The sequence below is a fragment of the uncultured Gilvimarinus sp. genome (genome assembly GCF_963975215.1).
GTDB lineage: Bacteria > Pseudomonadota > Gammaproteobacteria > Pseudomonadales > Cellvibrionaceae > Gilvimarinus.
The window spans coordinates 115,343-170,959 of record NZ_CAXBFW010000006.1 but is presented as its reverse complement, the minus strand read 5'-3'; the positions used below and the strand labels follow the sequence as shown (position 1 = coordinate 170,959).

General features: G+C 53.8%; 55 protein-coding genes and 1 tRNA gene (2 of these 56 only partly in view). 40 read left to right on the top strand and 16 right to left on the bottom strand.

Annotation, left to right across the window (positions count from 1 at the left end):
- The 6 genes from AAC019_RS06760 to AAC019_RS06735 all read left to right on the top strand — a co-directional run.
- On the top strand, positions 1-261 hold the 3' portion of the coding sequence (locus AAC019_RS06760) for a hypothetical protein (RefSeq protein WP_339897883.1). 465 nt of this gene lie to the left of the window's left edge; 261 of the gene's 726 nt are visible here — the last part of the coding sequence; its start codon lies off the left edge, out of view; it ends in the stop codon at positions 259-261.
- Positions 262-395: 134 nt separating this feature from the next.
- A complete protein-coding gene (locus AAC019_RS06755; RefSeq protein ID WP_339897882.1) occupies positions 396-1,382 on the top strand; it encodes a hypothetical protein in 987 nt (328 codons plus the stop codon).
- Positions 1,379-1,864, top strand: coding sequence for a hypothetical protein (locus AAC019_RS06750; protein ID WP_339897881.1), 486 nt, complete (start codon positions 1,379-1,381; stop codon positions 1,862-1,864). The genes AAC019_RS06755 and AAC019_RS06750 overlap by 4 nt, the downstream gene beginning before the upstream one ends.
- 230 nt (positions 1,865-2,094) lie before the next feature.
- A complete protein-coding gene (locus tag AAC019_RS06745; RefSeq protein WP_339897880.1) occupies positions 2,095-3,060 on the top strand; it encodes a site-specific DNA-methyltransferase in 966 nt (321 codons plus the stop codon).
- 328 nt (positions 3,061-3,388) lie between these two features.
- On the top strand, positions 3,389-3,832 hold the full coding sequence (locus AAC019_RS06740; RefSeq protein ID WP_339897879.1) for a hypothetical protein: 444 nt from the start codon (positions 3,389-3,391) through the stop codon (positions 3,830-3,832).
- Between the two features lie 123 nt (positions 3,833-3,955).
- On the top strand, positions 3,956-5,509 hold the full coding sequence (locus AAC019_RS06735) for an SIR2 family protein (RefSeq protein ID WP_339897878.1): 1,554 nt from the start codon (positions 3,956-3,958) through the stop codon (positions 5,507-5,509).
- Positions 5,510-5,588: 79 nt separating this feature from the next.
- Here the strand turns inward: AAC019_RS06735 and AAC019_RS06730 are convergent, their stop codons facing one another.
- Complete coding sequence (locus tag AAC019_RS06730; protein WP_339897877.1) at positions 5,589-5,804, bottom strand: helix-turn-helix transcriptional regulator; 216 nt, start codon at positions 5,802-5,804, stop codon at positions 5,589-5,591.
- Between the two features lie 238 nt (positions 5,805-6,042).
- The gene (locus tag AAC019_RS06725; RefSeq protein WP_339897876.1) at positions 6,043-6,408 is read right to left on the bottom strand and encodes a SirB2 family protein; all 366 of its coding nucleotides are present in this window, start codon (positions 6,406-6,408) and stop codon (positions 6,043-6,045) included.
- Between the two features lie 350 nt (positions 6,409-6,758).
- Here AAC019_RS06725 and AAC019_RS06720 point away from each other — a divergent pair, with 350 nt between their 5' ends.
- The 3 genes from AAC019_RS06720 (at position 6,759) to AAC019_RS06710 (ending at position 8,554) form a co-directional block, all read left to right on the top strand.
- Positions 6,759-6,962 (top strand): hypothetical protein, encoded by a 204-nt coding sequence (locus tag AAC019_RS06720; RefSeq protein WP_339897875.1) that lies wholly within the window; start codon positions 6,759-6,761, stop codon positions 6,960-6,962.
- 5 nt (positions 6,963-6,967) lie between these two features.
- The gene (locus AAC019_RS06715; RefSeq protein WP_339897874.1) at positions 6,968-7,291 is read left to right on the top strand and encodes a TfoX/Sxy family protein; all 324 of its coding nucleotides are present in this window, start codon (positions 6,968-6,970) and stop codon (positions 7,289-7,291) included.
- A 315-nt stretch (positions 7,292-7,606) separates the two neighbouring features.
- Entirely contained in the window at positions 7,607-8,554 is a 948-nt protein-coding gene (locus tag AAC019_RS06710) for an acetyl-CoA carboxylase carboxyltransferase subunit alpha (RefSeq protein ID WP_041524760.1), read from the top strand.
- 68 nt (positions 8,555-8,622) lie between these two features.
- On the opposite strand, the gene AAC019_RS06705 is transcribed toward AAC019_RS06710, so the two are convergent.
- Both AAC019_RS06705 and yciH read right to left on the bottom strand, forming a co-directional pair.
- The gene (locus AAC019_RS06705; protein ID WP_339897873.1) at positions 8,623-9,159 is read right to left on the bottom strand and encodes an energy transducer TonB; all 537 of its coding nucleotides are present in this window, start codon (positions 9,157-9,159) and stop codon (positions 8,623-8,625) included.
- Positions 9,160-9,245: 86 nt separating this feature from the next.
- Positions 9,246-9,569 (bottom strand): stress response translation initiation inhibitor YciH, encoded by a 324-nt coding sequence (gene yciH / locus AAC019_RS06700; RefSeq protein ID WP_339897872.1) that lies wholly within the window; start codon positions 9,567-9,569, stop codon positions 9,246-9,248.
- A 109-nt stretch (positions 9,570-9,678) separates the two neighbouring features.
- Between yciH and AAC019_RS06695 the strand changes: the two genes are divergently transcribed.
- Genes AAC019_RS06695 through AAC019_RS06685 form a run of 3 tightly spaced genes read left to right on the top strand, consistent with a single transcriptional unit; the run spans position 9,679 to position 11,505 of the window.
- Positions 9,679-10,023, top strand: a complete 345-nt coding sequence (locus AAC019_RS06695; RefSeq protein WP_339897871.1) for a cytochrome c — start codon at positions 9,679-9,681, stop codon at positions 10,021-10,023.
- A gap of 33 nt (positions 10,024-10,056) precedes the next feature.
- On the top strand, positions 10,057-11,232 hold the full coding sequence (locus tag AAC019_RS06690; protein WP_339897870.1) for a serine hydrolase domain-containing protein: 1,176 nt from the start codon (positions 10,057-10,059) through the stop codon (positions 11,230-11,232).
- Between the two features lie 33 nt (positions 11,233-11,265).
- Positions 11,266-11,505 (top strand): SlyX family protein, encoded by a 240-nt coding sequence (locus AAC019_RS06685; RefSeq protein ID WP_339897869.1) that lies wholly within the window; start codon positions 11,266-11,268, stop codon positions 11,503-11,505.
- Positions 11,506-11,535: 30 nt separating this feature from the next.
- On the opposite strand, the gene AAC019_RS06680 is transcribed toward AAC019_RS06685, so the two are convergent.
- A complete protein-coding gene (locus tag AAC019_RS06680; protein ID WP_339897868.1) occupies positions 11,536-12,969 on the bottom strand; it encodes a M48 family metalloprotease in 1,434 nt (477 codons plus the stop codon).
- Positions 12,970-13,176: 207 nt separating this feature from the next.
- On the opposite strand from AAC019_RS06680, the gene AAC019_RS06675 reads away from it, so the two are divergent.
- From AAC019_RS06675 to aceF, 5 genes are all read left to right on the top strand, one after another.
- Positions 13,177-13,440: a sulfurtransferase TusA family protein gene (locus tag AAC019_RS06675; RefSeq protein WP_339897867.1), complete on the top strand. Its 264-nt coding sequence runs from the start codon at positions 13,177-13,179 to the stop codon at positions 13,438-13,440.
- A gap of 25 nt (positions 13,441-13,465) precedes the next feature.
- Positions 13,466-14,563 (top strand): AI-2E family transporter, encoded by a 1,098-nt coding sequence (locus tag AAC019_RS06670; RefSeq protein WP_339897866.1) that lies wholly within the window; start codon positions 13,466-13,468, stop codon positions 14,561-14,563.
- Entirely contained in the window at positions 14,563-17,481 is a 2,919-nt protein-coding gene (locus AAC019_RS06665; protein ID WP_339897865.1) for an insulinase family protein, read from the top strand. Before AAC019_RS06670 ends, AAC019_RS06665 begins: the two co-directional genes overlap by 1 nt.
- Positions 17,482-17,784: 303 nt before the next feature.
- A complete protein-coding gene (gene aceE, locus AAC019_RS06660; RefSeq protein ID WP_339897864.1) occupies positions 17,785-20,436 on the top strand; it encodes a pyruvate dehydrogenase (acetyl-transferring), homodimeric type in 2,652 nt (883 codons plus the stop codon).
- A 108-nt stretch (positions 20,437-20,544) separates the two neighbouring features.
- Positions 20,545-22,449, top strand: a complete 1,905-nt coding sequence (aceF, locus tag AAC019_RS06655; protein ID WP_339897863.1) for a pyruvate dehydrogenase complex dihydrolipoyllysine-residue acetyltransferase — start codon at positions 20,545-20,547, stop codon at positions 22,447-22,449.
- A 63-nt stretch (positions 22,450-22,512) separates the two neighbouring features.
- Here aceF and AAC019_RS06650 read toward each other — a convergent pair whose 3' ends face one another.
- Positions 22,513-22,836, bottom strand: a complete 324-nt coding sequence (locus tag AAC019_RS06650) for a hypothetical protein (RefSeq protein ID WP_339897862.1) — start codon at positions 22,834-22,836, stop codon at positions 22,513-22,515.
- Between the two features lie 226 nt (positions 22,837-23,062).
- Between AAC019_RS06650 and AAC019_RS06645 the strand changes: the two genes are divergently transcribed.
- A complete protein-coding gene (locus AAC019_RS06645) occupies positions 23,063-24,271 on the top strand; it encodes a sugar efflux transporter (protein ID WP_339897861.1) in 1,209 nt (402 codons plus the stop codon).
- Between the two features lie 21 nt (positions 24,272-24,292).
- On the opposite strand, the gene AAC019_RS06640 is transcribed toward AAC019_RS06645, so the two are convergent.
- The 3 genes from AAC019_RS06640 to AAC019_RS06630 are packed head-to-tail and all read right to left on the bottom strand — an operon-like array spanning position 24,293 to position 26,696.
- On the bottom strand, positions 24,293-24,754 hold the full coding sequence (locus AAC019_RS06640; RefSeq protein WP_339897860.1) for a hypothetical protein: 462 nt from the start codon (positions 24,752-24,754) through the stop codon (positions 24,293-24,295).
- An 11-nt stretch (positions 24,755-24,765) separates the two neighbouring features.
- Entirely contained in the window at positions 24,766-25,206 is a 441-nt protein-coding gene (locus AAC019_RS06635; protein WP_339897859.1) for a DNA polymerase III subunit chi, read from the bottom strand.
- A gap of 5 nt (positions 25,207-25,211) precedes the next feature.
- Positions 25,212-26,696, bottom strand: coding sequence for a leucyl aminopeptidase (locus AAC019_RS06630; RefSeq protein ID WP_339897858.1), 1,485 nt, complete (start codon positions 26,694-26,696; stop codon positions 25,212-25,214).
- A 271-nt stretch (positions 26,697-26,967) separates the two neighbouring features.
- Between AAC019_RS06630 and lptF the strand changes: the two genes are divergently transcribed.
- On the top strand, positions 26,968-28,059 hold the full coding sequence (gene lptF / locus AAC019_RS06625; protein ID WP_339897857.1) for an LPS export ABC transporter permease LptF: 1,092 nt from the start codon (positions 26,968-26,970) through the stop codon (positions 28,057-28,059).
- The gene (lptG, locus tag AAC019_RS06620) at positions 28,046-29,104 is read left to right on the top strand and encodes an LPS export ABC transporter permease LptG (protein ID WP_339897856.1); all 1,059 of its coding nucleotides are present in this window, start codon (positions 28,046-28,048) and stop codon (positions 29,102-29,104) included. Before lptF ends, lptG begins: the two co-directional genes overlap by 14 nt.
- A gap of 47 nt (positions 29,105-29,151) precedes the next feature.
- Here lptG and AAC019_RS06615 read toward each other — a convergent pair whose 3' ends face one another.
- From AAC019_RS06615 to AAC019_RS06590, 6 genes are all read right to left on the bottom strand, one after another.
- On the bottom strand, positions 29,152-29,643 hold the full coding sequence (locus tag AAC019_RS06615; protein WP_339897855.1) for an RDD family protein: 492 nt from the start codon (positions 29,641-29,643) through the stop codon (positions 29,152-29,154).
- 46 nt (positions 29,644-29,689) lie between these two features.
- On the bottom strand, positions 29,690-30,610 hold the full coding sequence (locus AAC019_RS06610; RefSeq protein ID WP_339897854.1) for an adenylate/guanylate cyclase domain-containing protein: 921 nt from the start codon (positions 30,608-30,610) through the stop codon (positions 29,690-29,692).
- Between the two features lie 78 nt (positions 30,611-30,688).
- On the bottom strand, positions 30,689-31,474 hold the full coding sequence (locus AAC019_RS06605) for a PhzF family phenazine biosynthesis protein (protein WP_339897853.1): 786 nt from the start codon (positions 31,472-31,474) through the stop codon (positions 30,689-30,691).
- On the bottom strand, positions 31,464-32,477 hold the full coding sequence (gene egtD / locus AAC019_RS06600; protein ID WP_339897852.1) for an L-histidine N(alpha)-methyltransferase: 1,014 nt from the start codon (positions 32,475-32,477) through the stop codon (positions 31,464-31,466). The genes AAC019_RS06605 and egtD overlap by 11 nt, the downstream gene beginning before the upstream one ends.
- Positions 32,478-32,502: 25 nt before the next feature.
- The gene (gene egtB, locus AAC019_RS06595; protein ID WP_339897851.1) at positions 32,503-33,792 is read right to left on the bottom strand and encodes an ergothioneine biosynthesis protein EgtB; all 1,290 of its coding nucleotides are present in this window, start codon (positions 33,790-33,792) and stop codon (positions 32,503-32,505) included.
- 245 nt (positions 33,793-34,037) lie between these two features.
- Positions 34,038-34,124: transfer RNA gene (locus tag AAC019_RS06590), tRNA-Leu, on the bottom strand.
- A 144-nt stretch (positions 34,125-34,268) separates the two neighbouring features.
- Between AAC019_RS06590 and queA the strand changes: the two genes are divergently transcribed.
- The 5 genes from queA to AAC019_RS06565 all read left to right on the top strand — a co-directional run bounded on the left by queA (position 34,269) and on the right by AAC019_RS06565 (position 41,922).
- A complete protein-coding gene (queA, locus tag AAC019_RS06585; protein WP_339897850.1) occupies positions 34,269-35,336 on the top strand; it encodes a tRNA preQ1(34) S-adenosylmethionine ribosyltransferase-isomerase QueA in 1,068 nt (355 codons plus the stop codon).
- 70 nt (positions 35,337-35,406) lie between these two features.
- Entirely contained in the window at positions 35,407-36,522 is a 1,116-nt protein-coding gene (tgt, locus tag AAC019_RS06580) for a tRNA guanosine(34) transglycosylase Tgt (RefSeq protein ID WP_339897889.1), read from the top strand.
- 192 nt (positions 36,523-36,714) lie between these two features.
- Positions 36,715-38,571: a protein translocase subunit SecD gene (secD, locus tag AAC019_RS06575; protein ID WP_339897849.1), complete on the top strand. Its 1,857-nt coding sequence runs from the start codon at positions 36,715-36,717 to the stop codon at positions 38,569-38,571.
- 11 nt (positions 38,572-38,582) lie between these two features.
- On the top strand, positions 38,583-39,749 hold the full coding sequence (gene secF, locus AAC019_RS06570) for a protein translocase subunit SecF (protein WP_339897848.1): 1,167 nt from the start codon (positions 38,583-38,585) through the stop codon (positions 39,747-39,749).
- 133 nt (positions 39,750-39,882) lie between these two features.
- Positions 39,883-41,922: a PAS domain-containing protein gene (locus tag AAC019_RS06565; RefSeq protein WP_339897847.1), complete on the top strand. Its 2,040-nt coding sequence runs from the start codon at positions 39,883-39,885 to the stop codon at positions 41,920-41,922.
- Between the two features lie 47 nt (positions 41,923-41,969).
- Here the strand turns inward: AAC019_RS06565 and AAC019_RS06560 are convergent, their stop codons facing one another.
- Positions 41,970-42,773, bottom strand: coding sequence for an inositol monophosphatase family protein (locus tag AAC019_RS06560; RefSeq protein WP_339897846.1), 804 nt, complete (start codon positions 42,771-42,773; stop codon positions 41,970-41,972).
- Positions 42,774-42,972: 199 nt separating this feature from the next.
- Between AAC019_RS06560 and trmJ the strand changes: the two genes are divergently transcribed.
- From trmJ to ispG, 15 genes are all read left to right on the top strand, one after another.
- Positions 42,973-43,761 (top strand): tRNA (cytosine(32)/uridine(32)-2'-O)-methyltransferase TrmJ, encoded by a 789-nt coding sequence (gene trmJ, locus AAC019_RS06555; protein ID WP_339897845.1) that lies wholly within the window; start codon positions 42,973-42,975, stop codon positions 43,759-43,761.
- A gap of 141 nt (positions 43,762-43,902) precedes the next feature.
- Positions 43,903-44,388, top strand: coding sequence for a Fe-S cluster assembly transcriptional regulator IscR (gene iscR, locus AAC019_RS06550; protein ID WP_339897844.1), 486 nt, complete (start codon positions 43,903-43,905; stop codon positions 44,386-44,388).
- Positions 44,389-44,415: 27 nt separating this feature from the next.
- Positions 44,416-45,564, top strand: coding sequence for an aminotransferase class V-fold PLP-dependent enzyme (locus AAC019_RS06545; RefSeq protein ID WP_339897843.1), 1,149 nt, complete (start codon positions 44,416-44,418; stop codon positions 45,562-45,564).
- Positions 45,565-45,674: 110 nt separating this feature from the next.
- Positions 45,675-47,111 carry a Fe-S cluster assembly protein SufB gene (gene sufB / locus AAC019_RS06540; protein WP_339897842.1) on the top strand — a complete coding sequence of 479 codons (1,437 nt, stop codon included), beginning with the start codon at positions 45,675-45,677 and terminating at the stop codon, positions 47,109-47,111.
- 64 nt (positions 47,112-47,175) lie between these two features.
- Positions 47,176-47,925, top strand: a complete 750-nt coding sequence (sufC, locus tag AAC019_RS06535) for a Fe-S cluster assembly ATPase SufC (RefSeq protein WP_339897841.1) — start codon at positions 47,176-47,178, stop codon at positions 47,923-47,925.
- On the top strand, positions 47,925-49,244 hold the full coding sequence (gene sufD, locus AAC019_RS06530; protein WP_339897840.1) for a Fe-S cluster assembly protein SufD: 1,320 nt from the start codon (positions 47,925-47,927) through the stop codon (positions 49,242-49,244). The genes sufC and sufD overlap by 1 nt, the downstream gene beginning before the upstream one ends.
- Positions 49,225-50,460 carry a SufS family cysteine desulfurase gene (locus AAC019_RS06525; protein WP_339897839.1) on the top strand — a complete coding sequence of 412 codons (1,236 nt, stop codon included), beginning with the start codon at positions 49,225-49,227 and terminating at the stop codon, positions 50,458-50,460. Before sufD ends, AAC019_RS06525 begins: the two co-directional genes overlap by 20 nt.
- 24 nt (positions 50,461-50,484) lie before the next feature.
- Positions 50,485-50,847, top strand: coding sequence for an iron-sulfur cluster assembly accessory protein (locus AAC019_RS06520; protein WP_339897838.1), 363 nt, complete (start codon positions 50,485-50,487; stop codon positions 50,845-50,847).
- A gap of 23 nt (positions 50,848-50,870) precedes the next feature.
- Positions 50,871-51,410 (top strand): putative Fe-S cluster assembly protein SufT, encoded by a 540-nt coding sequence (gene sufT / locus AAC019_RS06515; protein ID WP_339897837.1) that lies wholly within the window; start codon positions 50,871-50,873, stop codon positions 51,408-51,410.
- A 43-nt stretch (positions 51,411-51,453) separates the two neighbouring features.
- Positions 51,454-51,876 (top strand): SufE family protein, encoded by a 423-nt coding sequence (locus AAC019_RS06510; protein ID WP_339897836.1) that lies wholly within the window; start codon positions 51,454-51,456, stop codon positions 51,874-51,876.
- Between the two features lie 165 nt (positions 51,877-52,041).
- On the top strand, positions 52,042-52,467 hold the full coding sequence (gene ndk / locus AAC019_RS06505; RefSeq protein ID WP_339897835.1) for a nucleoside-diphosphate kinase: 426 nt from the start codon (positions 52,042-52,044) through the stop codon (positions 52,465-52,467).
- Between the two features lie 18 nt (positions 52,468-52,485).
- Positions 52,486-53,646, top strand: a complete 1,161-nt coding sequence (rlmN, locus tag AAC019_RS06500) for a 23S rRNA (adenine(2503)-C(2))-methyltransferase RlmN (RefSeq protein WP_339897834.1) — start codon at positions 52,486-52,488, stop codon at positions 53,644-53,646.
- A 50-nt stretch (positions 53,647-53,696) separates the two neighbouring features.
- Positions 53,697-54,548, top strand: coding sequence for a type IV pilus biogenesis/stability protein PilW (gene pilW / locus AAC019_RS06495; protein ID WP_339897833.1), 852 nt, complete (start codon positions 53,697-53,699; stop codon positions 54,546-54,548).
- Positions 54,549-54,562: 14 nt separating this feature from the next.
- Entirely contained in the window at positions 54,563-55,543 is a 981-nt protein-coding gene (locus AAC019_RS06490; protein ID WP_339897832.1) for a RodZ domain-containing protein, read from the top strand.
- Between the two features lie 8 nt (positions 55,544-55,551).
- On the top strand, positions 55,552-55,617 hold the 5' end (the start) of the coding sequence (gene ispG / locus AAC019_RS06485; protein WP_339897831.1) for a flavodoxin-dependent (E)-4-hydroxy-3-methylbut-2-enyl-diphosphate synthase. It continues 1,047 nt past the right edge of the window; only the first 66 of its 1,113 coding nucleotides appear in the window; it begins with the start codon at positions 55,552-55,554; its stop codon lies beyond the right edge, outside the window.

Below are 55,617 nucleotides of genomic sequence, written 5' to 3'. Positions count from 1 at the left end.
TTAGGGTATCTCACGGTAGCTAATTTAGTAAATAATCCTGAGATCGTCTCAATGGCTGAGAGTGTGATAAAGAAACAAGGGTTTCTTCAGAAAGCCAAGCAAATGAACACTAAGATTACAAAATATATAAACTCAAAAGATAAACAAATATCATGTATTGTTGAATTTTTGAAAATACCGAGAAAGGAAGCAAAGCTCGTCTATCTTGATGTAAAAAATGGCACTCGTATTGAAAAAGAGATCGGAAAATTTAGTGGCTAACAATCAGCTAAAACCGAACCACCTCTTCGGTACATTTTTGTATAGGCTCGCGCAAAAATGTGCCACTACGGTGGTCGGCTTAGCAAAACGTTATACACAAATTCACATAATTCACCATGACTTAGGAGTTAGGAATGGTTTCGAAAAGGGTAGTGCAAAAGAATAAGAAATTTTATTACCGTCGTGCTAAATGGAGTGCTCAAGAAAAAATAACATTAGAAGATATTCTGGTTGATGCGCATGAGCAGCTGGGAACCGTGGGAAAGAGAAGTTTTTCTGTGGGCTCAGGAGCTGAAATTACAGGAGCGGCATTTAAGGTGGATAACGGTCTTTATCTACAGATTGCATCCTACGTACCGGATGAGTCGACTTCGATAATAGATAAAAGCAAGCGCTCGAAACAATCGACGGTGTCCGCGCAAGCTGCCCCAGACGGCAAGGACTATATCGACGGTGATGTTTTTGTCTACATTAAAGGTAATCACGTTATTTTGTGCCCATCTGGCATTAGAGAGCAAGTGGCTGAAACCTATATTTTGAATATCTTGAGGGCTGTCGATAAAAAAGATATCGCTAAAACATTTGAATTAGATAAGGTTGCTAAAACCAATAAGCTTAGAATGATAAAAGAGGAGGGAGTAAAGGAGATTGACCTAAATACATCTCTTTATGAGGCAAGCTTAATTCATTTGAATCGTAATAATCCAAAAGTGTCTAGCATTAAAAAAGCTATCGCTGATCAGGTTATTGCTATTTTTGGGAAGGACAAAGATTTAAATGAAATTAAGGAAAAAGAAAATGTAAACGTTGGTGTATCCCTGAAGTATGATGGTAGAGCCGCTCGTAGTCATCAAAAAGATCCCGAATTCGGTGTCTCTGGAAAAAAGAGGTTAGAAAGAACTGCGGAACAAATAATTTCGGAGTTCGAATCTGAAAGTGAAAATGAAAATGGTTTTACCATTGTTACCAATGCAGGGAATAAAATTACGTCTGACGAAATTCGTGTTTCTGATTCATTTCGCGTTGACGTCTTGGGTAAATCATTAAGTCAGTCTTCTGCATGGAAAAAACTAAAAGAATATCATGATCGGTTAGCCGCTGATGGCGTATTTAGCAAATGAATATTGACAAAGAAAAAATTAAGCTTGCTGCGTGCTTGCTTCTGTGGGGTGCGCTGGGTTCCTATTTTTGCCAGCCGCTAGTTCATGGAAACAGCGAGGCGATCAACGTAATTGTAACAGTGTTTTCTATTTTGGCCGGTTTTCTAGTCGCCGTTATCACGTTAGTTGGTGATCCTAAGTCGTTGCCTTCTGGGGGGTGGCAGGTGGCGAGGTTAGGAAGTGATTTAACCTATAATAGATTAATTCGGCATAAATGGTTGTTTAAGTTCTATCTTATTACATTGTTTTTGATATTTTCATCAATCTTAATTAAAAATAAATACCCTAGCATTCAAGTCGGATTGGAGTACGTATATATGTTTTTCGCATCAATATCTTGCTTTCTGTCTTTTAAGCTCCCAAGGGCACTTATTGAGTTGCAGCAAGAAAGAATAGAGCACGAAATCGAGGAGCGTAGAAAGAAAGAAGGTATTAACGACTAGTGCGCGATAACAAAAAGCTACACCTTGCAAATGTTGCTACGTTCGTGTTTGTGCATGTCGCGTAGCTCCATTTTACGAAAAAAAGCTCCCCACAATATTTTCAGGTGAGCTTGATGTTCAAATTGAAACATTCGTTTACCACTACCCCGTAGATAAAATACCTGTTCGTTATTTTCCAGTTATCTATAATGGGCATGTGTGGGAGTATCTATTAACTAGGACTCTTACACATGCAGCTTTTACACGGCGACTGCCTTTCTATAATTCCCACCTTAAAAACCAATTCTGTTGATTTAATCGTAACTGACCCGCCTTATTATCGCGTTAAACAAGATGCTTGGGACAACCAATGGAAAACCGAAGCCGATTTTTTAGCCTGGTGTGACCAGGTGTTGGCCGAGCTACAGCGCGTATTAAAACCCAGCGGTAGCCTGTACTGGTTTGCCGGCCCTTACATGGCGGCAAAGCTTGAGCTGCTGGTGGGCGAACGCTTTGATGTACTTAACCATATTGTATGGGTAAAAAACGCTGGCCGGCACAAGGTTGCCCGAAAGGAGGGGCTAACAAAATACTTCCCCCAAACCGAGCGCATTATTTTTGCCGAGCAAAAAGAGCAGGGCAGTAAGGTGGAGAGCGCCGGCGCACGCAAAGCCGAACACGTTTACCAGCCCATTGTTAACCGCTTAAACAAACAGCGCTTGGCCGCTGGACTCACTGTTAAAGAATGTGTCGAGCTGTGCGGCGTAAGCACCGCCAGCCACTACTTTACCACCTCGCAATTTGCGCTGCCCAGCGAGGCCAATTACGTCAAGCTAATGGACGCCTTTGGTGCCCAGGGCGACTACCACAAAGTAAAACGCAGCCACCGCCAATTACGCACCCAGTACAACAAACTAAAGCGCGCCTACCGCGATGCACGCCGGCCCTTTACCGTAACCAAAGAGGTGCCTTATACCGATGTGTGGCACTTTGACGTGGTGCAGCATTACCCTGGTAAACACCCGTGCGAGAAACCCCAAGCGTTACTCGAGCACATCATCAACACCAGCAGCAAACCCGGCCAAGTGGTGTTAGATGCGTTTATGGGTTCCGGTTCGACAGGCAAGGCGTGTTTAGCGTTGGATAGACGTTTTGTCGGTATCGAAAAAGACAAAATACTTCATCGCCATTTCGCTGAATACGTCAGAGGGGGATAATTCGCACCAAAGCGGTGTAGTGAAAAGCAAGGGCGAGGTCTTATGAGAACCGAAAGGAAAGAGCTCTATAATTCCTCGTCCTTCATTGTAACCATCTGAAACTAAAACAGTTTTTGTTCATTGGTGAGTGCATAAGAGCCCCCTTGAAGGCTCTTTAAACACAGCGGCTTCTTTTTCACGATGATAAAACTTTCAAAAAGATGTCATAAACCGTTGAGTTGATAGGCTTTTGACGAAATAATAGGTAAAAATGAGACGTAAATACATGTTGTATAAACGAAATTCCGCCTAATACACTGTTATCCGTTCAATCTAATCAGGAGCAAAAATGTCAGCAAAGTACAACAGTTTAGTTTTTAGAACGGAGCTTGAAGCTACTTGGGCAGCTTTTTTTGATTTGGCGGGCTGGCGGTGGAGTGTTAATCCTGAGCCGGTTGAGAATTGGGCACCAGATTTTCGCGTATCATTTGATTGTGGCCACTCAGAATGTGGTGGTAGTCACTCCTTATTAATCGCAGTATTACCTCTTTCGAAAATCGATGATTTTGGAAACCATCCTTGTAAGCAGTATTTTTTTGGAGGCTGGGACCCAGAAAAAAATGCTCCAACAATCTCAGAGGACGGTAGCGCTGTATTTGGCACAAACCCAACCGCCACGTACTGGGAAATTTCCCATGGCGCTGGTGGTGGCGCCGAAGACGTTCACTTCAGGGTGGATAATGCCAATGAATTGTGGGAAAAAGCGAAAAGCTTGGTAGAGAACTGTGCGTAAAACGGATAACAAAGCCAAGCACGTTTGCCCACGCAAAAAACGCGTGGGCTGGACCTCGCTGTCGCTCGGCCCGTATTGGCGGCGTTAAACGTAATTCGCACATGATCTAGATATGGAATTTAGATGGACATACAAGAAAAGTTAATTGAAATTTTTCGATCAAGAATGGCTGGCCCCTTTCTATTTCTAGGCTCTGGATTTTCTCGGCGTTATCTTGGCCTTGATGATTGGCGAGGTCTTCTTGAAAGATTCTGCGTCGCTGGTAAGCCATTCGAGTACTATCTTGCCTCCGCGAATGGCCATTATCCAACAGTGGCGGCACTGTTAGCTAAGGACTTCAACGAATATTGGTGGAAAGCTCCAGAGTATGAAAAAAGCGTAGAAAGATTCAAATCCAAGGTTAGAGATGAAACTTCTGCATTGCGTATTGAGATTAGCAATTACCTTTCTACATTAGATCAATCTAAAGCAATGGACTCAGCATTCAGAGATGAAGTGGAGTTGTTGTCTGGGCTCAATGTTGATGGTGTCATAACTACAAACTGGGACATGTTTATTGAGCAACTTTTTCCGGAGCATAGAACATACATTGGGCAGGAAGAGTTGTTGTTTTCGAACCCGCAAGAAATTGGGGAGATATACAAAATTCATGGTTGCTCAACCGTTCCATCATCCATGGTAATGACAAGCTCAGACTATGAAGAGTTCAATGAAAAAAATACATACCTGGCAGCAAAGTTAATCACACTTTTTGTGGAACACCCAATAGTTTTTATCGGGTACTCTATTTCTGACGAAAATATTAGCAGTCTTTTGAGGGGAATTGCGTCCTGCATAGGGAAAGACAAAATAGAGCAATTAAGAAAAAATTTAATATTCATACAGCTCCCATCCGATGAAGAAGAACCCAACATCTCAGATACCTATCTGACGATAGATGGCATCCAGATTCCACTGGTTTTAGTAAAAACCAACAATTTTATAGACGTTTATCTGGCCATAGATGCAACTAAGAGAAAAATTCCTGCGAGAGTTTTAAGGTATTGTAAAGAGCAGCTCTATGAGTTGGTCCAATCTTCCGAGCCTGAAAAGAAGATTTGTGTTGTGGATATAGACGAAATTGACTCTAAGGAAGATGTCGAGTTCTTAGTCGGGGTGGGCGTAGCAAGCAGAGAAAACGTCGGCCCAGCCCCAATCGGTTATGCTGCCATAAGAACTGAAGAGTTAATTGAAGATATACTACTAGACAATAAAGGCTATGACGCTCGACAGATCGTCGATAATGTTTTACATAGAGCCTGTAGAAACACGCCTTATGTGCCCGTGTTCAAATATCTCAATAGTATTGGTATAGAAAATTACGATCAATATCGTGATTCAGGCATAGGCCTTGATAAGGTGGTCTGCAAAGACTTGAAAGATTACCGTGTGAAAATGTACTCGAAAGCCTTCTTCAGAAATTACAGACACAAAACTCTTCAGGAAGTTATCAGTCTGTGCACTCCAGAAAACGCATCAGCATACATACCCTTTATTCCAAAAGAAAAAATTGATTTGGATATTCTTAGAGATTTCCTGGTTTCCAACATGGAGAAAATTCAATCCGAAAATTCAAGCTACGCAAGTAATTTTAGAAAGTTGGCAGCGCTGTATGACAGGTTGAGGTGGGGATGGTAGCGTTTAACAATGCCAAGCACCGCGACGGCTTTTCCGTTGCGTCTTCGGCTTCATTACAGAGCCGCGCGTGTTGGCAGCGTTAACTATTATTTCTAAAAAAACTCTCCGCCTTAGCATCCAACACCTTCTCAAGCTTCTCAATCAACCCAAACCTTGGCCCATGAATACCCCGCTCGATATGGCTGATCGTCTCCACGGTTACGCCGGTGGCCTCGGCGAGCGCCTCCTGGCTTAACCCCAACTCCTTCCGTCTGTTGGCCACATTCTGGCCAAACAGCTTTTTTAGTTCTGACATGGTTGTTATCCAACGTAAAGGTATTGGCGCTATTGTCCGCAGGCTGGTAGGGCTTAGTACCTAGTTTTAAGTTACGTACAATGATGCCGGTGTTGGGGTTTGCCAGCGCGTAATAAAAACAAGCGCTCGGATACTGCCATTTATCGAGCACATCCACACGCGAGCTTAAATTGGCGCAATGCGCACTGGAGCGACAAAACGAGGCGTTCACCTGCGTATTAATGTCGCTCCAGAGTGTTTAAAAGCTCTTGCTCATCGCCAGGTGTAAAATCCCCAAAATCCACACAAAGGCTAAGGCCCCTGCGGTGCGGCGCTTTGTTTTGCTGACGGACTTCATGGCAATCACCCCGGTGATGATATAGGCGATGACCAGCAGTAATTTGATGCTGAGCCAGTTTATGGGCCAGAGCGAGTAACCCACGGTAAACATCAGGGCAAAACCGCTTAGCAGAAGGCAGGTGTCGATGATGTGGGGAGCAATCTTAAAAAACTTTGCCTGTACAAAGCGTGCACCAGCCTCGCGGGCAAAAAAGCGCAGGGAAAAGAGTGCAATAGACAGTACTACCAGCATTAAGTGGCTGTGCTTGAGGGCCATATAGCTCATAAATTTTGCAACCTGAGTCGTTAAGTATGGAGTTGTTATTAGGCGTATATTCGCCGGCGGGCCGTGTCGGGTACGGCAGGGTAAGTGGCCGGTGCGACAAGGCTGCCTTAAGGCGATATGCAGGGGTAAGATTACAGGTATCGGAGCCACGGATAAAGCATTCGGCGTGGGCAAGTGCGGCAAGGCGCTAACCGGTAGAGCGAGTCGTGCATAAACGGTGGTGGTTGGCTTAAGGTGGTGCCTAGGTGTAGCTGATCGGTTAAGCTTGATGTTTTGGCGGGGTAACCCGGGTAAGACCACGCACTGGGTGATTGTTTTTGGTCATCGAGGCATCTAATAAGAGGTGAGCCATGAAAGGGTGGATGATAGTCGCTTGCTTGCTCGTACTGAGCGCCTGCGGGCAACAGGACGACGTGAGTGTTGAGGACGAGAAAGGGGCGTTTGAAGCCTATACCGATAGCCAGGTGCAGGCGCTGGAAAAAGCCAAAGGCATCGAAGATGAGCTGAAAAAGGCCGACGAGGCGCGGCGTAAGCAGCTTGAGCAAATACAGTAGCGGTTATGAGTGAGTTTGTTGAATTTTTGCACGAAGTGTTTGCCCCTTTTGGGGTGATTACCACTAAGCGAATGTTTGGTGGTTTTGGTGTTTATCACGAGGGGCTAATGTTTGCGCTGGTGGCCGATGATACGCTGTATTTAAAGGCCGATGATCAGACGGCCCCTTGGTTTGATGAGCTTGGCTGTGAGCCATTTACCTATCAAAAAAGGGCGCGCGCCGTTCGCTTGTCTTACCGACAGGCGCCGGAGTCGATATTCGATGACCCGGAAGAGGCTTTGCAGTGGGCCCGCTGGGCCTACTCGGCTGCTTTGCGTGCCAAGTACTGAGTTGCGCGTTGTCTGGGTTTAGTCTGGCTGGGCCCGTGTGCCGGCAGGGCCTTTAAAACGCGGGGTAATAAGGGTAAAGGTCGACGAACGAGGCAGTTTCGCGTATCTTATGCAGCACCTAGCAGGGTGTTAAAACGACTTGTGGGGCGAATTAGGCGCTACAATAAATAGTCGGGCGTTTTGCTGTTTCGGCCTACTGTACGGGTTTGTAAGCTTTACGTGCCTGGTTTAAGGCGTTTTGATAGTCTGGTAACCCCAATTAATTTCGCGGGTGCTCGGGTTCGGCCGGGGCCTCGCTCTATGTTTACAGTGATTATGAACCTGAACTATTTGGATTTTGAGCAGCCTATTGCCGTCCTCGAAGGAAAGATCGAGGAGCTGCAGCTCGTCGGCAATGACAACGACCTCAACATCAACGAAGAGATCAGTAAGCTCAAAGAAAAGAGCACTAAGCTGACCGAGAGCATTTACTCCAACTTGTCGTCCTGGCAAGTGGTACAGGTAGCGCGTCACCCGCAGCGCCCTTATACCTCTGACTACATCAAGCGTATTTTTACCGATTGGGACGAGTTGCATGGCGACCGTCACTTTGGTGACGACGGCGCTATTATTGGTGGCGTTGCCCGCTTAAACGGCCAGCCAGTGATGGTGATTGGTGAAGAAAAAGGCCGCGGTGTAAGCGAGAAAGTTCAGCGCAACTTTGGTATGCCCAAGCCCGAGGGTTACCGCAAGGCTTTGCGTTTGATGGAAATGGCCGAGCGCTTCAAGCTGCCTATTTTAACCCTTATTGACACCCCCGGGGCCTACCCGGGCATCGACTCGGAAGAGCGGGGCATTAGTGAGGCTATTGCGCAAAATCTGGCGGTAATGTCGCGTTTAAAAACCCCGATTATTTGTACCGTTATCGGTGAGGGCTCGTCCGGCGGTGCATTGGCTATCGGCGTGGGCGATCACTTGAATATGCTGCAATACGCTACGTACTTTGTGATTTCGCCCGAAGGCTGCGCCAACATTATCTGGAAGACCGTCGATAAGGCTCCGTTAGCGGCCGAGGCGATGGGGGTTACCTCGTCGGTACTCGAAGAGCTGGGCATTGTCGATGAGACCATTCCGGAGCCTTTGGGTGGCGCGCACCGTAATATCGATGCCATGGCCGATACCCTGCGTCAGCGTTTAAGCGAGCAGCTGGATCAGCTTAATGCTATTCCCACTGAAGAGCTTTTAGAAAAGCGCTACGAGCGATTAATGAGCTACGGTAACTAGACGATTCGCCTAGGTTACAGACATAAAAAAACCGCCTTTCGGCGGTTTTTTTATGTCTGCTAGCAGCGTTAATTGCCTGCCAGGGTTTGGTCGTACTTGCGGCTTAGCATGTCGTAAAAACTCTCGCGAGCCTGTAGCACACCTTGTTTAAGCGCATTGATTTGGTCGGTGGTGATGTCTTTGCGGCCGCTGTATACCTGGCGCCGAAACGCGACGATTTGCCCGGCATAAATCTTCAGGCTGCGCTCCAGGTTTTTTTCGCCCAAAATAAGCAGTTTGGCCTCGGCGGCGGACATCTTGCCAAACGACTCGACCAGCTCTTCGGTGATGCGGGTGAGCTCTTGCTTGCGCTCGGCGGGCCAGCGCTCGCCAAACTCTACTGACTCGGCCGCCAGCGAGGCGTATTTACTGAACATGTGGGTCACCTCGCCCACAAAGGCTGAGATATCCTCAAACACGTCCAGACGTTTTTGTTCGCGCAGGCTGCGCGGGCCAATAACGGTTTGTCGTCGGCCCCACCACCAGGCGCTGGCCAGAGCAACAACGCCGCCAATGGCGACTTTAAAAGAGGTGTCGATAATCTGATAGGTGATCGTGCTGTCCACGGGTTTGCCTCAGCGTCAGGAAATTGTCAGCCTAAAAACATTAATAGGCAGGAAGCAATAACTACGCCAGCGGTGGAATGTATGGCTCAGCCGCCCGACAATTTTACCTCATAGCCGAGCTTCTCGAGGCTTGCCTTGAGTGGCTCGCGGTGATCGCCCTGAATTTCGATGTTGCCGTCTTTGATGGCGCCGCCGGTACCGCACACCTGCTTTAATTTTTTTGCCAGGGCTTTTAGCTCGGCACCGGCCAGTGGCACGCCGGTGATAACGCTGACGGTTTTACCGCCACGGCCTTTGCTGGAGCGCTGGATGCGGACAATACCGTCACCGCTAGGTGCTTCCGGGGTTTGGGGTTCGTCGCGTACCCGGCCGCCATCGGTGGAGTAGACGAGTCGACTGTTTTTGCTCACGAAGTGCTCCTTAGTCGCAGGTATATCGGCGGCTCAGTATAACCGACGTGCGCTGGCCGGGGACAGGCGCTAGAATGCGCCTCTGTGTTAGCCAACCAATGAGTGGTCTATGACTAAACCGATTATCCATGCCTTTTTATTTGTGGCCTTTAGCTTGATGTTAACCGCTTGTGGTAAGCCGCCAGAGGAGGCGGGCGAGGAGCAAGCCGGTGACCCGGTGGCACTGGGTGAGCGCAAGGCGCGGGTGTGCATGAGTTGTCATGGGCCCGGTGGTGTGTCCCGTGTGGCCAGTTACCCATCGCTGGCGGGTTTACAATACGATTATATCGTGACCCAGCTGCGGGCGTTTAAATCCGGTAGCCGGGAAAACCCCATGATGAACGCCATGGTGGCGAGTTTGTCTGATACCGATATGCAGCACCTTGCGGCTTATTTTGCCGCGCAGGGCCAGTAGCGTTTAAGCCTCCGAGGCTAAAAGGTAGAGTTTATGAGTCAAGTGCAGGGCCAGTGGGTACCCGAGGCCGAGCCGTTAATTGCCACGTTTGCCGATAACTTTTCACGCTTTGCCGAGGAGGGTGCCGCACTGGCGGTGGTACGCGGTAACGAGGTGCTGGTCAGCGCCTGGGCCGGTACCCGCGATAAAGCGCGAAAAAACGCCTGGCACGAAGACACCCGGGTGAATATTTTCTCGGCCGGTAAACCACTTGCCGCCGCCGTTATTATGAGTTTGGTTGAGCGCGACATAATTGACGTGGATCAGCCGATTAGTGCCTATTGGCCCGAGTTTAGCGGCAAGGGTAAAGAGTCGGTGACTGTGCGTCAGGTGCTGGCTCATCGCAGCGGCATGAGTGCGTTTCACCCCAAGTTAAAAGACCCAGTTATCTTCGACCCGGCCTCAATAAAATCGTTGCTGGAGTACGATGAGCCCTGGTGGACACCCGGCAGCGCCCAGGGTTACTCGCCATTTTTATACGGCTGGATTTTAGCCGAGCTGGCCCAGCAGGCGACAGGTAGCACATTCAGTGATTTGTTTGAGCGCTACTGGGCGCAGCCGCTGTCGTTAAACGCGTGTTTTGGGGTGCCTGAGTCACAGCAGGGCGAGCTTGCCGATGTGGGCCCCCTTAAAAAGCCTTTGGGCGATGTGGGCAGTGCCAGCCCCGGTGCTAACAGTGCCGCGTTGGGGCGGCTGATGAAGGCCGACCCGCGCGGAGTGGTTAACCGGGCGTTTACCAACCCCATGACACTAATGAATTCGACCAACACGCCCGAGTGGCGCAGCGCTTGTATACCTGCTGCAAACTGCCATGCCAGCGCGCTTGATTTGGCACGGTTTTACGGTGCCCTGGCCTCAGGTGGGGAGCCTATAGGGCTAAGCTCGGCTACGTTAGCCGCGTTTACTGAGGCGCGCGCCTCCGAGCGCGATAAAGTGCTGGGTGTGCCACTGCGCTTTGGTTTGGGGTTTATGGGCTCGCAGCCGGTGGATGATTGCCTATTTGGTAGCTCCCAAGGTTATGGCCACCCGGGTGCGGGGGGCAGTGTTGGTTTTGCCGATCCGCAGTCGGGTTTGGGCTTTGCCTATGTAACGGCGCGCTTGGGGCAAAGTTTGTTAATTGATGCTCGCGCGCAACGTTTAATTGCCGAGTTGGCACCGCTGGCGCTTTAGTGGCTGCTGGATTTATTGTAATAGAGGTTATCGATGTCCCACACTGATTTTCCAAAGGGTTGTGTTTCGCAGGATGAGCTAATCGAGCTGCAAAGCCGAATGAGCTTTCAGGAAGATACCATCAATGAGTTAAACCTCATTGTCGCGCGGCAGGATCGGCAGCTACAGGCGCTGGCCGCGCAATTGGGCTCTGTGAGCAAAAAGTTTGATGACGCCATGTACGCACGCGAGCAGGGCGGGGGAGCGGCCGACGAGCGCCCGCCGCACTATTGATCTATCACCCCGCGTAGCGAGCTGGCTGAGTTAAAAGTCCAGCTCGGACAGCAGGCGCTCTACATAGCGCAGACGCTCTTGCAAAATGGCCGAGCGGTGGCTGTCGTTTTTGGCAAGCTTTAACGCGTTGCGTAACTGCACCATCGCCCGGTCGTAAATCCCCACCTGAATAAAATATTCGGCCCGCGCCTCGTGCACGCCTAGTACGTCGCCGGCCAGGCCGTTCACCTCGGCCAGCAAGTACCACATGTATGGGTCTTCAGACTCTTTGCGCACATACTGCGATAAAAAATCAGCGCCGCTTTGATAGCGGCCCGAGTTCATCAACGCTTCGGCGTAGCGCACATTAAACGGGTAGTAGTTGGGTAGCCGGCGCAGGCCGTTGCGCAGTTTATCCAGCGCCGTATCGTAATCTTTAGCGGCCAGGTCGACGTCGATATCCATTACCTGATACACCAGCCGGTTCGGGTCTTTTTGCAGCAGCGGTGCGAGTGCTTTGGCGGCCTCTTTGGCGTCGCCGGTGCGGCTGTAGGCAAGCGCCAAGCCGTAGCGGCTGGCATCGGGGGTGGTGTTGTTGCCGTCCAGCTCGGACTGAAATATGCCGATGGCTTGCTGAGCGGTTTCGGCCTGCAGCACTCTTACCCGGGCTCGCATTAACTGAAAGTCCAGCGAGTCCTGCTTCATTCGATCGCGCGGATAACGCATGGCCCGTGAGCGCGCGTCGGCTACCCGGCTCTCGGTAACCGGGTGAGTCAGCAAAAAGTCCGGTGGCCGGCGCGAGTAGCGCGAGGCGCGCAACATTTGTTCAAACATCTCGGGGGCCGCGTGCGGGTCGTAGCCGGCATCAATCAGGGTGTCGATGCCCAGCCGGTCGGCCTCTTGCTCGTTTTGTCGGCTAAAACGCAGTTGAGCATCGGCGGCGGCTGCCTGAGTGGCGGCCATTGCGGCCATACCGCCATCGCTGCCACTGGCGGCCAGCACTAAGCTCGCCAGCAGGGCGGTGTAAAACGGGATGGTCATGTTGCGCTGCTGCTCTAGCCGGCGGGCGTAGTGGCGCTGGCTTAAGTGAGCGAGTTCGTGGGTCAGTACCGAGGCCAGCTGCGCCTCGTTTTGCGAGTAGGTAAACAACCCGGTATGCACGCCAATCACGTTACCCGGAGCGGCAAAGGCGTTCATGGTGGGGTTCTCAACCACTATCAGCTCAAAATTGCGGTTGTTGAGCTGGCTATACTGCGCCAGTTGGCCGATAAGCTCGCGCAGGTAGGTAATCAGTAGCGGGTCATCAGAGGTGGGCACCTGAGCGCGATAGCTGCGCATAAAGAGTTGGCCCAGCCGTTTTTCCTCTTGGTAGGAAACGATCCCCGAGGAGGTGTCCCCAAAATCTGGTAGATTTAGCTCGTCGGCGCGCCCGGCATAGGGCAAGGCCAGCAGCAGCGATAGCACGAGTGATAATGCTCTATTCACGGTGACTCAGTCTCTTCGGGCACGGTAAGCCGCACAATAGCGCGGCGTTTAGTTAATTTATCAGGGGGCATAGTATCATTAATGGTGGGGCGCGCCTGCAAACGCAATACTCAACGTGCTACTTGTGCGCACGGGCAATGTTAACTAGCATGTCGGGTCACCTCCGGCGATGCCGCTGGCGGGGCTGATGTGAGCTTGATGGTTGGTATGACAAAGATTGATTCGAGCAGTTCCCCCTCCCACAGGGTGTTGGTAGATGCCCGCGAATTGCGCTGCCCCATGCCGTTGTTGCGAGCCAAGCAAGCCATGCGAGATCTGGCCGTGGGAGAGCGCATTGAGGTGCGCGCCACCGATGCCGGCTCCGTTAGAGATTTTCATGCCTACGTGCAACTTGCCAACCATCAGATGATTGAGTTTATTGATCGCGATAATGAGTACGTTTACGTGATTGAGAAAGGAGGTGTGGCGTAATGCTCATCCGGAGAGTTAAACAACCATGCTGAAGATAGTACGCAGTTGGGTCGATCGCTATTTCTCAGATGAAGAGGCGGTTTTGCTGGTGGTGATTATTGCCGTCAGCCTGGTGGTGATACTGACCATGGGGGCGGTATTAGCCCCGATGATTGCCAGTATTATTATCGCCTTTTTGATGCAGGGCCTGGTGGTGCGATTGCGCGAGTGGGGCGCGCCCCACTGGCTGGCGGTTAGCATTACGTTTGTTTTGTTGCTCCTGATGCTCGCCTCGGTATTGCTCGTGGTGTTACCGGTACTTTGGCAGCAGTCGGCGCGGCTGTTTGGCGAGGTGCCGAGGATGCTGGGAGAGTGGCAAAGTGTGCTGTTACTGCTGCCTGAAAATTACCCCAATCTGGTGTCGCCCGCTCAGGTGGAGGACTTAATTGCCTCTATAACCGCCGAGTTTGGCCGCATGGGGCAAAATGTGCTGACATTTTCTGTGAGTAGCCTGCCCATTTTGATGACGGTGCTGGTGTATTTTGTGTTGGTGCCTATTCTGGTGTTCTTCTTTCTCAAAGACAGCTCGCTCATTGCCGATTGGATTGCCAGCTTTTTGCCCAGAAAGCGTCCGGTAATGACCAAAATCTGGGGTGAAATGAATCAGCAAATCGCCAATTATGTGCGCGGTAAAACCATCGAGATTTTAATCGTGGGTGCTGTGTCATATATTGCTTTTGCCTTGTTGGGTTTAAATTACGCGGCGCTGCTGGGTATCGCGGTAGGGCTGTCGGTGGTGATTCCCTATATTGGCGCGGCCGTGGTGACAATTCCCGTGGCAATGATTGGCTTCTTTCAGTGGGGGTGGGGCTCGGAGTTTCTCTACCTGATGTTGGTCTACACCATTATTCAGGGGATAGACGGTAATATCCTGGTGCCGCTGCTGTTCTCTGAGGCGGTTAACTTACACCCGGTGGCCATTATTATGGCGGTGCTGGTGTTTGGTGGCTTGTGGGGTTTTTGGGGCGTGTTTTTTGCCATTCCGCTGGCAACGTTAGTAAAGGCTATCCTCTACGCCTGGCCTATGGGTATCGCCGCCGAGCCGGAGGTTCCGCCCGTCATCGACACCCCGGAGCCACAATAATGGGGGTGGGGTACGCGCCACCCACGGTGGCCTCGGTTCCGGTGGCGCTGCTTTTGTTGTTGGCAGCGTTTTCTGCTCCGCTTTGGGCTGAGCCACCGAGCCAGAATTTTCGTGTCGAAGAGGTTATCAAAAGCCCCGAAGATGCTCGCTCGTATCGTGCACTGACCTACGATAATGGTGTTCAGGTGCTGTTGGTCAGTGACCCTGATGCCTCTGAGGCGAGCTGGACCCTGAGCGTGTTGGCTGGGGCAAACCAAGACCCGGCGGCTCTGCCTGGGCTTAACCGTTTGTTGGCGTTGGTATTGTCGGGGGATTCGGCGGTGGCCGCGACTGTGCACCCCGAGCACACCGAGTATCACCTGAGCACCGCCAGTGCGGACTTGCCCGCGCTGTTGCCGGGGTTTGTGGCGCAGGTGTTGGGCGACGCCGACTTCTCGGCGGGTGCGATTGAGCAGGCGCAGCACCTGCTGGCTAACAATATGCGCACCGGCCTAGGGGCTACCTTAACCGACCGCCGCGATGACGTGTATAGCGCCTTGTTTAATGCCGAGCATCCTATGGCCCGGCGTCAGGGAGGCTCGGCGAGTATCGCGCCTTTGTCCGCCGTTACTGAGGCGCTGGATAAAAATTATCGTCGATTCTACACCCCAGAGCGCATACGCTTAGCGTTGGTTGCCAGTATGCCACTGGCGCAGCAGCAGGCACTGGTGATCAACGCTCTCGAGTCATTGCCACTTAGTGCGCCGGGCAGTGCGCGAGGGAGCGAGTATCCGCCGCTTTTTACGCCCGAAGATTTACCCTTGTCTGTACAGATTCAGGCCGATACGCCTACGCCACAGTTGCAGCTGTTGTTTCCGGTACCCAATCCGCTGGCGCTCTATGCCGATAAACCGCTCGCGGAGGTGTCGCGGCTGTTGGCTGACGGCGGCCCGGGTAGCCTGCTGGCGCTATTGCGGTCGCTGGGCTGGGCGGACGCCATTGATACTGGGATGGGCATGCAGTCACGCTACGATGGCTTGTACGAGGTGCGAATCGATTTAACCGATCTCGGGGTGCGGGCCAAAGATCAGGTGGTTGCTCTGGTGTTTTATATGATCGAGCAAATCCGCCTGCGGGGTGTGCGAGCCTGGCGTCACGAAGAGCTGGCGCGTGCCGCCGCCCTGGATTTTCGCTATCGGGATGCAAGTGCCGTGCGCGACTCGGCGCAATTGGCTCACGCCCTGCATTATTACCGGCCTCGGGATGTGCTGTACGGCCCGTACCGCTACAACGAGTTTAATGAGCGCTTGGTGCGCCGCTATTTAGATTTTTTGCGCAGCGATAATGTGCTGGTAAGTTTGACGTCGCCCGCCGAGGTGGCGGGGGAGCAGCGCAGCCCCGAGCTGTTGACGCCCTATTCGGTGAGCCACTCCAGTGATGTGCAGCCGGAAATTAAAATCACGGTGCGTCGCCAGCTGGATTTTCCCGAGCCCAATAATTTTATCCCGACGCGCTTAAGCCGCAAAGAAGCGCCGATGCTGCCCAGCGCGCAAAAAGCCGATATTAACGAGCTGGTTGCGCTGTTTAACAAACCCCGGTTTCACGCCTGGTTTAGCCGTGCTCAGGTAACCAGTCCCGTGGCCTCGGTGCTGCTCCGGTTAGAGATTCCGGCCGCCGCTGGCGAGGCGGCCCAAGCCGCAGCCACCGAGCTGATGACCGAGCTGGTGCGTCAGGAGCTTAATGAAAAAGCCTACGCGGCGCACTTGGCAGGGGTTGATTTTAGCGTTAATGCGCACGCGCTAGGGCTGGATATCGTCGTGCACGGTTACAACACACAGCTGGGGCTGATGCTCACCCGTATTGGGCAGTTGGTTAATGCTGTAGAGCTTGATGAGCGCCGGTTTAGGCGCGCCAAGCGTATTTTGACGCAGCGCCTGAGCGATGCTGCCCCGACTACGCTAGAGGGGGTGTTAAGTGAGCAAATTATCGGGCTTCACTACCGCCCTGGCCAAGCGCGGTCCGAGCGGCTTGCGGCGTTGGCCGGCCTTAGCCTGGAGCAGCTTAAAGACTTCAATCACGACCACTATCGGGTGGCTGCCCTCAATGTGCTGTTTTATGGCAATTTGTATCGTCAGGAGGCGCAGCGTCTGGCGGCGTTAAGCGAGCACTATCTGTTAGACGACAAAGCAGCGGCACCGCCGGCCTCGCTCTATGGTCGGCTGGCGGGCGACGCCGGGGGCGAGTTTTCCGGCGGCTTTGAGGGGGCGGCCTTATACCTTCAGGGGCAGGGCGCGAGTGCCGCCGATTATGCCGAGCTGCAGTTGGCGGCGCAGCTTATACGTGACTCAGTTGCCAGAGCGCGCCAGCCCGAGGTGTCTGAGGTTGACGATCCGGTGGTTGCGCCGATCGCGGAGCCCCTGAAAGGCGTTGAAGACGGTTTGAATCCGTCTGTAAACGACGAGCCTTCACCAGTACTCGATCAGACCCAGATTACCGTGTTTGACTGGTTGTTAGCGGGGCGCCCGGCCTTGGTCGTATACTCTTCTAGCCCAGAGATAACGCCCGAAGCGTTGCGCGGTTTTGTGGCGGGCGAACTCGCGCGCCGCTGGCCGGACAGCCGCCTTGATGCTGCCAGAGCCGCGGTGGGGCAGCGCCTGACAAATGATGACGGCGCGGGCCGGCGCGAGCAGAGCCTGGCGCTGTGGCGGGTGTTGCTCGATGGCCAGGTTGCCAATGAGGCGGTAAAGGCGGCGTTCACGAGCGCTAAACCGTCAGTGTCGCAGGCGTATCGCAACGCCCTATCGGGCAAGGTGGGGGGCGCTTTGGTGCTAACTGGGGGTGGCGCAGGTTTTACACCCGCCGGCGGCGAGTTACCAGCGCGCTCAGGTTATTGGGGGCGCCTGCAAAAGATTCCGCTAGAGGGGCCGGTGCTGCCCTAAAGTGCTACATTTCAGGGCGCCGTCAGGCTGCTTTGTTTGAAAATTGTCCTGTCTGAGCAAAATGCGTACCGATCTTGAGGGTCCGTTGCCGCTTATATCGCAGGGCTAGCAAAAATCCCGTAAATATGTAAAAATTCGCGCATTTTTGGGCCCCAGTATTGGGGTAATAGCCACGTTTAACCCTAATATAGCGACAACGTAATGGGGCGAGGCCACTGGTAGCTATCCTGCCAGGTACGGTCTGCGTTGGTGTTAACGCTGTGTCCAAATGTGCTCAAAAGGCGCATGACTGAGGAGAATTAAATGATAGAAGATATTGATGCTCTGGAAACCCGGGAGTGGCGCGAAGCCCTCGATTCTGTAGTACGTCATGTGGGGAAAGAGCGTGCCGCATTTCTTCTGAAGAGCTTGTCCGAGTCTGCAGCAGACCACGGCATTGATCAGCCCTCTGCTATCACCACCCCTTACCGCAACACCATTCCTACCTCTAAAGAAATCCAAAGCCCCGGCGATCATTACATCGAGCGTAAAATCCGTTCGATTATTCGCTGGAACGCCATTGCGATGGTGGTGCGTGCGAACAAAAATGATGACGAGCTGGGTGGCCATATCGCGTCCTTCTCCTCGGCCGCTACCTTGTATGAAGTAGGTTTCAACCACTTCTTCCGCGGTAACGATGGCGACAAGCCGGGTGATCTGGTTTACTTTCAGGGGCACAGCTCCCCGGGCATGTACGCGCGCTCCTACCTAGAGGGCCGCCTGACCGAAGATCAGCTGGATAACTTTCGCCGCGAAGTCGACGGCAAAGGCCTGTCGTCTTACCCGCACCCTTGGTTGATGCCCGACTACTGGCAGTTCCCCACCGTTTCTATGGGCCTCGGTCCTATCGCGGCTATTTATCAGGCGCAATTGATGCGCTATATGGATCAGCGTGAACTGATCGAGAAAGGCGACCGTAAAATTTGGGCCTTTTTGGGTGACGGCGAGTGTGACGAGCCAGAAAGCTTAGGTGCTATTGCGCTGGCCGGCCGTGAAAAGCTCGACAATTTGATTTTTGTAATCAACTGTAACTTGCAGCGTTTGGACGGCCCGGTACGGGGTAATGGCAAAATTGTACAAGAGCTTGAAGGCGTATTCCGCGGTGCTGGCTGGAACGTGGTTAAAGTGCTGTGGGGCGGCGGCTGGGATGAGCTGCTGGAGAAAGACACCACCGGCTTGTTGCAAAAGCGCATGGACGAAGTGGTCGATGGCGAAATGCAAAACTACAAAGCCAACGGCGGCGCTTACACGCGTGAGCACTTCTTTGGTAAGTACCCGGAGTTGCTTGAGCTGGTTAAAGACATGACGGATGACCAGATCCTTCGCCTGGCGCGTGGCGGTCACGATGCCCATAAAGTGTACAACGCTTATCACAACGCCGTTAACACCAAAGGCGTACCGACGGTAGTGCTGGCGCAAACCGTTAAAGGTTACGGTATGGGGCCAACCGGTGAGGCGGTAAACAACGCGCACCAGGTGAAAAAGCTTGATATCGAAGCGCTTAAAACCTTCCGCGATCGCTTTAGTATTCCGATCGACGATAAAGAGCTCGAAAAAATTCCGTACTACCGTCCGGCTGACGACAGCGCCGAAATGCAATATCTGCAAGAGCGCCGTCGCACCCTGAACGGTTACTTACCGGCGCGGAAATCTGATTTTGAATCGCTGCCAATTCCTGCACTGGATGCCTTTAAAACCCAGCTTAAAGGTACTGGCGAGCGTGAAATTTCGACCACTATGGCCTTTGTGCGCGTATTAAACACGTTGCTCAAAGACAAGCAAATTGGCAAGCAAGTGGTGCCGATTGTACCGGACGAAGCCCGTACTTTTGGTATGGAAGGCATGTTCCGTCAGGTGGGTATTTACTCGGCCCTTGGCCAGAAGTACACCCCGCAAGACGCCGGGCAGATCATGTACTACAAAGAAGATGAGAAAGGTCAAATTCTTGAAGAGGGCATCAACGAGGCTGGCGCTATGTCTGCCTGGGTTGCAGCAGCCACCTCTTACAGCAACCACGCAAAACCGTTGCTGCCGTTCTACATCTACTACTCTATGTTCGGCTTCCAGCGTATTGGCGATTTAGCCTGGCTGGCGGGCGATGCTCAGGCTCGGGGCTTCTTGCTGGGCGGTACCGCCGGGCGGACCACGCTTAATGGCGAAGGCTTGCAGCATCAGGATGGTCACAGCCATATTTTGGCTAACACTATTCCCAACTGTCGCAGTTACGACCCGACCTTCTCTTACGAAGTGGCGGTGGTTGTGCAAGACGGCCTGAAGCGCATGTATCAGGACAAAGAGAACTGCTATTACTACATTACCTTGATGAACGAAAACTACGTTCACCCCGACATGCCAGAGGGCGTGGAAGAGGGCATTATCAAAGGTATTTACCAGCTTGAAAAAGGCACCAGCAAGAAGAAAAACCGTGTTCAGTTAATGGGCTCGGGTACTATCTTGAACGAAGTTATTGCCGCGGCCGAAATACTGCGCAACGACTTCAGTGTTGAGGCTGATATTTGGAGTGTGACCAGTGTTAACGAGCTGACCCGTGAAGGTCAGGCAACGGCTCGCTGGAACCTGTTGCACCCAACCGAAACACCGCGCAAAGCCTACGTGACTGAGGTGCTCGAGTCTCAGGACGGGCCGTTTATCATCGCCACCGATTACATGAAAAACTACGCAGAACAATTGCGTGCGTTTATTCCGGGCGATTATCAAGTGCTGGGTACCGACGGTTTTGGTCGCAGCGACTCACGTCAAAAACTGCGTCACTTCTTTGAAGTGGACAGCCAGTTTGTTGTGGTTGCGGCACTTAAGTCTCTGGCTGACCAAGGCAAAATCAAAGCCGACGTCGTAGCCAAGGCGATTAAACAGTTTGGTATTGATCCAGATAAAGCCGATCCGTTGACCGTATAGTCGCCTACCCGCGACAAGTGGGGCGCTTTGGGCGCCCTGCAAGATCAATGGATAACGTAAGTCACAGCCACAAGCTGGGACGGATTAAAAAAGTAGCGAGGAGTTACCGTGGCAATTGAATCGATTAAAGTCCCCGATATTGGCGGCTCGGAAAATGTAGATGTCATTGAAATTTCGGTCGCCGTTGGCGATACCGTTGCAATCGATGACTCGCTGTTGGTGTTGGAGACCGATAAGGCCTCGATGGAAATACCGAGCACCGTTGCCGGTAAAGTGACGGCGATTAAAGTCAAAGAAGGCGATAAAGTCTCAGAAGGGGACGTTATTGTCGAGGTTGAGGCAGAAGGTAGTGCGGCCTCAACGGACAGCGCCAAAGAGGCGCCAGCTAAAAGCGAACCTGCGCCGGAGCCTGCACCTAAGGCCGCGGCCGGCTCGGCCGAGCAAACCATTAAGATCCCCGATCTCGGTGGCTCTGAAAACGTCGATGTGATTGAGATCTGTGTTGCGGTTGGTGATGAAGTTAATGAAGGGGACTCACTCATCGTACTGGAAACTGACAAGGCCTCGCTGGAGGTCCCCGCACCCGCAAGCGGTAAAATTGTTAGTATCGATTTAAAAGAAGGCGACAAAGTATCTCAGGGCGACAAGCTGGGCGTCATGACCGGTGGCAACGCCGAAGCACCGGCACCGGCGCCAGCAGAGACTGACTCAGCGCCAGCCCCTGCGGCGGGTGGTACCTCGGTCGAAACAATTCCTGTGCCTGATATCGGTGGCTCCGAAGGCGCGGCTGTTATCGAGGTTTCTATCAGTGCCGGCGATGAAATCGGTGAAGGCGATACGCTGATCGTGCTGGAGACCGACAAGGCGTCTATGGAAATTCCAGCGCCCGGCGCCGGCAAAGTGACCAAAGTACTGGTGAAAGAGGGCGATAAACTGTCTCAGGGCGATGCCATCTGTGAGATGGAAGTTGAGTCGGCCGCCCCGGCCGCAGCCGCGCCCAAGGCCGAGTCTGCGTCGCCAGCTGCTAGTTCAAGTGACAGCTCGCCAAAAACCTCGGCCGGGTCACCGGTGACAGCTGACAATATTGAGGTGGTTAACTCATCGGAAGTCTATGCCGGCCCTGCGGTGCGCAAGTTGGCCCGTCAGTTAGGCGTAGATCTGAAAAAAGTAAAAGGCAGTGGCCCCCGTGGCCGTGTGACAAAAGATGATACCCGCGATTATGTGAAAAACATTGTTACCGCTAGCCAGTCGGGTAAGGCACCTGCGGGCGGTGGTTCCGGTATCCCGGCGATCCCGGCGGTTGATTTTGCCAAGTTTGGTGAGATCGAGACCGTGAAAATGAGCAAGGTTAAAAAGCTTACCGCCGATAACATGGTGCGTAACTGGCTTAACATTCCTCATGTTACGCAGTGGGATGATGCTGATATCACCGAGTTGGAAGCCTTCCGTAAGGGCCTTAAAGCCGAAGCGGAAAAGCGTGGCAGCAAGTTAACACCGCTGCCATTCTTGCTTAAGGCTTGTGCTGCAGCGTTGGTTGCCGAGCCGAGCTTTAACGTTTCTATGCATCACGACGGCGAGCATATCGTACAGAAGAAGTACGTGCACATCGGTGTGGCGGTAGATACGCCAAACGGTTTGATGGTGCCGGTCATTCGCGATGTCGACAAAAAAGGTCTGTGGGAACTGGCTGACGACTTTAGCGCTATTGTGAAAAAAGCACGCGATGGCAAGCTGACCGCGGCCGATATGCAGGGCGGTTGTTTTACCATCTCAAGCTTAGGCGCCATGGGTGGCAATGGTTTTACGCCAATTGTTAACGCCCCAGAGGTTGCCATTTTGGGTGTATCAAAAGCGCAAATGAAGCCCGTATGGAACGGTAGTGAGTTTATCCCGCGCAATATGTTGCCGCTGGCTTTGTCTTACGATCACCGCGCTATTAACGGTGCCGATGCCGGACGCTTCTTTACTTATTTAACCGCGGTAATCGCCGACGTACGTCGTCTGTTGCTGTGATGAGATAAGTAAGATGTTAAAAAGCCCGGCTTGAGCAATCAAGCCGGGCTTTTTTATGTTCGGCTATCCAGTTATTACTTGCTTATTGTTAATCGCTTTACAGCTTTGTTGTTTTTCAAACCAATAGGCGATGTTGGCGACGATAACAATGCTACCCGACACGATGGCGCTGCCGGCGCTGACGAAACCTGCCGATATAACCTGACCAATACAGCCTTCGTTGCTGCACTGGCCCAGAGAGTTCATTTGCGAAACGTCGAGCTGGGCTTCTCGTACACGAATATCGCATTCTTTGTCGTAAACATGAACGGTGCTGGGTGTGTATACGCAGGCGGTAACGGCCAGTGCGCACGCGGCACTGCTTAAACGAGCTAACGTTTTATGCATGATCAAATCCTTTGAATCGTTATTTAGTCTTTTTAGGACATGGGGTTAACGCGCAGGTTCCTGCGCCGTGTGGTCAGCATGTTTTTCCTCCTGCGGGCTTTACGCTTCTTAGGCATCTATATCACGGCTATACGCTAGACTGCATGATCTATTATCTAAACCCCAGCTGCGTGATCTCAGCTGGGTTTTTTCGTTCAGTTTTGTGGCTAAAGGTATCTGGAGCTCTGTGAATAGCATTTTATTTAAGCCCGTGGCGTTGGGTATTTATTTTTTAACCTTTGCCCTGGGTGTGGTGGGGGCGTTATTGCTGCCCACGATGAGTATTTTCTTCGCCGACGAGGTGGGGGTAAGTCCGTTTTGGGTGGGAATTCCCTATGCCGGTATCGCTATTGGCAGCATTGTTTACAATCAGGTGATTGGCGCTTGGTCAGACTCCCTTAAAGACCGCCGGCTGTTGGTGGTGGTCCTGTGCGCCGTTGGGGTCCTCGCGTGTCTGGTGTTTGCGTTGTCGCGGCATTATTGGCTGACGTGTTTGTCGGCGGTATTTTTATTGAGCTTGGCCATGGTGGCCTTTTCGCAAATTTTAGCCTACAGCTTAGAGTACGCCGAATCCTGTCTGCCGCTTGAGCGCATTGCGTTATTTAACGCTGTGGTGCGGGCACAAATTGCGTTTGCCTGGGTGGCGGGCCCGCCAGCGGGTTTTTTAATCGCCAGCCACTGGGGGTTTACCAGTTTGTATACGGTTGCCGGTGTGTTATTTGTAGCTGTTGCCCTTATCAGCCCTAAGATGTTGCCGGCGCTTAAAGCGCGCGATCAGCAGGACGCGGTTGATCACAATAAAGGCGGTTTATGGCAGGGGTTGGATGTCCGCGCGCGTTGGTCGTTAGGGTTATGCGTTCTGGCATTTTCTTTGATGTGGTGTGTTAATAACGCCTACCTGATTAGTCTGCCTCTGCATTTAACGCGCAACCTGGATATCTCGGCGGGGTGGGTTGGCTGGATTATGGGGGCCGCAGCCGGGTTAGAGGTGCCGGTAATGTTGATCGCGGGTGTGCTGGCAGCACGTGTGAATCCACTCAGCCTGGTGCGCGCCAGTGCCCTCTTTGGCCTGCTGTTGTATGCCGGCGTATTCTGGGCGACGCAATTGTGGCAGCTTTTTGCACTACAGATCGCCAATGCGGTATTTATTGGTATTTTGGCGGGGCTTGGGGTGTCAGTTGTGCAACAAATGTTACCCGGTCGGGCCGGCAGTGCGTCGGCACTTTACACTAATACCACGCACGTAGGCACGTTGCTAAGCAGTGTGCTGATTAGCGGGGTAGCCGAGGCCTATGGCTATCTCAGTGTGTTTTTGGCCAATATGGTGCTAGTTGTGTTAGCCGGCGGGTTATTTATGTTGGTGCGCGCGGGCGAGGGAGTCAGAGTCGCTGAGTAATCGAGCGCGCCGGGAGGAGCATTAGTCGTCCTGGCTTTTAAGGGCGCCTAGCTCTTGATCAGTGAGCGCCGATAGTTTGGTGCGCAGGGTCGCTTTTACCTGCGGCAACAAGTCATTGATAACGTCATCGATAAGTTGCTGACGCTCGGTATACTTGAGGTTGTTTGCCTCCGAGGCAAAATCTCCGGCACGGTTGCCGCGCAGGCGCGAGCGTATGTGTTGTGGTAAAAATGGGTTCTCTCCGCGCGCTGCGGCTGGGGTGGCGACGGGCTTGGGGGTAGTGCCCGTGTGGGTTGGTGCATCACCCAGGTCGAGCTCGTAATTCTCTTCGCGTTGGCCGACAGTGCTTGTCTGTTCGCCGCGCTGCTCAATCTGCTCAATAACTTCTTGCAGCAGGGGGATTTCATCGTGATCCAGCAGGCCCTGAATAGACTCCAGCTCGTCTAATAATTCACTGCGAGTTTTCTCGCGCTCATCGCTCATTGTGTCGACTCTTATACGTTGTGCGCTCGCCCCAGTTTGTGGTGCCGAATCAGGTAGCCACGTTCACCTAAAAAACTCCAGTGTTGACGGGTATGAGCAAGCACCTCTTCGGTTTGAATCACGACTTCGGCCATACGGGCGAAGCGGCTGAAGTAACCCGGTAATTGACCACATAAGTTAATCAGCACATCGTGATGATTACCGCACTCGCCCTCACAGTCAAGCACAATAGGCTCGCCTTTATCGGCCGCATTACTTAGGCGCCATGGGAGGTAGCTCTCGGGGCGCTCAGCGTTAAGTTGCCGGGCAATTGCTGTTTCTTGCTCGTTGTTCTCGAGGGCAATGACTACTTTGCGACCGCTGTTGATGGCCTTTTCACATAATCGGCTGGCAAAAGCCAGCCGATTATCGTGATCGTCACTGCTGAGGATATAAAAATCCACTTCGGTCATGGTGCTTATTTACTGTTCAGTATGTGTTGTACCAGCAGTGGCACTGGGCGACCGGTTGCACCTTTGGCGCCACCGGATTTCCAGGCCGTGCCGGCGATGTCCAGGTGAGCCCAGCGCATGCCTTTGGTGAAGCGCGACAAAAAGCAGGCGGCGGTTACGCTGCCGGCTTCGCGACCGCCGATGTTGGCGATGTCGGCAAAATTACTGTCGAGCTGTTTTTGGTATTCATCCCATAGCGGCATTTGCCAGGCGCGGTCGCCGGCCTCAACCCCGGCGGCCAATAGCTGATCGGCAAACTGCTGATCGTTACTGTAGAGGCCGTGGGCATGGCTGCCCAGGGCGATAACACAGGCGCCCGTGAGGGTGGCTATATCGACGATGCTATTGGGTTTAAAGCGTTCTGCGTAGGTGAGGGCGTCGCACAAAACCAGGCGGCCTTCAGCGTCTGTATTGAGAACCTCGATGGTTTGCCCCGACATAGAGGTTACAATATCACCGGGCTTGGTGGCGCCGCCTGAGGGCATGTTCTCGGCGGCGGCGACAATCGCCACCACATTAATTTTGGGCTGTAGCGCCAGCAGAGTTTTCATGGTGCCAAACACACTGGCAGCGCCGCACATATCAAATTTCATTTCGTCCATACCGGCGCCGGGTTTAAGGCTAATGCCGCCGGTGTCAAAGGTGATACCTTTGCCCACCAATACTTCCGGCGCTTTTGATTTAGCCGCGCCACGGTACTCCATTACGATAAGCTTGGCGGGTTGATCGCTGCCGGCGGATACTGAAAGCAACGAGCCCATTCCCTCGGCCTGCATTTGTTTTTCATTTAGCACACTGACACTCAGCTTGGTCTGGCCGCGCCCTAATGCGCGCGCCTCGCTGGCCAGGTAGCTTGGGGTGCAGATGTTGCCGGGCAAGTTGCCCAGCTCACGCGCGTAGTTCATACCTTCGCCCGTTGCCTGACCTTGTGCCAGCGCGGCCTTGACGGCTGCGTTGGTGCCGTCGGTATTAACAATAATTTTGTTGATATTCAGTTTGGTGCTTTTCTGGCTTTTAAGTTGATCGAACTGCCATAGCTCTGTGGTGAGCGTTTGGGCAATGTGGCTGGCGAGCCAGCTGCCTGGTTTGCCGGCCACGGAGACACCGGTGAAGTCGATGCTCAGGCTTTTATAGCTGGCACTTTTGGCGATGTTTTGTATGGCGCCAAGCGCGGCGCTAATCGACTCGGGAGCAGCGCCAGATTTATCGGCTTTACCAAGGCCCACCACTAACAGCCGCTCGGCGGTTTGGCCCACGCTGTGGTGCAGCAGTAGGCTGCTGCCCCGGGCGCCGGTAAATTTTTCGCGGGTTAGCAGGTTTTTTAGCTGGCCTTTGCCTGCTTGCTCAATCAGGTGTGCGGCGGGTGTTAAGGTGGCGTCGGAAAATACGCCGACCACAAGAAGTGGGCTGCGATGGCTGTCGGCACCGAATGACTTTGCTTGAAACTGCATGTGTGACCCCTAGTTGATTTTGTGTTGCGAGCGGTTAAGCGTGCGCTGATATTCAGTTACACTCACCTTCGGCACGCAAGCCAACCCTAAGCGACGGTACATAAGTGGCCGCTAAGGGCGATTGGCTTACCCGGATGTCGAGACAAACGCTCTCGGTTGCGGGATAATGCCACCAAGTTTCGCCTAGTTTACGTCATCAAGGGGTGAGGGGCCAAAACCTTTGGTGGTACTGGCCCCATCGCGGCCCACATATGGTAAGGATGGTTGTATTTTGATCGTATATCGCTATTTGTCACGCGAGGTGCTGGTGACAATGCTCGCTGTTAGCACAACCTTGTTGCTGATTATTATGAGCGGCCGCTTTGTTAAGTACCTCGCCGATGCAGCTTCAGGCAAGATCGCCGTGGATGTGCTGTTTACCATTATGGCGTATCGACTGCCGGGCTTTTTAGAGCTGATCGTCCCGCTGGGCTTTTTTATCGCTATCCTGCTGGCCTATGGGCGGTTGTATATGGACAGTGAAATGGTTGTGCTAAGCGCCTGTGGCATGAGCCAAAAAAAGCTGTTGTTGATTACCGCTATACCCGCTGTTGTTGTGGCACTGATTGTCGGTGCCATGAGTTTGTGGGTTAGCCCCTGGGGGGCGGCCCAAACCGAAAAACTGTTTGCCGAGCAACGCGCTCGCAGTGAGTTTACCACCTTGCGTGCCGGTCACTTTCAACCGTTTAATGGCGGTAAAGTGGTGACCTACGTAGAGTCGGTTAGCGAGAACCGCACCCAGCTGAATAAATTGTTTTTAACCCAGGTGGGTACGCCAACCTCTGTTGCCATAGCCGAAGTCGGCAAGCAGCGACACAACAGTGAATACGATCAGCGCTACCTTGAGCTGCACAATGGTATTCGTTATCAAGGGCGGCCCGGCTCGGCCGATTATCAAATTACCGAATTCGAGCAGCTCGCCCAACATATCCCGGAGCCTGAGGTGTCGTCGGCCTACAATATAGAGGCCGATGCACGGCCTACCGCCGAGTTGTTAAAAGATGATAGCGACGCCGCCCGGGCGGCGTTACAGTGGCGCTTATCCATGCCTTTGTTGGTGTTGGTGGTGGCTTTTATGTCGGTGCCGCTCAGCCGCACCAACCCGCGCCAGGGGCGCTATTTAAAAATGTTGCCGGCGATTGTGTTGTATTTGTTTTATCTCGCCGCGCTCACCTCGGTGCGCTCAGAAATAGAGGCCGGCAAGTTTCCGGTGCTGCCTGGGCTTTGGGTGGTGCATGGTGTCTTTATTGTGATCGCCTGGGTGATGTTTGCCGGCCCTGGAAATATTTTTGTACGGCGTGGAGGTAAGCGTGCCCAAGCTTAATCGTTATGTGGCCCGGTCAGTGGTCACGGCCGTGGCCATGGTGTTGTTGTTGGTATTAGGGCTGGACTTTATTGGCAAGCTGGTTGAGCAGCTCGACAGCCTGCACAAAAATTATACGTTTACCGAGGCGTTAATTTATATCCTGTGGGGGCTGCCGCGCAGTGCCTACGATTACTTGCCCTACGCGGTGTTGGTAGGTTGCTTAATTGGCTTGGGTAATCTGGCCGGTTCCAGTGAATTAGTGGTTATGCGTGCGGCCGGCGTTTCAGTCGGCCGTATCGTCTGGATGGTATTAAAACCCGTTTTGCTGTTTATTTTGATGGGCATTGCTTTGGGTGAATACGTGATTCCCTATGCCGATCAGGTGGCTGAAAGCCGTCGTGCCATTGCCCTTGGCTACAGTGATGAGGGGCAAACCCGCCGCGGTGTGTGGCACCGCGAGGCCAACGAATTTATTCAGTTTAATGTGATTCAGCCTGGCGGCAACTTGCGTGGTGTGAGTCGCTACCGGTTTGCCGATGGCAAGCTGGAAGAGGCGAGCTTTACGCAAAATGTCGAGTATCGCGATGGCGTTTGGCATGAAAATACCGTCCTGATTACAAACTTCACCCAAGAGCAGATAGTGACCAGTCGGTTGCCCGAGCGCGAGTGGCGTACTGAGCTTACCCCGGAGCTGCTAGATATTGTCGCGGTACCGCCGGAGGCTCAGTCGATTGGTAACTTGCACAATTATGTTGGTTATTTGCAAGAGCAGAATCTTCAAAGCAGTGAATACACGCTGGCCTTTTGGCAAAAATTATTACAGCCGCTGGCCACAGCGAGTTTAGTGTTAATTGCGATTTCGTTTGTATTTGGCCCGCTGCGTGAAGTCACCATGGGGCAGCGAATTTTTACCGGTGTGGTGTTCGGTATCGTGTTTCGCTTAGTGCAAAGCTTGCTGGGGCCGTCGAGTATTGTGTTTGGTTTTCCGCCGTTGATAGCGGTACTGGTCCCCATCGGCTTGTGCTTACTGTTCGGGATGGTGCTGTTACGCCGCGCGGCGTAACAGCGAGCTCTATAGCCGGGCGGGGTAGCTAAAAAAGCTGCCTGCGGTTAGTGCCCTTTGGGTAGCTGCAGTACGCGGGTGCCAGAAAGGCGGTCGTGCAGCGTCAGCCGCTCGGGGTCGAGCCACAACCAAAAGTAACCCAGGCCAAAACACGCCAGTGATATCCCGCCAAAAAAGCAACGTAGTAAACACTGGCCTACACTGGGTTTTTTACCGTCGGCGTTGGTAAGTTTTAGCCGCCAGGCTTTCATGCCTAAGGTTTGGCCAAAGCGTTGCCAAAACAACACATAAAATCCAATCCAGATGGCGATCCAGCCAATAAAGCCGATGATGCCCATCTCGGCTTTCTCGCCCGGCGCAAGTGATTCACCCAGCAACAAGGTTTTAACGGCCAGTGCTATAGCGCTGTAGGCAAGGCTGATCGCCATGATTAATAAACTATCGTAAATGGCGGCGGCAAAACGTTTAATAAGCCCGGCGCTGCTGGCAACGATTGGCTTGGGTGTGGTTTGCTCGGGTGGGTGGGGTGGTTGCGGCATTAAGGGCTCCGGTGGTGCGGTTGATTGGCTTAGCCATGTCGTTAACTTATTCGCTCGGCTCGCTGCAGTGGCCGCCAATAAAAAACTCGATGCTGTAGCTTTCGGGGGCGTCGAGCGGCAGGCCAAAACTAATGCGGCCACAGCCGGTTAACGGAATCTCTTCCCGGCGCAAATAAATCACCTTCGCGTGATCGTCACTTTGCATGTAAGTGCCGTTGGTGCTGTGATCGACCAGTACATACTTGCCGCGCCGAAACATAATATTACCGTGCTCGCGCGAAGCCCGGGTCGAGCGAATGGGCCAGTTTACCCGGCTGCTCTCGCGGCCAAAAGACAAGGGTAGTTGATCTGGGGTATAGCTAATCTGCCGGTCCGGTCCGCGCAGGTGCAACCGATGGCGATCCAGCTCGCGGTGCAGTTCGCGTACATCCATCACGGCGGTAGCATTAAGCGGGGCGGCGGGAGTCTCCCAGTGCAGCCGGTAAACCGTACAGATGTGTTGCGCGCCCTTGAGTACCACGCGATCAAATGCATCGCACAATTCGGCCATTGTGGGACTTAACTGCGTTATAACCGCGTGGGTAATGACAATTTGCCGGGCGCGGGCAATGTGCGAGACCTCGGCGGCTTCATTGACAACATCGCCAAAAATGTCGCCGTGTGAGTCGCTTAGGGTTTCACCGTAAGCAATGCCAATGCGCAGGGCCTGCAACTCGAGGTTAGAGCACTCGCGCTGTAACGTTAGCGCGGCTTCACAGGCATTGCTGGCGTCGGCAAAGCGGGCCATGACTTCATCGCCTATGTTTTTTACCACGACACCGCGATGGTGCTCAATGATGCGTCGGGTGGCTACCAGAGTCTCGTCGATAAGACTTTTCGCCTGGGTGTTACCTTGCTCCTTGTAGAGCCGTGAGCTGCCGGATACGTCGGCAAACATCACGGCCTGAACTTCGCGCTGGGCTGACATTGCGACACTCTCGAATTGAAATTTTGGCGATTATAACACCTCAAGGCTTTGAGGGCGGCAGTGTTGCTCAGGCCAGAATTAGTTGGCCAGGGTGTTGTAGTGGCCGCGGACGGTAACACGGCGCGCGAGAACCTCGGTGTGCATGATGCCCCGGGCCGGTGAGTACTGAACAAAGTCAAAGTGTCGGCCCTTGCCGATGTGGGTAAGGTAAGCACTGGCCTGCACGCAGGCGGAGCCGGTAGCAGCATCCTCGGGCACGCCGTATTGTGGGGCAAAGTAGCGCAGCTGCCAGTGATGTGGCGCCGGGCATAGGGCAATAACAGAGCGGCGACTGTAAAGCGCGAACGAGCGGCCGGGAGGCTTCATCTGTTGCAGGGCATGAGTATCCGGCAGTAGTAACAGGGTGTAATCCTGTCGTCCCCCGATGCGCACCGCTTTATGTATTGGGGTTTGGCACAGGCGCGCCCAACGGCGGCGATTGTCAAAGCCTGTTATCGCGCAGGGGTAATCTGTGTAGTGGGCACCGTGACGGTCGTGGCCGATAATAACGCGGCCTGCCGCCGTCTCGAGCGCCTGCGTAAAGTCACCGTGGTACGCTGTTTGACAGAGGTAAGCGGCCACCGCGATGGTGCCAGAGCCGCAGCGCCTAACCGGTTGACCCCGATCGTAAAAGCGCGCCTGCCATTGCCGCTGCTGTTGCCACAGCAAGACGGTATTGGTGCTGGCTGAAATAAGTGAGTTGGCCTGCGCCTCACTGATAATGGCGTCGCAGGAGGCTGAATCCCCGGGCGGGCGGGGCTTTAGGTGAACGATGTGGTGCCGATTGCCGCGTGCATTGGCACCACAAAAACTATCAATGATCATGTATGGAGTAGGCGGCGGGGCTAAACTGTAGCAGGCTGATGGCAAACAAGTCGTTTGGGGCTAGCCATAACCGTCGCGTCTGCCAGTGGGCCTGGCGGGCAAGTTCGGCAAACTCGGACGGGTGGTATTTATAAGAGTTTTCGGTGTGGATGCTCTCGCCTTTGGCAAAGTAAAACTCTCGCTCCGCAATATGTACGCGCTGAGCGCGCAAGCTGCGTAAATGCATTTCGATACGCCCGTAGTCGCGATTGTAAAAAGCGTGATGGGCAAAGTGCATTAAATCAAAATCGCCGTCCAGCTCGCGATTGATGCGGCTGAGAATATTTTTATTAAATTGCGCGGTGACACCGCGGCCGTCGTTGTAGGCCTGGTGCAAAATGCTCTCGGGCTTTTTGGTGTCGACGCCTATTAATAAGTAGCCGCCGGGGCCCAGTGTTTGCCCGGCGTTGCGTAAAAAATCCAACGCTTGTTGACGATGTAAGTTGCCAATGGTCGAGCCCGGGAAAAACCCCAGACGTGTGTCGCCGGGATCGTCCAGACCCAGTGGTTGGGTAAAATCCTGTGCCTGAGCGGTGACGGTTAGGCCGGTATACTGGCGGCGCAGCTCGGCACAGGAGTTCAGTAAATGCTCCTTGCTGATGTCGATGGCGGTTACGTTTTTAACGCAATCGATATTGTCCAATAGAGGGCTGATTTTGCGCAGCGACCCCGCGCCAAATTCGATGATCGCAAGATCCTTGTCTTCACCCTTTAACTCGGCCTGAAAAAAACGGCCCAGGTCGGCGGCAACATTAGGCAGTAGTTCTAGCTCAACGTGGTAGGGGTAGTATTCGTCCAGCGCGCAGATTTTATCAAATAGCTGCGAGCCGCGTTCGTCGTAAAAATATTTAGGGGGTAGTTGTTTAGGCCGCAGCGCCAAGCCGTTGATGACATCTTCCATAAACCCTCCATCGGCTGGAGGAGTTTGTTGGCGGGTATTTTGCGACGCGAGAGCGGTGGTCATAACTCATTCCTTGTTCCGGGTAATGTTACTGCGCTAAACGCAGGCCGCTGAACTGCCAGCGTTGATGGGGGTAAAAGAAGTTGCGATAGCTGGGGCGCATTTGCGCCTGCGCGGTGGCGCAAGAGCCGCCGCGCAGCACATATTGGTTGGCCATAAATTTACCGTTGTACTCTCCCAGCGCGCCTTGCTCCGGGTGAAAGCCGGGGTAGGGGCTATAGCTACTGCTGCTCCACTCCCAGACGTCGCCATATAACTGTTGCAGTGAATCGGTGGCATCAGTTGCAGAGGGGTGCCACCGGCCCGACTCGGCAAAATTGCCGGCAATAGCGATTTTTTGGCTGGCAATCTCTAACTCATATTCGGTAGGCAAGCGGCCCCCGGCCCAGCGGGCGAAGGCGTCCGCCTCGTAGTAGCTGATGTGGCACACGGGCGCGGCCAGATCCAGGGGGTGATAGCCGTCCAGCCGAAGCTCATACCATTCACCTTCATGCCGCTGCCAGTACAAGGGCGCTTGCCACTGTTCGGATTGGCAGCGTGCCCAGCCATCCGATAACCATAAGCCCGGGTCTTGGTAGCCTCCGGCGCGGATAAATTCAAGCCACTCGCTATTGCTGACTGGTCGGTTGGCAAGGGCAAAGGCTTCGCAAAAAACGCGGTGAGACGGACGCTCGCAATCGTAACTAAAACCGCTGTTTTGCGCGCCGATATGATAGACACCCTCGTCGAAAGTAGTGAAGGGCTTGAGGGGGAGGGCCGCTTTCGCTGTTGGAGTATCGAAGGGTTTAGCCGGTGACGCCGCGACATTGTTAAGCCCTGGGCAATTCATGGCCACTGGGTTTTGCGCTAGGGCGTGTTTAATGTCGGTGAGAATAAGCTCTTGATGCTGCATCTCGTGGTGCAGGCCAATTATCACGGTCTCGGTAAAGGCCGCCGCCGAGGGGCTTGCCAGTGCGGCTTGCATTGCATCATCTATATGGCGACGGTAGGCCAGTATTTGCTCCAGGCCAGGGCGCGATAGTAGCCCGCGGTTAGGCCTTGGGTGGCGCTCGCCCACGCTGTCGTAATATGAGTTAAACAGGTATTCGTAGCTATCGTTAAATACCCGGTAATTAAGGGCGTGGGGCTTTAAGATAAAGGTTTCAAAGAACCAGCTGGTGTGGGCCAGATGCCATTTGCCGGGGCTGGCGTCGGGCATAGATTGCAGCATCATGTCCTCGGCACTAAAACCCTTAACAAGCTCCAGGGTGCGCTGACGAACATTGCTGTAGCAGTGTTGAAGCTCCGGGTTGGTCGCAGCAAGCGATTCACTCAACATACTCTACTCCTTTGCTGAATTATCAGCATAGGGTAGGTTTACGACGATTTAAAGAAATCGGTGCGTATAAATAGAAGCGGCTCACACGGTTAAAAGATGGAGCCGGGCGGCTAGGTAGATGTTGCGTTGGGTTTTGGCGAGAGGGTTGGGTGGTGTTAATCGGAAGGTTGCGGACATAAAAAAAGCACAGTGGTGAGCTGCGCTTTTGTCGCACCGACGGTTTCAGTCGGTGTGGTCTTGCAAGATGGTACCAGAGGCCGGACTCGAACCGGCACGCTTTTAAGGGCGGGGGATTTTGAATCCCCTGTGTCTACCAATTTCACCACTCTGGCAAAGTGGGCGTGATTATAGCAGCGAGTTTGATCTCGTCAACCACTGTGGTGAATATTTATCGAAGCAGGCTTTGGGCGCTACTGGCAAGTTATCTCATTTTGGGCTAACCTTGCCGGCCTTCTAACACTCTGATTCTCCAGTTTATGCAGCGCCAGGACTTTGATTACGTCTTACCCGATGAGTTGATTGCACGTACGCCGGCCACTGAGCGTCGCGGCAGTCGCTTACTGTGTTTAGATGGCCCCAGTGGCTCGCTTGAGCACCGCCAGTTTCCCGATTTGTTGGACAAGCTACAGCCCGGTGACTTAATGGTGTTTAACAACACCCGAGTGATACCGGCGCGGATGTTTGCGCAAAAAACCACCGGCGGGCAGGTGGAGGTTCTCATTGAGCGGGTGCTGGATGAATATCACGTGTTGGCTCACACCCGCGCCAGTAAATCGCCCAAGCCCGGTTCTGAGTTGCTACTCGACGATGGTACGCGACTAGCGGTAACGGGGCGCCAGGGCCCGTTGTTTGAAATTACGTTTCCCGCGCCGGTGTTGCAGGTGTTAGACACCCACGGCCATATGCCGTTGCCGCCTTATATAGACCGCGAAGATGACGCGGTGGATCGCGAGCGCTACCAAACGGTGTACAGTGAAAAATCCGGTGCGGTAGCAGCGCCAACGGCGGGGCTGCACTTTGACGATGCCTTAATGGCGCAGTTGCGCGAGCGGGGGGTGGAGCTGGCTTTTGTGACCTTGCACGTAGGGGCGGGTACGTTTCAGCCGGTGCGGGTCGATAACATCACTGAGCACCAGATGCACAGCGAAGTGATTGCGGTGGATGAGTCTGTCTGCGAGGCGGTGCGGGCAGCTAAAGCACGGGGCTCGCGCGTCATTGCTGTGGGTACTACCAGCGTGCGCAGCCTGGAGAGCGCTGCCCAGAACGCGCCTGCCGGCGAGCTTATCGCGCCGATGCAGGGTGATACCGACATCTTTATATACCCCGGTTACCAATTTAAGGTAATCGACGCTTTAGTGACTAATTTTCACCTGCCCGAGTCGACCTTGCTGATGTTGGTGTCGGCGTTTGCCGGTTATCAGCATACGATGGCCGCCTATAGCGCTGCGGTTGCCGAAAAGTACCGCTTCTTTAGTTATGGTGATGCCATGTTCATCACTCAAAACCCTCGTGCCGGCGATGATGTGCCCGGCGCCAATGCCTAGAGCCCAAGCCGAGCTATTTATGTCCAGCGATACTACCTCCAGTTCTTCTAACAGTACGCGTGAGTGCTTTATGAGTTTTGCGCTTAAGTCAGAGTCGGGTTCGGCCCGGCGCGGTGAGCTGAGCTTTCCGCGCGGCAAAGTGCAAACTCCCGCGTTTATGCCAGTGGGCACTTACGGTACGGTCAAGGGCATGGCGCCGCGCGAGATCAAAGAGATTGGCGCTGAGATTATCTTGGGCAACACCTTTCATTTAATGCTGCGCCCCGGTACTGAGGTGGTTAAAGCGCACGGCGATTTGCACGATTTTATGCGCTGGGATGGGCCTATTCTGACCGACTCTGGCGGGTTTCAGGTGTTTAGCCTGGGCAAGTTGCGCAAAATTACCGAAGAGGGCGTCTCCTTCCGCTCGCCAATCGATGGTAGCAAAGTCTTTATGGACCCGGAAATCTCCATGCAGGTGCAGCGAGATTTGGGCTCTGACGTGGTGATGATTTTTGACGAGTGCACCCCGTATCCGGCCACGCCGGCCGAGGCCCGTAGCTCGATGGAGTTGTCACTGCGCTGGGCGGCTCGCTCAAAAGCGGCTCATGGCGACAACCCCTCGGCGCTGTTTGGTATTGTTCAGGGCGGCATGTACGAGGATTTACGCCGCGAGTCGATGGCCGGGCTCGAGTCTATTGGCTTTGACGGTTACGCCATTGGTGGCTTATCGGTGGGTGAGCCAAAAGAGGATATGTTGCGGGTGCTCGAGGCGTTGGTGCCAGAGATGCCGAAAGATAAGCCGCGTTATTTGATGGGCGTTGGCAAGCCGGCCGATATCGTCGAGGGCGTGCGCCGCGGCATTGATATGTTTGATTGTGTGATGCCCACCCGCAACGCGCGCAATGGCCATTTGTTTGTCGACGAGGGCGTTATTAAAATCCGCAATGCCCGCCACCGTCACGACACATCGCCTTTGGATGAGCGCTGCGATTGCTACACCTGCAAAAACTTTAGCCGCAGCTATCTGCACCATTTGGATAAGTGCGGTGAGATACTGGGCGCTCAGCTCAATACCATTCACAACCTGCGCTACTACCAAAATGTTATGAGCCGGATGCGTGAGGCGCTGGACGCGGGCACTCTGGATGCGTTTTTAGTAGATTTTTACGGCCGCCAGGGCATGGAAGTACCGCCTGCGCCTTAGGCGCCGGCGGTGTGCATTGTTGTTACCCTCAGTTTCGGTATAATCCGCCCCCATATTAGCCTTTTGCCGCCTTAAATAGGTGTGGACACTTGAGATGTCTGGATTCGGTCCCATATAGGCACGGGACATAAATGTATAACACGCCTGATACCCGCCTTTGGGGCGAATCAGCGCCCTGTTTCGGATGATCGTATGTTAAACCGCTACCCCCTCTGGAAGTACCTGCTGATTCTCGCAGTGGCCATTTTAGGTTTTATCTACGCCGCGCCGAACCTCTACCCACCGGACGATGCAGTGCAAATCTCGGGCTCCTCCAGTGGCATGCGTGTCGATGGCGATGTTCTCGGTGAGGCGGAAAAAGCTCTCAAGCAGGCCGGTATAGCCTACTTTGATGCCGAGCAAGACGGTTCATCCGCCCAGCTACGTTTTAACGATGGCGAGGCCCAGTTGCAGGGTAAAAGTGTGATTGCCGATGCCCTGGGTAACGATTATGTGGTGGCTCTTAATCAGGCCCCCACGACCCCCGATTGGCTAGTATCCATGGGCGGGGCACCCATGAAGCTGGGCCTGGATTTACGCGGTGGGGTGCACTTTTTGCTAGAGGTCGACACCGACTCAGCCATCGAAAAGCGGCAGGAAACCAGTGCCGATGAGATGAAAGATAAACTGCGTGATGCGCGGGTGCGTTACAGCTCGGTTGATATCGAAGGCACCACCATTGTCGCCAAGTTTCGCGAGACCGAGTTGCGCGATCAGGCCATTAGCGAGCTGCGCAGTGACTTCCCGCAAATGCTGTTTGACAGCGATGTTCCCGGCGACTCTGACGAGCTGGTGTTTCACGCAAACCTAAGTGAAGCGGCCGTGCGCGAGATCGAGCAGTACGCGCTTAACCAAAACTTAACCACCTTGCGTAAGCGGGTGAATGAATTGGGCGTGTCCGAGCCTATCGTACAGAGCCAGGGGCGCAACCGTATTATCGTTCAGCTGCCCGGGGTGCAAGACACCGCCGAGGCGAAGCGGGTGATTGGTAAAACCGCCAATTTAGAGTTTCGCCTGGAGGCCGCCCCCGATGCGCTGGTGGCCGCTAAAGAACAGTTTGATTATCAGGGGTATCCCGCGTGGCTCGAGCGCAAGGTGATTTTAACCGGCGATCATGTGGCCAATGCCACCACCACGCTCGACCCTGACACTAATATGCCGCAGGTTAATATTACCCTCGATAGCCTGGGCGGCAATAAAATGAACCACGCCACTCGCTCCAATGTTGGGCGTCGTATGGCGGTGCTGTTTATCGAATACAAAACCCGCATGAACACAGAGACCAACGCGGCGGGCGAGCAAGTTGAAGTGCCAGAGCAATACACCGAGAACAAAGTTATCAGCCTGGCCACCATTCAAAGTGCGCTGGGTGTGCAGTTCCGTATTACCGGCCTGAACGCTCCGGGTGAAGCCTCGGAGCTGGCACTGATGCTGCGCTCGGGCGCGTTGGCCGCGCCCATGTACTTTGTCGAAGAGCGCACCATCGGGCCGTCGCTGGGTGCCGAGAACATCGAGCTGGGCGTCAAGTCGGTACAGTGGGGTATGGCGCTGGTGCTGCTGTTTATGATCGTTTACTACCGCGTGTTTGGTATTTTTGCCAATATCGCATTGGCGGTTAACGTACTGGTGTTGGTCGCTGTTATGTCAATTTTGGGAGCGACTCTTACCTTGCCGGGTATTGCCGGTATCGTGTTAACCGTGGGTATGGCGGTGGATGCCAATGTGCTGATCTTTGCCCGAATACGGGAGGAGCTAAAAGCCGGCGCCAGCCCGCATACGGCGATCTCGGCCGGTTACGATCGCGCCTTTACCACAATTTTAGATGCCAATATTACCACCTTGATCGTGGCGGTGATCCTCTACGCCATCGGCTCGGGGCCGGTAAAAGGTTTTGCCGTTACCCTGTCTATCGGTATTTTAACGTCCATGTTTACAGCCATCATGGGTACACGCGCGCTGGTCAATCTGGTTTACGGCCGTCGTAAAAATCTCAAGAAGCTTTGGATCTAATGGGGTCAGCGATGTCTAGCGAACAAACAGGCAAAAAAGTGATTAATTTTATGGGCGCTCGCATCCCGGCCACGGCTCTGTCCGTGATCTTGCTGGTGGTGGCGATCGCAGCGTTGGCGGTAAACGGACTAAAGTTTGGTTTGGACTTTACCGGTGGGGCGCAAGTCGAGGTTCAGTTCTCCGAGCCGGCTGATATCCCGCAGATTCGCGGAATTTTAAACGATGAAGGGCTGGTTAACCCGGTTGCGGTATTGTTTGGCTCGGATACCGAGGTGTTGATTCGCACCCAGGGTGCGATGTCAGACGGTGGTGAGCAAGCCCTTAACCGTCGCCTGGCCGAGCTGTATCCCGCGGCGCAAGTCGTGTCGGTTGATCGTGCGCCTCGCGATCGCGGCAACTACTCGCAAGCGTTTACTTTTAGCGGCTTAAATGAGTCGGACGTGACCAATGATTTGCTGCCGGAAATATACTTTGGCGCCTCCGATGCGCGTACCGAGGCCGGCCAGGTGGTGGTATTAACCGAGAACTCGCTGGATACCGCTTACACCAGTGAGCTGCTGGATGTATTGGAGTCCAAAACCGGTAGTGAGGTCGAGTTGCGTCGCAGCGAATATGTGGGGCCGCAAATCGGCGCCGAGCTGCGCGATGAGGGCGGCTTGGGCATGCTGGTGGCGTTGGCGGTGGTGATGCTCTACGTGGCGGCGCGCTTTCAGTTTAAGTTTTCGGTGGGTGCGGTGCTTGCCCTGGTCCACGATGTGATTATCGTGCTGGGCTTTTTTGCTCTGTTTCAGGTGGATTTTGATTTAACGGTATTGGCCGCGGTATTGGCCGTTATTGGTTACTCGCTTAACGATACTATTGTGGTGTTTGACCGGATTCGGGAAAACTTCCGCAGGATGCGTAAAGGTGGGCCGACGGAGGTGATTAACACCTCGCTAACCGAGACGTTAGAGCGTACCTTTATTACCTCTTTAACCACGCTGCTCGTGCTGGTCATGCTGTTTGTGTTTGGCGGTGAGTTGATTAGCGGGTTTGCGCTGGCATTGATCGTGGGTGTGGTTGTGGGTACCTACTCGTCGATTTACGTTTCTTGTAACACTTTGATGTGGATGCACATCGTTAAAGAAGACTTGATGCCACCGGTAAAAGAAGGCTCTGAAATTGACGAAATGCCATAACCGACAAAGCTCCGGTTAAGGTGTTGCCAGTAAAAAGCTCGTCGGATTCCGGCGGGCTTTTTTTTCGTCTTAAAACAGGGGTATGCTTATACACCAGGTCCTTGGCCCCACGAACACCTAATATGAGATTGCTATGAGCATTAAAAGGCCCAGTATTAGTATTACTCAGCGCCTGGATGATTTGTCGCCCGAGCAGCTGCGTGAAATCGTCCACCGTTATCGGCGTATCTTTTGTGGTAGCGGTTATGGGTTTTGGGAGTGGGACCTTGAGACGAGCTTTATCGACTGGTCGGGGGCTTTTTGGGAGCAGTTAGGCTATACCGATCTGGATCGTGAAGAGTTTTACGATGCCAACCAACTGCCCAATTATATCCACCCCGATGATCGGGATATTATGTTTGAGGCGGTGCGCCATCATTTGCGCTCGTCTGAACCGTTGCACGCGTGTTATCGAATTCGCACCAAGGGGGGAGATTATCTGTGGACTCAGGTGCGGGCCGACTCGATTCGCGATGAGCAGGGGCGGGCGCGTTATCTCTCGGGCATTAACTTTGACGTTACCGAGCTAAAAAATGTTGAGGCGGCTCTGCGTGAGAGTGAGGCGCGCCAGGTGCGTATTATACAGGCCTCTAAGGATGGCATTTGGGAGTGGTATGCCGAGCGCAATGGCTTTCACTTCTCGAGCCGCTGCTGGGAGCACCTGGGCTATAACGAGAACGACGATATTGTCACCAATGGCCAGGATCGTTTACGCGAGTGGCGCAATCACATTCATAAAGACGACCTGCCCAAGTTTGATCGCACTTTGCGCAAACATATGTCGGGGCAGGGGGCGTTTGACATCGAGTACCGGGTTTACACCAAACAAGGTGATACCCGCTGGATTCGCGCCCGCGGCCGGGCGACGTTTGACGATACCGGCCAGCCCACGCGAATGTCCGGTACCAACATGGATATTACCGACATCAAGCGCGCCGAAGAGCGAGTGATGCAGGCCAAAGAGACGGCCGAAAAAGCCAACCGCGCCAAGAGTGAGTTTTTGTCCAGCATGAGCCATGAGCTGCGCACCCCTTTAAACGCTATTTTGGGTTATGCCCAGCTGTTTGAGTACGACGATAATTTGCAGGCCGTGCAAAAAGATAATTTGCGGGAAATTCGCTCGGCCGGAGAGCACTTGTTGCGTCTGATTAACGATGTGCTGGATTTGGCAAAAATTGAGTCGGGAAAGATGCAAACACAGTTGCAGCCGGTGCTGGTGGCGCGTTTGCTAAGTGATTGTTTTACTTTGGTTAAGCCTCAGGCCGATGCTCGCGGAATTTACCTGCATGCCAATTACCACAATCTGGATCACGCCTGTGTCACGGCCGACCCGGTGCGCCTAAAACAGGCCCTGTTAAATTTGCTAAGCAACGCCATTAAGTACAATCGTGTAGGGGGCGAAGTCGAGGTCACTCTGTCGGCGCTGCACAATAATGTCTTGCGCATCAGTGTGCGAGATACCGGCACGGGCATCGCCCCCCACCGTCACGATGAGGTTTTTCAGCCCTTTAATCGGCTCCATGCCGAGATGAGTAAGGTCGAGGGCTCGGGGGTTGGCCTGGTCATTACCAAACAATTGGTGGAAATGATGAACGGCCATATCGACTTTACCAGCGAGCACGATGAGGGCACCTGCTTTTGGGTTGATTTGAAGCGCTGTGGCGAAGCGGTCGATGAGCGGCCTCAGGGGACGCCGGAAGTTGCCCACGAGCCGGCCGAAGAGCTTTTGTACGACACCGAGTGTCGGGTGCTTTACATTGAAGACAACCCGACCAATATCCGTTTGATGCAGCAGTTTTTTAGTCGCTACCGCCATTGCACGCTTGAGGTTACCGAGGAGCCTTATTTAGGCATTTTTCGGGCTCGTAGTAGTGTGCCTGACATTATTGTTCTGGATATTAACCTGCCGGGGCTGGATGGCTACGAGGTGTTAAACGTGTTGCAAAAAGATCCGATCACGGCGTCGATTCCGGTGATTGGGTTGTCGGCTAACGTGATGTCGATTGATGTGCAAAAAGGGCGGGATGCGGGGTTTTACGAGTACTTGACCAAGCCGCTGCAGATCAACCAGTTGGTGCGGGTGTTAAATCGGTTGGCGGCGGACGCAAAAGCCGAGCTGGTGAGTGATTTTTAGCGTCTGAGTGGGCAGGCGAGAAGCCTCTCGCCTGCCTGAGAAGGAGCTTAGCGAATGTGCTCCATATGCTTTTTAACGATCTGCAAAATGGGTTTAAACACCTTCGGGCCGCCGCACACGACGTTACCGCTGTCCATGTAACCGTGCCCGCCATGAAAGTCACTGACCAGGCCGCCAGCTTCTTTGACCAGCAAAATCCCTGCGGCCATATCCCAGCTGTTTAGGTTCATCTCCCAAAAGGCGTCAAAACGTCCGGCTGCTACATAGGCTAAATCCAACGCCGCCGAGCCCGGGCGGCGAATGCCGGAGGTTTGTCCGGCAATTTCTTGCAGGGCGGCCAAATAGGGCGAGATGTTTTCCAGGGCGTAGCCGCTAAACGGGATGCCGGTGCCGATTAGGGCGCCCGGCAGACCGCGCCGGCTGCTAACGCGAATGCGCCGACCGTTGAGGGTTGCACCGCGACCGCGGCTAGCGGTAAATTCTTCGCGCTTAATGGGGTCGTACACTACGGCGTGCTCTAGCTGGCCTTTAATGCGGCAGGCAATCGAGACAGAGTACTGAGGAATACCGTGAATAAAATTGGTGGTGCCATCCAGTGGGTCAATAATCCACTCGACATCGGTATTGGCACCTGGCTGTGAGCCGCCTTCTTCGCCGATGATGCTGTGATCCGGGTACGCTTTTTTCAGGTGGTAAATGATCTCTTTTTCCGCGGCTTTATCCACCTCGGTGACGAAGTCATTGCGGCCTTTCTCTTCAATCGAGACCAGGTCAACGCGCTCGGCTGCGCGCTCAATTAGTTCGCCGGCCTTGCGCGCCGCGCGCAGGGCAATATTCAGCATGGGTTCCATGGGGCACCATCAACAAGTCAGGGTTAGTAAAGAACGTGGGCGTCACCGCGAGGGCAGTGGCCAGAGGCGGCGATTATAGCAACCGACTTACACCTAAACCAGCACATTCCGTGGCAAATGTACTCCTTTGCCATCGATTTTGTTAGAATGCCGCGCTTTTAGCCCCGTTCGTGGGCAATCTTATTCCAAGGGTGTGCTCATGAGTGAAAATCGATTAGATAACCTGCGTATTGTGCTGGTGAATACCTCCCATCCCGGCAATATTGGTGGCGCCGCGCGGGCGATGAAAAATATGGGCCTGTCGCGGCTTTATCTGGTTGCGCCAAAAGACTTTCCGGCAGAAAAGGCCGTTTGGCGTGCCGCTGGCGCGCTGGATATCCTCGATAACGCGGCGGTCGTCGAGACGTTGGACGAGGCTATTGCCGGCTGTGGCTTGGTAGTGGGCACCAGTGCACGCGAGCGCCGCATTCCCTGGCCGTTGGTTAACCCCCGCGAGTGCGGAACCAAGGCCATCGCCGAGGCCGGTGAACACGAGGTGGCGGTGCTGTTTGGCCGCGAAGACCGCGGCTTGACCAACGAAGAGCTGCACAAGTGTCACTACCATGTGCATATTCCCGCCAACAATGAGTACAGCTCGTTAAACTTGGCGTGTGCGGTACAGGTTATTGCCTATGAGTTGCGTATGGCGCACCTTACGTGGCAAGAGGGCAAAGCCCCGACCTTTGATGATTGGGATGTGGCGCCGGCTAAAGTTGAGGCGCTAGAGCGCTACTACGATCACTTACAGCAAACATTGGAAGAGCTGGGCTTTTTAGAGCCAGATAACCCACGCCAGACTATGACGCGCTTGCGCCGTTTATACAGCCGTATCCGCATGGATGAAATGGAGCTGAGCATAATGCGCGGCGTGCTGACCAGTACGCAAAACTATATTGAGCGCTCTAAGCGCGAGTTGGCCGCCAAATCTGATGACGATAGCGGCGCCTAATCGTCGCTATAGTGCCGTCGCCGGTCGCCTTGACTTGGAATATGGTGAATAGTTGAGTAAAATGGTCGGGTTTTAAGGGGGCGCACTTTTCAGGTGTGTTGCCCACACGATCTCGACCACTTAGCCAACAACTGTAAACACATGAGACTGACCACCAAAGGCCGCTATGCGGTAACAGCTATGCTGGATCTTGCACTCCACAGTGAGTGTGGGCCGGTGAGTCTTGCCGATATTTCCGAGCGTCAGGGCATCTCGCTGTCTTATCTCGAGCAGCTGTTTGCCAAGCTGCGCCGCGAAGCGCTGGTCACCAGCGTGCGTGGTCCGGGCGGTGGTTACAGCTTGGCCGCCAGTGCCCGCGAGGTATCGGTAGTGCAGGTGGTAGACGCGGTCAGCGAATCGCTGGATGCCACGCGCTGTCAGGGCAAGGGCGACTGTCAGGGCGGGGAAATCTGCATTACCCATCACCTGTGGCAGGACCTAAGCGGCCAAATTCATCAGTTTTTAGGCGGTATCACCCTGGCAGACTTAGTGGCCCGGCGGGATATTCAGTCGGTTTGCGAGCGTCAGGATCAGCGTCACGGCGCCGAGCAGCGCGCCGGTCAGATCGTGTGCAGTGACCGCCATTAGCCGCCGCTTGGGACTGAGGTGAGAGGTATGAATCCCATTTATCTTGATTACGCCGCGACCACGCCCGTTGCGCCAGAGGTGGCTGCCGCGATGGCCGAGTGCCTCACGCTGGAGGGGAATTTTGCCAATCCGGCATCGCGCTCGCACCGTTACGGCTGGCAAGCCGAAGAGGCTGTCGAGGCGGCCCGTGGTCAGGTGGCGGCGTTAATCGGTGCCGATGCCCGTGAGATTGTCTGGACCAGCGGTGCCACAGAATCCAACAATTTGGCTTTAAAGGGCGTATTTGAGGCGGCCGGCACTGGCCATTTGGCGGTCAGTGCCATCGAGCATAAATCGGTGCTCGATCCCGCTGAGTGGTTGGCCGGGCAGGGCAACGAGTTAAGCCTGATTGCCCCCGACAGTACCGGGCAAATTACCCCGGAGGCCGTGCGCGCGGCTCTACGTGACAACACTCGTTTAGTGAGTGTCATGCTGATCAACAACGAGCTGGGCACAGTTAACCCGATTGCCGATATCGCCCGGGTATGCCGCGAGCACGGCTGCCTATTGCATGTGGATGCCGCGCAGGCGCTGGGTAAAATGCCGGTTGATGTGGCCGCGCTGGATGTCGATTTGATGTCGCTGTCGGCCCACAAAGTTTATGGCCCCAAAGGGGTCGGAGCACTTTACGTGCGTCGCAGCGGTGCGGTTAATGTAGCCGCGCAAATTCACGGTGGCGGTCACGAGCGCGGAATGCGCTCGGGTACCCTCGCCACCCATCAGTGTGTCGGTTTTGGTGTGGCGGCAACGCTGGCAGCCGACGAATTGGCCAGCCTCCCACAGCAGCTGGCGCAGCTGCGCGATCGGCTCTGGCAGGGGATATCGGGCTTACCGGGCGTGCGCCTTAACGGGCACCCAACAGAGCGCTCATGCAGTCATCTCAATATCACCTTTGGTGAGGTCGATGGCGAGATGCTGCTGTTGTCCCTGCGCGAGCTGGCGGTATCAACCGGCTCGGCCTGCACATCGGCTACGGTGGCACCCAGTTATGTGCTTAGCGCTATTGGTTTAAATCCGGCTCAGGCGCTGGCATCACTGCGAATTTCTCTGGGGCGCTACACCAGCGCGGCGGATGTCGAGCGCGCTATCAGTCATATCAATACGGTGGTGGGTAAGCTCACCGCCAAAGCCAGTTAAGTAAGAACAAGATGGCCGCAGGCCGCATCGAATGTCGCATAGCGCGGCATGTGATTAGTCATTCGGGTTGCTGCCCGAGCACTCCGCCACGGCGGAGAAAGAGGTGAGAAATGTCTGAACAGGTAGAACACCTAATCAGGAAAGAATATGCCGCGGGTTTTCATACCGCGATCGAATCGGAAACCTTACCGCCAGGTCTTAATGAAGACGTGGTGCGTTTTATCTCGGCCAAAAAAGGCGAGCCCGAGTGGATGCTGGAGTGGCGCTTGCAGGCGTTTCGCGCCTGGCAAGAAATGGAAGAGCCCGACTGGGCGCATGTTAAGTATCCGCCGATGGATTATCAGTCGATCTCTTACTACAGCGCGCCAAAAAGTATGGACGACCGCCCCAAGAGCCTCGACGAAGTTGACCCGGAGCTTTTGGCCACCTACGAAAAACTAGGCATTCCCTTGCACGAGCAAGAGATGCTCGCCGGGGTGGCGATGGATGTGGTGTTTGACTCGGTCAGTGTGGTGACCACATTCCGCGAAAAGCTGTCTGAGGCGGGTGTGATTTTTTGCAGCATCAGCGAAGCGATCGAGAAATACCCAGAGCTGGTGAAAAAGTATTTGGGCTCGGTCGTGCCGCAAAAAGACAACTATTTTGCCGCGCTAAACTCGGCGGTGTTCTCTGACGGCTCTTTTGTGTTTATTCCCAAAGGTGTTCGCTGTCCCATGGAGTTGTCTACTTACTTTCGGATTAACGAGCAAAACACCGGGCAGTTTGAGAGAACCCTTATTGTCGCGGAAGAGGGCTCTCACGTTAGTTACCTCGAAGGCTGTACCGCGCCCATGCGCGACGAAAACCAATTGCACGCCGCGGTGGTTGAATTAGTGGCCTGTGATCACGCCGAAATTAAATATTCAACGGTGCAAAACTGGTACCCGGGTGACGCTGAAGGTAAAGGCGGTATTTATAACTTTGTGACTAAGCGCGGCGTGTGCCACGAGAGTGCCAAAATTAGCTGGACCCAGGTAGAAACCGGCTCGGCCGTGACCTGGAAATACCCAAGCTGCGTGCTGCGCGGTGATAACAGTGTGGGCGAGTTTTACTCGGTGGCACTGACCAACAATATGCAGCAAGCCGATACCGGCACCAAGATGATTCATATTGGTAAAAACACCCGCTCGACTATTATCGCTAAAGGTATCTCGGCCGGGCGCAGTGATAGCAGTTATCGCGGCTTGGTGCGGATGAATCCGGGCGCCGATGGCGCGCGTAATTTTACCCAGTGCGATTCACTGCTGATTGGCGATCAATGTGGCGCACACACGTTCCCTTACATTGAAAGTAAAAACCCCAGCGCTGTGATCGAGCACGAGGCGACCACCTCTAAAGTGAGTGACGATCAGATGTTTTTATGCGCTCAGCGTGGCCTAGACCCGGAAAAAGCCGTGTCTATGATCGTAAACGGCTTTTGTCGCGATGTGTTTAAAGAGTTGCCCATGGAGTTTGCGGTAGAAGCCGGCAAGCTGCTTGAAGTTAGCCTGGAAGGCTCTGTCGGATAACCTTGCTGCCTTGTGCGCAAGAGTTACGACGGTCAAAAATTTAACGTTTGAGAGTACAGAATATATGTTACGCATAGACAACCTCCACGCTAGTGTCGAAGACAAAGAAATCCTCAAGGGCTTAAGCCTTGAGGTTAAGCCTGGTGAGGTGCACGCCATTATGGGGCCCAATGGTGCTGGTAAAAGTACCCTGGGTAATGTGCTGTCCGGGCGCGATGGCTATGAGGTTGGCGCGGGTACCGTAGAGTTTAACGGCAAAAACCTGTTGGATCTCGAGGTTGAAGAGCGCGCGCGCGAAGGGCTTTTTTTGGCGTTTCAGTACCCGGTAGAAATTCCCGGCGTGAGCAATATGGAATTTCTTAAAGTGTCGGTGGACGCGGTGCGTAAACACAAAGGGCTACCTGAGCTGTCGTCGGTAGAGTTTATGAAGCTGGCCCGTGCTACCAGTCAAAAAGTGAAGCTAGATCAGGCGTTTTTAAAGCGCGGTGTCAACGAAGGGTTTTCTGGCGGCGAGAAAAAACGCAACGAAATTCTGCAGATGATGCTGCTCGAGCCGAGCCTTTGTATTCTCGACGAAACCGACTCCGGCCTTGATATCGATGCACTGCAAACGGTGGCCGATGGCGTTAACGCCATGCGTAATGAAGATCGCAGCTTTATTGTGGTAACGCACTACCAGCGTTTGCTGGATTACATCGTGCCAGATTACGTTCACGTACTGGCCGACGGTAAAATTGTTAAATCCGGCGATAAATCTCTGGCTAAAGAGCTTGAGGCCAAAGGTTACGGCTGGCTCGAAGGTGGGGTGGCTTAATGAATGATTTTCAGCAGCAGACCTTGTCCCACGCCCAAGCGCTGCTCGATAAGGGCGCGCAAGCGGCGCCGGTTTGGTTGACCGAGTTGCGCGAGCAGGGCGCTCGGCGCTTTGCCCGCACCGGTTGGCCCACCCGCCGCACCGAAAACTGGAAGTACACGCCACTGGCGTCACTGGGTAAAAAAAGTTTTAGTCTCGCGCAATCGGCGCCGGCATTGGATGCAGCTGCGCAGCTTGAATTGGACGCCTACCGTATTGTTTTTAACGACGGTGTGCTCGATCGCGCTGCGAGCAGCCAGCTGCCTCCAGAGGTAACGCTGTTTGGTGAAGCGAATGCCGAACAAGCCGCGATCATCGAATCGCACCTGGGACGTTTAGCCGATAGTGAGCAGCATCTGTTTGCCGCCATGAGTGAGGCCCTGCTGGCTGAGGGCGTGTTGTTGCACGTGCCGGCAAATACCGCACTCAATAAGCCTTTGTACATTGTGAATCAAGTGGCCGATGGCTCTGAGTGTTTGGCCAATACCCGGCTTTTAGTCGTGCTCGAAACCGGCGCCGAGGCCGAGGTGATCGAACATTACCTAACCGCAAGCGACGCGTCCGCCGGGTTTGTTAATGCGCAAACCGAAGTGGTTATAGGTGATAACGCTCGCTTTAAACACTACCGCCTTAATCTTGAGGGTGAGGCGATTCATCATGTGGGCGGGGTGTTTGCCGAGCTGCAGCGCGACGCTAATTTCGATGGCTTTGCCATCGCCAAAGGCGCCGAGTTGATGCGCATCGACTATGGCCTGTTGCATCGTGGCCCGGGCGCTCATGTGGAGCTTAATGGGGTGTATTTGCCGCGCAATAAGCAGCTGGTGGATTACCATACCAACGTGCAGCACTGTGTACCCCATTGCACCACCAATGAGGTGTTTCGCGGCATTATTGGTGATCGCGCTAAAGCGGTGTTTAACGGGCGTATTCACATTCATAAAGATGCACAAAAAACTCTGGCCGAGTTGAGTAACAAAAACTTGTTAACCTCTAACAAAGCCGAGGTGGACACCAAGCCCGAGCTGGAAATTTATGCCGACGATGTGCGCTGTGCTCACGGGGCAACCGTTAGCCAGATTAACGATGCGGCACTTTACTATTTGCAAACCCGTGGCGTGAGTAAAACGCAGGCGCGGGTTATGCTGAGCTTTGGTTTTGTCAACGAGCTTATTCAGCAGGTGGCGAATCCGGCCGTGCTGGATTACTTAGTGCCGGAGTTGGCGCGGCAGTTTGGTCGCGATACCGACTTGCTGTTATTGGATGGTGATAGCTTTGAGTGATTTCGATGTCGCGGCCATCAGGCAACAGTTTCCGATTTTACAGCAAGAGGTGAATGGCCACCCGCTGGTGTACCTTGATAATGCGGCGACCACGCAAAAGCCAAACTCTGTGATTGACGCGATCGCCAATTATTACCGCTACGACAACAGTAATGTGCATCGCGGTGCCCACGCGCTGAGCGACCGGGCGACCGAGAAGTTTGAAGGCGCACGGGCGCAGGTGGCGCAGTTTATTAACGCGCCCGCTAAAGAGCTGCTGCTGTGGACGCGCGGTACCACTGAGGGCATTAATGTGGTGGCGGCTAGCTGGGGCAGGGTAAACCTCAGCGCCGGCGACCGGATTCTTGTCTCGGCGATGGAGCACCACTCCAATATTGTGCCCTGGCAAATGGTGGCCGAGGCTACCGGGGCGATCGTTGAGCCTATTGCGGTAACGGCCGAAGGCACCATTGATTTGACCGCTTTGCGCGAGCAGTTAGACGAGCGCGTAAAAATGGTGGCCGTTGGGCACGTATCAAATGCCCTGGGCAGTATTAACCCGGTTGCCGAGATCATTACCCTGGCCCACAGTGTGGGCGCTAAAGTGTTGATTGATGCGGCCCAATCGATTGCGCACTGGCCACTTGATGTACAGGCACTCGACTGCGACTTTTTGGTGTTCTCGGGCCATAAAATGTTTGGCCCTACGGGGATTGGCGCCCTGTATGGTAAGCGCGAATTACTCGAGGCAATGCCGCCTTATCAAGGCGGTGGCGAGATGATCGAGTCGGTCAGCTTTGCCGGTACTATTTACAATCAGCTGCCCTACAAGTTTGAGGCGGGAACGCCCAATATTGCCGGTGCTATCGGCTTGGCCGCCGCCGTGAGCTTTTTGCAATCGTTTGACCGCGCGGCGGCTGACCGGTACGAGCAGCAGCTGTTGCAAAGCGCCGAGCAACAATTGCTGGGGTTAGGTGGTTTTACGCTGGTGGGCACAGCCCGCCAAAAGACAGCGGTGATGAGCTTTACCTGTGATTTTGCTCACCCGCAGGATGTGGGCATGATTCTCGATCAGCAGGGGGTAGCGGTGCGCACGGGCAATCATTGCGCGCAACCGATTATGGATCAATTTGGAATTCCCGGCACTGTCCGGGCCAGTTTTAGCTTGTACAACAACGAAGACGATGTTGCCAGGCTAATGGCCGCGCTAGCCAAAGCCAAAATGTTTCTGGCGTAGGCCACGCTAACCCAGGAGGTTTGCATGAGTGTTGAACAGTTTAATCCCGAGCAGGCAGCGTTGGTCGAGGTCACCCCGGCCGCCGCTAAACATTTTAGTCAGCAATTGGCCGCGGATGCTAATGCCCAGGCGGTACGTTTATCCGTCAAAGAGAGCGGCTGCACCGGTTTTATGTATGTGCTGGATCTGGTGGCTGAATCAAGCGCGGGCGATCGTGAGATCAGCTTGCCAGAGGGCGTTACCCTTTACATTGCCGAAGCCAGCGAGCAAGTAGTACGCGGCACCAAAATTGATTATGTGACCGAGGGCGTAAACCGTCAGTTGTCATTTTTAAACCCCAACGCCAAAGATTACTGCGGCTGTGGCGAAAGCTTTAACGTGGGCTAAGCCCGTAGATCCGAGCGTTTAATATGGCAACAGAGCGTGAAATGGTGGTGATGCAGGCGGATTGTCCTGCCCGGCGAGTGCCCGACGGTACCCCGGTGACCATTCCAAAAGACACTTTTGTAACAATCACTCAGGCACTGGGTGGTAACTATACCCTCAGCTATCACGGGCAAATGGTGCGGGTTGATGGCACCGATGCGGCGGCGCTGGGTAAAGAGCCCGAAGCGCTGAATTTTGTCGACGCCGGCGATGGCCAGATTAGTGATACCCAGGTGTGGGAGGCGCTAAAGTCGGTGTTCGACCCGGAAATCCCGGTAGATTTGGTTAATTTAGGGCTGATTTACGCGCTGGATATCGATCAGACTCGTGCTCACGTGGGCATCACCATGACCTTGACGGCGCCCGCCTGTGGTATGGGGCCGGTGTTGGTGGGCGATGTAGAGTATCGCGTGGGCAAGGTGCCCAATGTGCAGGAGGTTGAGGTTGAGCTGGTGTTCGACCCGCCCTGGAGCCGCGACATGATGAGCGAAGAAGCGCAGCTCGAGACAGGCATGTTTTTTTGATTTTGGCGTCACTGCCGTGGCGGTGTGTGAGTTAGGTATAACAATGAGTGAATTTGGTACAGAAATAACCAGCGCCGATATTATCGACACTCTGGGCTTCTTTGATGGCTGGGAGGAGCGCTACAAATACATCATTGACCTGGGCAAAGAGTTGCCCGAGCTGGACGATGTGTACAAAACAGAGGCGTTTTTGGTGCGTGGCTGTCAAAGCCAGGTGTGGTTGGTGAGCGAGCAGCGCGGCAATCAGCTGTTTTTTGCCGCCGATAGCGATGCGTTTATCGTAAAAGGGCTGTTGGCCGTGGTGTTGGCCGCCTATAACGGTAAAACACCCGCTGAAATTCAGGCGTTTGATATCGATGGCTATTTTGCCGAGCTTAATTTGCTTAACCATCTGAGCGCGACCCGGGGCAACGGCCTCAAGTCGATGGTGCAGCGCATTCAGCAAATCGCGGCTGCGGCGCACTGAGGCTAGGGTGGGGCAGGTAAACAGTCAGCCGGTAAAATGGCGACTCAAGCCCTGAAAAGGGGTTAGTTATTGATATAAAATGACCCAAAACCCGCGTATAATCCGCGGGTTTTGGGTATTAGAGGGGCGGGTTTGCCCCGTAAAGCGAATATAACGGAGTAACACATGGCGGTAGAGCGGACATTGTCCATTATTAAGCCCGATGCGGTGGCTGATAACCATATTGGTGCGATCATTCAGCGCTTTGAAGAGGCCGGCCTGCGCATTGCCGCGCTGAAAATGATTCAGCTGACACAAAAGCAAGCCGAGGGTTTTTACGCCGAGCACCAGGAGCGCCCATTCTTCCCCTCGTTGGTGGAATTTATGGTGTCTGGCCCGGTCTGTGTACAGGTGTTGGAAGGCGAGAATGCCATAGCCCTGAACCGCGAGCTGATGGGAGCCACCAACCCGGATGACGCCGCACCCGGTACAATTCGTGCCGATTTTGCCACGGCGGTTAGCGCCAACGCGGTGCATGGCTCTGATTCACCAGAGTCTGCTAAGCGCGAAGTGGCGTACTTTTTTTCCGCCGAGGAAATTCATTCGCGCTGATTAAGCGCAGGTAAGGTTATGGCAGTAGCAGACGTAGAGATCAACACCCCAACCACCGCCAAGGTCAACCTGTTAGGGTTGCCCGAGGCCAAACTGGTGGCCTTTTTTGAGTCGATGGGCGAAAAACGCTTTCGCGCCGCGCAGGTGCTTAAGTGGGTTCACCAACTCGGTGTTGACGACTTTGATGAGATGACCAACATCAGCAAAGCGCTACGTGAAAAGCTTAAACAACACTGTGAGATTGTGGCGCCCGAAGTGCTGCAACAGCTCGACTCGGTCGACGGCACCCGCAAGTTTTTGATTCGGGTAACCGGCGGCAGTGTGGTCGAGACGGTGTTTATCCCCGAGGGCGAGCGCGGTACTTTGTGTGTCTCATCGCAAGTGGGTTGCTCGCTCGACTGCAGTTTTTGCGCGACGGGTAAGCAGGGTTTTAATCGCGATCTTACCGCGGCTGAAATTATCGGTCAGGTCTGGATTGCAGCTAAATCTTTTGGCCAGTTGACTGCCGGCGGCCCGCGCAAAGTCACCAACGTGGTGATGATGGGCATGGGCGAGCCTCTGATGAACTTCGATAACGTGGTCGACTCGATGAACCTGATGATGCACGACAATGCCTACGGCATCTCGAAGCGCCGGGTTACCTTGAGCACCTCGGGTGTGGTGCCACAGTTGGATCGCCTGGGTGAATTTACCGATGCATGTCTTGCGATCTCGCTGCACGCGCCTAACGATGCGCTGCGCAATGAGCTGGTGCCTATTAACCGCAAGTACCCTATTGCCATGTTGCTGGATTCGGCGAAGCGCTACATCGATGGCCTGCCTGACACCCATCGCAAAATTACCATTGAATACACCTTGATCGATCATGTTAATGATCGCCCCGAGCACGCCCGCGAGCTGGCCGAGCTGCTGCGCGATGTGCCGGTAAAAATTAATTTGATTCCGTTTAACCCGTTTAATTTGTCCAACTATAAGCGCGTTAGCAACAACGCTTTGCGACGGTTTCAGGACATCTTAATGCAAGAGGGCTTTATCACCACCGTGCGTACCACTCGCGGTGACGATATCGAGGCTGCCTGCGGCCAGTTGGCGGGTACGGTTAATGATCTAACCAAGCGCTCAGAGCGGTATCGGGCAAATTTTGTCAAAGACGAGCCGGTAACAATTATTAGCCAGTAACAGGCACAAGAAATCCGGTGAATAATCGTAAATAACAAAAAGGGGCGCTTATGCTGAGAACACAAGTACAGAGTACGCGGGTTGCAAACACAAGTGTGCCAACCCTACACAAGCGGTTCGGCGCCCGGATGTCGCTGCAGCGCTTGCTGGCGCTATTGGGTACTCTGGTGTGCGCGCTGGCGCTGGCCGGCTGTGTTAGTACCGTGCCGGATTCGAAATACTCGGTTGATGAAGAAAAAGCACTCAGTAGTCATGTAGAGCTGGCGCTTAAGTATATCGAAAGCAAAAACCGTGAGTCAGCGCGCCACCATTTGCGCCGAGCTTTTGAAATTGACAGCAACTCAGTTGACGCTACTTTTGCTATGGCCATGCTGTATCAGCTTGAGGGCGAGCCAAAACTGGCGGAAGAGTACTTTAAAAAAACGTTGCGAATTGACAGCCACTACACCCGCGCCCGCAATAACTATGGTGCGTTTTTGTATTCCCGTGAGCGATATAAAGAGGCCTACGAACAGTTTGAAATTGCCTCGGAAGCGCTGGACTACGACAATCGTGCCGAGGTGATGGTTAACCTCGGGCGCACAGCGTTAGAGTTGCAAGAGCCTGAAAAAGCAATGGCGGCATTTGAGCGCGCCAACCGTATTAATGCGGGCTTGCCAGTGGTTAAGTACGAGCTGGCAGAGCTGCATTTTGCCGAGGGTGATTACGCGTCGGCTAAACGCTACCTTGATGCTTACAGTCAAATTGCCCGGCCGGCGCCGCAAACCTTATTGCTGGGTATTAAGCTCGAGCGGATTTTTGGCAATAAAGATCGCGAAGCCAGTTACGCCATGGTGTTGAAAAACAAATACCCGTATTCCAGCGAGTACCTTGAATACAAGCAATTAATACAAGAGCAATAGCTGACGAGTTATTTATGTCTGATGAGTTAGACCCCCAATCACAAGCAACCCCCGGCCCCGGCGGCAAGCTGGCGCTTGAGCGCGAGCGTCAAAATAAATCCCGTGAGCAAGTTGCAAGCGCGTTAAATATCCAGTTGGATAAGATTGTTGCCCTGGAGAGTGATCAATACGAAAAGTTATTCTCGGCTGTGTTCACCCGTGGCTATTTACGCAGCTACGGTAAATACTTGGGGCTGGATGGTGAAGCCTTGGTGCGTGAATACGAAGCTAATTTCGCAATCACCGAAGAGCCTGTGGCGCCCAACGAATCCCTCAATGTAAAAATGTCGGCGGGCCGCTCTGTGTGGCCGGCGCGTTTGGTTTTGATTCTGGTGTTGTTGGCACTGCTGGGGGGCGTGTACTGGTACGTTAATTCAGCGCCGGGCGAGGCTGTTGCCCAGCGTGAGACTCCCCCTTCTACTGAGCCCACCTCTGCGACAAATTCGGCCAACCTGGCTGTTGCGGCAGAGGGTGATAGTACCAATGCGGATAACGCTAGCGCTGATTACACGCCGGCTATTGAGCTTGCGGCCGCTACTTCTGAAGCTAACGCGCCAGAGGCTCCGGCGGAATCGCTCGTTTTACCCAGCGATTCGGTTCAGGACGAGACTGATCAAGGCGTTACCCCGGCCACCGAGGCGCAAGAGCCGGCGGCGGTTGTGAGTGATATGTCGATTGGCACAACCAGCTCGGCCGACGGCACGATTTTAGATGAACTGGTGCTGCGCTTTGATAACGAGTGCTGGCTGGAAGTGCTGGACTCAAACGGTGACTCATTGGCCGCTGATTTACAGCGCGAAGACAGCAGTATTACGCTGCACGGCGTTGCCCCGTTTAATGTTAAGCTCGGCAATCCTGCAGGCGTCGAGATTGCGTTGAACGGCGATGAAGTCGCCGTGCCCGATACCGGTGGTGCCGACAAAGTGGTTCGGTTTGACGTTTATAGCGAGATCTAGAGGCGATTATGCATAGCGAATCCCCCATTAAGCGTCGTAAGTCCCGTCAAATTATGGTGGGCAATGTGCCGGTG

What these genes read in the sequence shown, in the direction of transcription:
- AAC019_RS06755 (WP_339897882.1), top strand. Translation starts at nt 396, where the DNA reads ATGGTTTCGAAAAGGGTAGTGCAAAAGAATAAGAAATTTTATTACCGT.
- AAC019_RS06750 (WP_339897881.1), top strand. Translation starts at nt 1,379, where the DNA reads ATGAATATTGACAAAGAAAAAATTAAGCTTGCTGCGTGCTTGCTTCTG.
- AAC019_RS06745 (WP_339897880.1), top strand. Translation starts at nt 2,095, where the DNA reads ATGCAGCTTTTACACGGCGACTGCCTTTCTATAATTCCCACCTTAAAA.
- AAC019_RS06740 (WP_339897879.1), top strand. Translation starts at nt 3,389, where the DNA reads ATGTCAGCAAAGTACAACAGTTTAGTTTTTAGAACGGAGCTTGAAGCT.
- AAC019_RS06735 (WP_339897878.1), top strand. Translation starts at nt 3,956, where the DNA reads ATGGACATACAAGAAAAGTTAATTGAAATTTTTCGATCAAGAATGGCT.
- AAC019_RS06730 (WP_339897877.1), bottom strand. Translation starts at nt 5,804, where the DNA reads ATGTCAGAACTAAAAAAGCTGTTTGGCCAGAATGTGGCCAACAGACGG.
- AAC019_RS06725 (WP_339897876.1), bottom strand. Translation starts at nt 6,408, where the DNA reads ATGAGCTATATGGCCCTCAAGCACAGCCACTTAATGCTGGTAGTACTG.
- AAC019_RS06720 (WP_339897875.1), top strand. Translation starts at nt 6,759, where the DNA reads ATGAAAGGGTGGATGATAGTCGCTTGCTTGCTCGTACTGAGCGCCTGC.
- AAC019_RS06715 (WP_339897874.1), top strand. Translation starts at nt 6,968, where the DNA reads ATGAGTGAGTTTGTTGAATTTTTGCACGAAGTGTTTGCCCCTTTTGGG.
- AAC019_RS06710 (WP_041524760.1), top strand. Translation starts at nt 7,607, where the DNA reads ATGAACCTGAACTATTTGGATTTTGAGCAGCCTATTGCCGTCCTCGAA.
- AAC019_RS06695 (WP_339897871.1), top strand. Translation starts at nt 9,679, where the DNA reads ATGACTAAACCGATTATCCATGCCTTTTTATTTGTGGCCTTTAGCTTG.
- AAC019_RS06690 (WP_339897870.1), top strand. Translation starts at nt 10,057, where the DNA reads ATGAGTCAAGTGCAGGGCCAGTGGGTACCCGAGGCCGAGCCGTTAATT.
- AAC019_RS06685 (WP_339897869.1), top strand. Translation starts at nt 11,266, where the DNA reads ATGTCCCACACTGATTTTCCAAAGGGTTGTGTTTCGCAGGATGAGCTA.
- AAC019_RS06675 (WP_339897867.1), top strand. Translation starts at nt 13,177, where the DNA reads ATGACAAAGATTGATTCGAGCAGTTCCCCCTCCCACAGGGTGTTGGTA.
- AAC019_RS06670 (WP_339897866.1), top strand. Translation starts at nt 13,466, where the DNA reads ATGCTGAAGATAGTACGCAGTTGGGTCGATCGCTATTTCTCAGATGAA.
- AAC019_RS06665 (WP_339897865.1), top strand. Translation starts at nt 14,563, where the DNA reads ATGGGGGTGGGGTACGCGCCACCCACGGTGGCCTCGGTTCCGGTGGCG.
- aceE (WP_339897864.1), top strand. Translation starts at nt 17,785, where the DNA reads ATGATAGAAGATATTGATGCTCTGGAAACCCGGGAGTGGCGCGAAGCC.
- AAC019_RS06650 (WP_339897862.1), bottom strand. Translation starts at nt 22,836, where the DNA reads ATGCATAAAACGTTAGCTCGTTTAAGCAGTGCCGCGTGCGCACTGGCC.
- AAC019_RS06640 (WP_339897860.1), bottom strand. Translation starts at nt 24,754, where the DNA reads ATGAGCGATGAGCGCGAGAAAACTCGCAGTGAATTATTAGACGAGCTG.
- AAC019_RS06635 (WP_339897859.1), bottom strand. Translation starts at nt 25,206, where the DNA reads ATGACCGAAGTGGATTTTTATATCCTCAGCAGTGACGATCACGATAAT.
- AAC019_RS06630 (WP_339897858.1), bottom strand. Translation starts at nt 26,696, where the DNA reads ATGCAGTTTCAAGCAAAGTCATTCGGTGCCGACAGCCATCGCAGCCCA.
- AAC019_RS06615 (WP_339897855.1), bottom strand. Translation starts at nt 29,643, where the DNA reads ATGCCGCAACCACCCCACCCACCCGAGCAAACCACACCCAAGCCAATC.
- AAC019_RS06610 (WP_339897854.1), bottom strand. Translation starts at nt 30,610, where the DNA reads ATGTCAGCCCAGCGCGAAGTTCAGGCCGTGATGTTTGCCGACGTATCC.
- AAC019_RS06605 (WP_339897853.1), bottom strand. Translation starts at nt 31,474, where the DNA reads ATGATCATTGATAGTTTTTGTGGTGCCAATGCACGCGGCAATCGGCAC.
- egtD (WP_339897852.1), bottom strand. Translation starts at nt 32,477, where the DNA reads ATGACCACCGCTCTCGCGTCGCAAAATACCCGCCAACAAACTCCTCCA.
- egtB (WP_339897851.1), bottom strand. Translation starts at nt 33,792, where the DNA reads ATGTTGAGTGAATCGCTTGCTGCGACCAACCCGGAGCTTCAACACTGC.
- queA (WP_339897850.1), top strand. Translation starts at nt 34,269, where the DNA reads ATGCAGCGCCAGGACTTTGATTACGTCTTACCCGATGAGTTGATTGCA.
- tgt (WP_339897889.1), top strand. Translation starts at nt 35,407, where the DNA reads ATGAGTTTTGCGCTTAAGTCAGAGTCGGGTTCGGCCCGGCGCGGTGAG.
- secD (WP_339897849.1), top strand. Translation starts at nt 36,715, where the DNA reads ATGTTAAACCGCTACCCCCTCTGGAAGTACCTGCTGATTCTCGCAGTG.
- secF (WP_339897848.1), top strand. Translation starts at nt 38,583, where the DNA reads ATGTCTAGCGAACAAACAGGCAAAAAAGTGATTAATTTTATGGGCGCT.
- AAC019_RS06565 (WP_339897847.1), top strand. Translation starts at nt 39,883, where the DNA reads ATGAGCATTAAAAGGCCCAGTATTAGTATTACTCAGCGCCTGGATGAT.
- AAC019_RS06560 (WP_339897846.1), bottom strand. Translation starts at nt 42,773, where the DNA reads ATGGAACCCATGCTGAATATTGCCCTGCGCGCGGCGCGCAAGGCCGGC.
- trmJ (WP_339897845.1), top strand. Translation starts at nt 42,973, where the DNA reads ATGAGTGAAAATCGATTAGATAACCTGCGTATTGTGCTGGTGAATACC.
- iscR (WP_339897844.1), top strand. Translation starts at nt 43,903, where the DNA reads ATGAGACTGACCACCAAAGGCCGCTATGCGGTAACAGCTATGCTGGAT.
- AAC019_RS06545 (WP_339897843.1), top strand. Translation starts at nt 44,416, where the DNA reads ATGAATCCCATTTATCTTGATTACGCCGCGACCACGCCCGTTGCGCCA.
- sufB (WP_339897842.1), top strand. Translation starts at nt 45,675, where the DNA reads ATGTCTGAACAGGTAGAACACCTAATCAGGAAAGAATATGCCGCGGGT.
- sufC (WP_339897841.1), top strand. Translation starts at nt 47,176, where the DNA reads ATGTTACGCATAGACAACCTCCACGCTAGTGTCGAAGACAAAGAAATC.
- sufD (WP_339897840.1), top strand. Translation starts at nt 47,925, where the DNA reads ATGAATGATTTTCAGCAGCAGACCTTGTCCCACGCCCAAGCGCTGCTC.
- AAC019_RS06525 (WP_339897839.1), top strand. Translation starts at nt 49,225, where the DNA reads ATGGTGATAGCTTTGAGTGATTTCGATGTCGCGGCCATCAGGCAACAG.
- AAC019_RS06520 (WP_339897838.1), top strand. Translation starts at nt 50,485, where the DNA reads ATGAGTGTTGAACAGTTTAATCCCGAGCAGGCAGCGTTGGTCGAGGTC.
- sufT (WP_339897837.1), top strand. Translation starts at nt 50,871, where the DNA reads ATGGCAACAGAGCGTGAAATGGTGGTGATGCAGGCGGATTGTCCTGCC.
- AAC019_RS06510 (WP_339897836.1), top strand. Translation starts at nt 51,454, where the DNA reads ATGAGTGAATTTGGTACAGAAATAACCAGCGCCGATATTATCGACACT.
- ndk (WP_339897835.1), top strand. Translation starts at nt 52,042, where the DNA reads ATGGCGGTAGAGCGGACATTGTCCATTATTAAGCCCGATGCGGTGGCT.
- rlmN (WP_339897834.1), top strand. Translation starts at nt 52,486, where the DNA reads ATGGCAGTAGCAGACGTAGAGATCAACACCCCAACCACCGCCAAGGTC.
- pilW (WP_339897833.1), top strand. Translation starts at nt 53,697, where the DNA reads ATGCTGAGAACACAAGTACAGAGTACGCGGGTTGCAAACACAAGTGTG.
- AAC019_RS06490 (WP_339897832.1), top strand. Translation starts at nt 54,563, where the DNA reads ATGTCTGATGAGTTAGACCCCCAATCACAAGCAACCCCCGGCCCCGGC.